The sequence below is a fragment of the Gardnerella sp. DNF01198P genome, from assembly GCF_049244165.1.
GTDB classification, from domain to species: domain Bacteria; phylum Actinomycetota; class Actinomycetes; order Actinomycetales; family Bifidobacteriaceae; genus Bifidobacterium; species Bifidobacterium swidsinskii.
Map to the genome: position 1 here is coordinate 1326441 of NZ_CP058382.1, position 57671 is coordinate 1384111.

The window sequence follows — 57671 nt, forward strand, 5'->3', positions numbered from 1 at the left end:
AAAGCTATTAATAGAATACTTACTTGCTCAGTAGCATTATCCATGTCTTTTTTACTATCATTGCAAGTTCAAGCCAACACCCAAGAAGAAACTTATGAGTAACACAAAGATAGTTGGCGCTGTAGCACAGCAGAAAGGCATTCGTGTCGACTTGCAGTGAGAATTTCCACATTAATATCAACAATTATGTGAGGAACAATATGAACAGCAAACACATAGTTCTACTGCCAATAACGCTGCTTTGTTATATTTCGTCAGCTATTTATTTCTTTAAACAATTGAAGGACTTAAAAGACGATAACACTTGTATTAATACTGTTAGTCTCACCATTCAAGCATTCGTCCTATTAATATTACTAATCTATCTTTTATATTTATGCAAAGAAAAAACATACCCAACTGTATATCGTTTAGTTACAGTATTTATGAGCATAGTTAGCATAATTCTTTTGACAGTTTGCAATACAGATGTTACTAGGTTAATTATATTTAGCTTAACATGTGTATATGTATGCATTCTTATAATCGTCCACAAACATTGTTAAATATATCGTATGAGTGGCGCATTCAATAGGATTACGAAGCGTCGCCTTCGCCTTGCGCGCGGTCTTTTCCGTAAATCGACGGAATAAAACGCTCCTGATCGTGAAGCTTTTCCCAGATTACAGGAGGATTTTGCGGATTTTCCAGAGACTTTGGCACATCGATAATTCGTTGATTACTAGAGCCACGAAATTGCAAAAGCGAATCGTGCAAATCTTTCATATAACGGCCGTCAACAAGAATATCAATGTAACGCAAAAGCTCAAGCTTATCAGGCGTCTCCCCTGGGCGCATAAGCTCTTCCCAAGTGTATCCAGTCCAACTCCAAATGTCTTTTGTATTGCCAAACTCTTTCCTAATACGCTTGCAAAGAGGCAGCAAAATGCCCGTATTAAGCAACGGCTCGCCGCCAAGAAGCGTTAAACCTTGCACATAAGGCTGCGCTAAATCTTCCATGATTTGATCTTCAAGCTTTTGAGTATAAGGATGACCTGCGCGAAAATCCCAAATCGACTCGTTATAGCACTCAACGCAATGGAACGGGCAGCCGGAAACGTAAAGCGAGCAACGAATTCCTTCGCCGTCTGTCATCAAAAAACGCTTATAATCGGCGATCATCCCCTGGCTCATGCGCTCACTAGACCACTGTCCTGCGCGAGGATTATTGGAAAGAGAGGTAGGAATCCACGGTCCACGATTCACATCTGCAGGCGCAAAATCGTGCAAACTCATGCGAGCCATATCCAACCCCCTTCCAAACCGAATAAACAACTAAAAAATAAACAACCAAATTTGCGAAAATAAAATAAATCCAGCCGTTAGAAAGTGCAATCACAAAATGCAATACATTTCTAACGGCCAGATTATCACCAAACAACAAACACAAGAAAAGCTATTGATTTAGCTAAATTATCTAGTCATACTTATTTTACTAAGTTTCAACATAGTAAATTAGCTAAGTTTATTTTGTTTCCTCATACCATTCACGAGACTCACCGTTGTTAAGAGTCACATGGCCAGTTTCGCCAGACATGTGCTTTACGCGGTGAGCGATTTCTTCGTGACGACCGTGAACCATTGGACGCTGAACAGGATTGCCCAAGTAACCGCAAGTACGCTTAGTCACATTGCACTTATCTGGGTCGCTGTTGCCGCACTCCGGGCAACGGAAGCCTTCTTTAGTCGGCTCAAAATCACCCTGGAATCCACAAACGAAGCAGTGATCGATTGGCGTATTCGTACCCAAGTAGCCGATGCCAATCTTGTAAGCGTAATCCCAAACAGCTTCCAAAGCCTTAGGATTTGCCTGCAAGCATGGGAACTCGCAGTAGTTAATAAAACCGCCGGAAGCAAGATACGGGAAGTCAACCTCGTAGCGAAGCTTCTCCATAGGAGTTGGCTGCAACCAAACCGGGTAATGGAAGGAATTAGTGTAGAAGTCGTGATCAGTTACGCCTTCAATGCGACCGAACTTCTGGCGATCCATGCGGTTAAAGCGGTCAGTCAAAGACTCAGCAGGAGTTGAGTAAACGGAATAATGGTAGCCTTCCGCCTTTGACCACTGCTGGCAAAGCTTATTCATGCGGCGAACCAAAGAAAGCGCAAATTCCTTGCCTTCCTCATTCCAGCTGTGATCTTGCATCCAATCCTTGCCGAAGAACACGGCCGTAGTTTCGTACAAACCAATGTAGCCAAGAGAAACAGTTGCGCGCTCATTACGGAACAACTGATCCACGCTTTCGTTAGCTTCCAAACGACCAAAAGCACCGTAACGGAACAGCGTTGGAGCATTTACAGGAGTTGCCTGCTTGCAACGCATAATACGGAATCGCAAAGCTTGGTGAGCTACTTCCATACGCTCGTCGAAAAGCTTCCAGAAGCGAGTCACATCGCCGTGAGATTCAAGAGCAATACGTGGCATGTTAACAGTTACAACGCCAAGATTCATACGGCCATCTTCAACGTCCTTGCCGGTCTTTGGATCAATCCAACCCTGAAGGAACGAACGGCAACCCATAGGAGCCTTGAAGGAGCCAGTAATCTTAACAATATTCTCGTAGAACACAACGTCTGGGTACATGCGCTTTGTAGAGCACTCAAGCGCAAGCTGCTTCAAATCGTAGTTCGGGTCGCCAGCGTCCGCGTTAACACCGTGCTTAATAGTAAACACAAGCTTAGGGAAGATTGCAGTATGACGATCTTTGCCGAGACCACGAATACGGTTAAGCAAAATAGCGCGCTGAATTTCACGAGCAAACCAAGAAGTACCCAAGCCAAAGCCAACAGTTACGAACGGAGTCTGACCGTTAGAAACGCGGTTAGAATTGATTTGATATTCCATTGTTTGCATAGCGTCGTAGATCGCCTTACGCGTCATAATCTTTGCGTAAACTTCACGGAGCTGATCCAACTCGCCCAAATTCTTATCAAAAGGAGTATCAGCAGGCAGTGGATCCCTGTCCAAGCAGTGGAGATTCTTAGGCTCCTGAGCCTTCAAGCCGTCAATCATATCTTTTGCGACTTGAATTGGCGTGGAATCAGGAATCATTGCGTGTGCCATAGCAAGATTCTTGTCGTAATCGCACTTAGCGTAAGGCTCAAGCATTTCGTCAGCGCGATTAACAGTCTGACCACCGTATTGCGCGCCAGCAATATCCTTAATAATTTGCGTAACCTGAGTTGCAGCAGTACCAATAGACTTTGGACTATCCATCATTGCATTACCAAGAGCAAATCCCTTAGCAAGCATATCGCCAAAATCAGGAAGCGAGCAGTTGCTCATGCAAGTAAATGGCGAATAATCAGCGTCATGGAAGTGAATATCACCCTTCATATGAGCGTTAGAAACTGCGTGAGGAAGCATAGAGAACGCAGAAGCTTTAGAAACAGCACCTGCAAGAAGATCACGCTGAGTTGCATAAACATTAGAATCCTTATTTGCGTTTTCACGAACAAGAGACTCATCACGATTTACAAGACGGTTAACAGCCTCGTTAATATCAGTAGCTTTAGCGCGGTCTATATCTCGGTTCAGTCGGTAGCTCGTGTAGCAACGAGCAACCTCATAAAGGTGATTTTCAATAAGACTATGCTCAACCAAGGTCTGAATATCTTCAATCTTCGCCGGGCCATTGTAACGATCTTGAATTTCAGCCTCAATATGATCAGAAATATTACGAATCAACTGCTCTTCTTGCGGACCGACTTCCTTGCCCAAATCCTTAAAAGCAGCCTTGATTGCCATAATGATATTCAGCGGATCAAAATCAACTACGCGACCATCGCGCTTTTCGACCTGCACGCGAGAAACTGGAATTTCAACTACATCATCCGTACAATTTTCTGCGCTTGTGACAGCAGTTTCTTCCAAAACCTGCATCGGTACAGACCTTTCTCAAACACTGTTCCTTCTAGCAAAATCTCTCGTTGCAAACATGGGAACTATTTCTAACAACTCGCTCTACTATAACCCAACTCATGCACAATATCTAGGGCAAGACGCAAAGATAACCACCTATATATAGTGATTTATGTCACAATCGCGATTTTTGCGGCGTGTCCTGGTGTGTCGTAATTGATAAACGATAAATTACTGAATACACGCCGTTAAATGTGCGCACTTCGTGACGCTTTGATATATTAAATCACGTGGAACAGATAGCTTTTCAGCATGCACAGGAATTCGGATTCCAACCAGGAGACGTTGTCCAACAATGGCTCTGGGATGACGATGTTGACGAAACAATTTGCGAAAGCATCGAGAAACTTACCGGCGAAGAGTTGGTAGATGAGGATTACGACGCTGCTGTTGATGGTGTGATTATTTGGTGGCGCGACGGCGACGACGAAGATGAGCTCGCAGACACTATTATGGATGCCACAAATATGCTTGACAATGACGCTCCTATGTGGGTTCTTACTCCAAAACCAGGTCGCGAAGGTTCCCCAAGTTCTAGTACCGTTCAATCTGCAGCAAAAACAGCTGGCATGAACGCAGCCACTCCGTTAACCGTAAGCACTGACTGGAACGGCGTTCAACTGCGCGCATTTGGTAAAGGTCAATCTAAATAAGTATTTGCTAATTGGCTTAACTAGTTTAACCGACTGTTGACTTGCTTAACAGGCTGATTAACTGATTACTAAGTTGCTTATTGCTTGCCAACTTGCTACTTACTTTTGTAGTATTGCTGCTGTTTTGTTGAAAACACCAAACCAGTTGATGTTATGTATAAAACATAGGGCAATTCTGTCGAAAACACATAATCATTCGGCGAAATAGACAAAAATACAAGAATAACGTAAATAAAAAGCGCGAGGAGAAAAATATCACAGCCTCGCACCACAACAGACAAGAAAACTAAAGCGAAAACAAAAGCCGGAAAATCACTGGCGAATGTTATCAAAAGTAGTGAAAACGAAAACAAATGCTGTAAAACACACAGCATTTGTTTCTAAAACTCACGACCGAAGCGATGAACACGACTACCACGTTCGCCACGTTTACCGTGCCAACGACGTTCGCTGCGTTCACCACGTTCACCACGTTCACTGCGCTCACCACGTTGCCCACGTCCACGACCGCGACCTTTACGCTTCTGCTGCTCCGGCTCCGGCATACTCCAGCCTTCTTGAAGCTCGGCAGCTTCACCAACAATCTCATCTAGAACTGATGAAGAAGGACTCACATCCTCAGCTTTCGCATGAATTCCAGCCTTACGAAGCATCATATGAGCAGCGCGCTTCTGATTAGGAAGCACAAGCGTTACGACATCGCCTTCTTCACCAGCTCGAGCAGTGCGACCCGAACGATGCAAGAAAGACTTAGGATCCTCAGGAGGCTCAGTTTGCACAACTAATGCAACGTCGCTAATATCAATACCTCGCGCAGCAACGTCCGTAGCAACCAGCACGCGCACCAAGCCTTCAGCAAACACAGCCAAATGACGATCTCGCTGATTCTGCGACAAATTACCTTGCAAATCAACTGCAGGAATACCTTGCTGCACAAATTTTTTCGCCATATTCTTCGCTTGATATTTTGTGCGCGTAAAGAATATAGAACGTTTCCTTCCGGAAGCAAGCTTTCGCAAAACTTCGTATTTATCCCCTGCAGACACAGCAAAAATATGATGCGTCATAGTGTCAACTTGGCAATCAGCATCATCCACAGCATGGACGACAGCATTTGGAAGGAAACGCTCAACTAATGTAGAAACTTGCTTATCAAGCGTTGCAGAAAACAGCATGCGTTGACCATCTGGCGCAACTTGCTCAAGAAGTCTAGTAACAGCAGGAAGGAATCCCATATCCGCCATTTCATCTGCTTCATCAAGCACGCTAACCATTACTTTTTCAAGCGTAAGTGCTCCTTGACGCAGCAAATCTTCCAAACGTCCAGGGCAAGCAAGCACAATCTGCGCACCCTGCTTAAGTTGCGATACCTGACGCTGGTATCTCACACCTCCATACACTGTCACAGTACGCATGCCATAAGCTGCAGCAAGCGGCGCTATTACGTCATCAATTTGATGCACAAGCTCGCGAGTTGGAGCAAGAATTATTGCTCTAGGAGCAGGAATTTCACTAGACTCGCGTGACTTACGATTTTTATCAGAATGAATTAAATCAACAAAATTCTCAGCTAAACGCGCAACAAGTGGAATAGAAAATGCTAATGTTTTACCACTTCCTGTGCGACCTCGCCCTAGAATATTCGCACCTTGTAATGAATCAGGAAGCGTTGCTTGCTGAATTGGGAATGCAGTAGTTTTCCCATCAGCACGCAACACTTCTACCAAGGGCTCTGGGACTCCAAGTTGCGCAAAAGTGACATCGTCACGGTAATTTTCACAAGATTCAATAGCAGAGTCTGGAATAATTGTTGCGTTATGAGAATCTTGATTTTGCTTTTTTGAAGTAGGACGCAAAGATATTGCAGAATTTTGTTTTGTATTATGAGATTTTGCAATATCATTTTTAACAACATTATTTTTATCAATATTATGCTTAGCAAAATTATTTTTAGCAAAATCTTGTTCAGCATCCGCAATAGCTACTTCTTCATAGCGCAAGGCTTTTTCGCGCGCTTTTTGACGAGCTTTTTCTGCTTTGCGATTTCGCTCCCTGCGCGAATTGAACTCGTGATTAGAACCGTAATTTTTATGACTACCCTGATATTCAAAAGGATTGCGTTTTTCAGCTGATTTCCTAGTATTTTTGACGTTCTTGGTATTCTTCGCGCCTCGCTTTTGGGCGAACGCAGCATGATGAGTATGCGGCACAATAGCCTTTCGTAAAATATGTGTATTCAAAACTTAAATTTCAAAACGTGAACTAATCGAGCCTAGCACACGCCTGGCACAATCACGGCAAATGTTGTCAAAAAGCGCCGAGACGCTCGCACTATAAGCGCTCGCTTCTGAGCTTGCATGGAAAAAGTCCACTGAACTTTCCATGCAAGCTCACGCTCCGAGTTACTTTCGTACACTACGCTCCAAGCGCGAAAGCAGGTCGTCGCGCAAACGCCGGAAAATCACCAGCAAATGTTTCCACCAAGAAATGAAAACAAAACTCAACTAGCGAGTGAGCTTACGGTGCAAGCGATGCGGACGAGCAGCTTCCTCACCCAAGCGCGCAATCTTATTTTCTTCGTAAGCTTGGAAGTTACCTTCGAACCAGTACCACTTTGCAGGATTCTCGTCGTCGCCTTCCCAAGCAAGAATATGCGTTGCAACTCGGTCGAGGAACCAGCGATCGTGCGAAACCACAACAGCGCAGCCTGGGAAATCAAGTAAAGCGTTTTCCAAGCTTTCCAAAGTCTCAACATCCAAATCGTTAGTAGGCTCATCGAGAAGAAGCAAGTTTCCACCCTGCTTAAGAGTCAAAGCCAAGTTCAAACGGTTACGCTCACCGCCGGAAAGCACACCAGTAAGCTTCTGCTGATCCGAACCTTTAAATCCAAAGCTTGCAACATATGCGCGAGTAGGAATCTCAACGCCTGCAACCTCAATAAAATCAAGTCCGCCGGAAACAGCTTCCCACAAGTTCTTATTAGGATCCAATCCTGCACGATTCTGATCCACGTAAGAAATCTTCACAGTATCGCCAACAATAAGCTCTCCGCCAGAAAGAGACTCCAAGCCCACAATCGTCTTGAACAGCGTAGACTTACCAACACCGTTTGGACCAATCACACCAACAATACCATTACGAGGCAGCGTAAACGACAAGTCGTCGATAAGTACACGGTCGCCAAAAGCCTTGTGAATATGCTTTGCTTCCAAAACTTGCGAGCCCAAACGTGGACCTGCTGGAATTTGAATTTCAGAGAAGTCAAGCTTCTTGGAATTACGTGCCTCTTGCTCCATTTGGTCGTAGCGTTCCAAACGAGCCTTGTTCTTAGCTTGGCGAGCTTTCGGCGAGCTACGCACCCAATCAAGCTCATTCTTCAAACGCTTAGCAAGCTTGGCATCCTTGGCACCCTGGATTTCCATACGCTTTGCTTTAGTTTCCAAATACGTTGAGTAATTTCCCTTATATGGATAAAGCTGACCACGGTCAACTTCGCAAATCCACTCTGCTACGTTATCCATAAAGTAGCGGTCGTGCGTAACAGCAATAACAGCACCCTCGTACTTGTGCAAGAACTGTTCAAGCCACAAAATAGATTCCGCATCCAAATGGTTAGTAGGCTCATCCAAAAGCAGCAAATCTGGAGCTTCAAGAAGAAGCTTACACAATGCAACTCGACGCCTTTCACCACCAGAGCACACAGAAACAGGCGAATCCGGATCTGGGCATTGCAAAGCATCCATAGCCTGCTCAAGCTGCGAATCCAAATCCCAACCGTTTGCAGCGTCAATTTCAGTCTGAAGCTTACCCATTTCTTCCATTAACGCATCAAAATCAGCGTCTGGATTAGCCATTTCTTCGCCGATTTGGTTAAAACGCGCCACTTTTTGCGCAATCTCACCAAAAGCCATCTTAATGTTTTCGCCAACCGTCTTAGTGTCATCAAGAGGTGGTTCCTGCTGCAAAATACCTACCGTATAGCCAGGAGTCAAAGAAGCTTCACCGTTGGTCACATTTTCCAAACCGGCCATAATTTTCAGCAGCGTCGACTTACCCATGCCGTTCGGACCCACAACACCAATTTTTGCGCCCGGAAGGAAGCTTAAAGTAACATCGTCGAGAATTACACGATCTCCGTACGATTTACGCGCCTTAATCATCTGATAGATAAATTCAGCCAAAGTAATATACCATCCTTACAAACGTTGAAATTCCAGCGTTTGTTGCAACTTGCGTAAAAAGCGTTTAATACTTTTACCTACTTAATTCAAGCAAGATGCAACTTACATAAAACTACGCAAACTAATAGCTAGCAAATACTAGCACGTTGCTGGCGTACGATTTGACTTATTGACAGACTCAGAATCATCTTCAGGCGGAATCTGGCAGAGCCACTCGCCCAAAATCCCAACGACCATATCAATAAAGCACACCAAGCCAGCAATAGAGCATTCACGCACAACAGAGTTATACAGAATTATTTCACTGTGTGGCAGACTCATTAACAACTGCCCAACGTACCAGCCAGACAAAATAGCACCTGCCATTCCCAATGCCTTAGACAGCATAAGAGCTGCAACAGCAAATTGAGAACTTACAGGCTTCTTATTTTTATCTTTGTTAGCAACACTTTGATGAGTTTGCAACGCCATAACAAAAGTTATTAAGCCAGCAATCACCATAATTGCAACAACAACCCACGGAGCTCCTGCTAACGACATAGCACTAGACTCTGTTGACGACACTAGAAATGCGCCCAGCACAAAGCCAAACAGTAACCCTAGTACCAGATACCACCAAGGTGTGCGATACGCTTTCATTAACAACCATCCCCTATAAGCCATTGCTCTGAGTATACCCCAACAGTTTGAGCATCAAAAGCAAACGCTAATGAGTACGAAACTGAGTTGTCATCCAAAGCAGCATCCGACTCTATCTGCAGCCACGGCATAAGTTCAGGCGACTTAGGGTCAACCATCACCATTTCCGCTAGTTGTTGCGGCAATTTTTCTGCATCAACAGTTCTTGTATCAGCAGCAGAAGCACCATATGAACGCGTACCCAACACTCGCACAGTCACCTTATCTTTATACAAAGTAGCAACAGCGCGAAGCAAGCGAAGCAGTTCATACTCGTCACCGCCCGAAGACAGAATAAATACAGCCGCGTAATAATCACCTTCAAGCATATTGGCAACATATAGTGCCGATACGCCATCTACGCGAGATTCTCTATCCTGCTCAAGCATTGCAACTATTCTCAGCATAGCAGAACGCGTGTCTTGTTTCGCGACACCCTTCATAGAAATTACTGCAGTTGTCTGTAACGGAGTCGGACATATACGGAACAAAGGAGACTTAGTTTCTCTTTTAACAAGCTCACTGCCATAATTGACACTTTTAGATTCATCGACACAAGAGCACTCTGAATCTCCATTATTTTCATAATCATCCGCGAAAGAATTTGCGATATCAACGGCAGCTTTAGCAGCTGCAGCAGCGTCCTCGTCTTCTTTGCGCTGCTTTTCTTTTCTATCTTCCTCAATAAGAGAACGATAGTAATCTGCTATTTCGCCTTCCTCAAGATCGTCAACTGATACGCTTCCACTACGAACAGCAACATGCGCAAGAGAATCAGGAATTACACGCCGTTCCGAATAATTTAACTCTTCTCTAGAAACACTATTCAAAGTAACACAAATATCGTCAACAGTGCTTTTCATGCCGTAATATTCGCTTCTTAAAGCAGCATGAACAGTAATATCAGCCTCACTAATTTGCCAAGTGTGCATAGCAGAATTTAAAACAGATTTAGCAATAAGTTCTAAAGCTATAGCAGGATGCTCCTCAATTTCGCTATCTTTTTCGCAACGTTTAAGCATAAAAGCAAGACGCTCAGCAATTTGAGGAATATCTATTGCGTTAGTCTCATCTCCGTCTAATGCATTACTCAAATTAACTTTTAAAACAGCATCTATGTAAATAGAAGAATATAATCCAATGACTATTGAGTCACCGCTTGGGCGAATACCCTTCAAACTTATGGTTGTATTCATAATTTCATCTTCTACTCTCTAATAAAAACAATTTAAAATTCCAATTATTCGTTTATTTATCTTTTACTCTTACCTATAATACGCAAAATTAATATTTCGATACATTGTACTCGATATAAATCAACATGCGTAATTTTTTGCATATAACACTAATTTTTATTATTAAATTCTTAGAAAAATAAAAATAAACGCTGACAGCAATAAATTATATTGTTATCAGCGTTTATTAATGATTGTATTTTATCTGCTTCTTAGCACTGTATTTACACTATTAAGCACCAAATTGAGTGCCGTCATTTTGATTAGTAGACGGATTAACTGGTGGTTTAACAGTTCCAATAACAGTTCGAGGAGCAGGTGCAGTAGTCTGAATAGACGTATCAACAGGCATCTGATCAGACTGCTGGTTTTGTGAAGTTGCGTTATTGGAAGATTCAGAAAGTTCAGAAGCTTCACTCTGCTCATTCTTACCTTCAACGTTGCGCTTTAAACTTTCTGGAATTTCAACAGGAGGAAGATCAGAATCTGGTCTTCTATCGTCCGAAAGCCAAAGAGTACGCTCAGGAGCCTTACGAATCTTACTGAAGATTTCCTTAAGTTCCTTCTCGTTAAGAGTTTCCTTAGCGAGCAACTGACGAACCAGCTCATCTAATACGTCACGATTATTGTTAATAATCTCCCACGCTTCAGTATGAGCAGTTTCGATAAGCTTATGAACTTCTTCATCGATTACTTCAGCAGTACGATTCGAGAACTTACGAGGTTGCAAAGAATCGAGTGAACCGGAAGAATCTTCGTCAGTATCCATCCACTTAACAGCTCCAAGCTTCGCTGAGAAACCATATTCAACAACCATCTTACGAGCAATAGCAGTAGCTTTCTCAATGTCGTTAGAAGCACCAGTTGTTGGATCATGGAACACAACTTCCTCTGCTGTGCGTCCGCCCATAGCATATGCCATTTGATCCAATAATTCGTTGCGAGACTGCGAGTAACGGTCGCTTGTTGGCATCACAGCAGTGTAGCCAAGTGCGTGACCTCGCGGCAAAATCGTTACTTTAGTAACAGGATCCGTGTGGTGCAACGCAGCAGCAACAAGCGCATGACCACCCTCATGGTAAGCAGTGTTACGCAATTCATCCAAAGCCATACCCTTAGACTTACGTCGAGGTCCTGCTTGAACACGATCAATTGCCTCATCAATAGCGCGATTATCGATATATTGAGCACCAGATCGAGCGCAAAGCAACGCAGCTTCGTTAAGCACGTTAGCTAAGTCTGCACCAGTAAAACCAGGAGTGCGCACAGCAACCATATGAAGATCAACATCCGGCACAAAAGGCTTACCCTTAGCGTGAACCTTCAAAATTGCCTCGCGACCTTCCAAATCAGGAGCCTCAACAGCCACCTGACGGTCAAAACGACCAGGACGAAGAAGTGCGGAATCAAGCACATCTGGACGGTTTGTTGCGGCAATAATAATCAAATTAGTGTCGTTGTCGAAGCCGTCCATCTCAACAAGCAGCTGATTAAGTGTCTGCTCGCGCTCATCATGACCGCCAGTCATGCCACTTCCGCGGCGACGACCAACAGCATCAATCTCATCGATAAAGATGATTGCAGGAGCATTCTTCTTAGCTTCGTCAAAAAGTTCACGAACGCGAGACGCGCCCAAGCCTACGAACATTTCCACGAAGTCAGAGCCAGCCATTGCATAGAACGGCACACCAGCTTCACCTGCAATAGCACGAGCCAACAAAGTCTTACCAGTTCCTGGAGGACCATAAAGCAGCACACCGCGCGGAATGCGAGCGCCCAAAGCCTTGTAGCGCGAAGGATCCTTCAAGAAGTCTTTAATCTCTTCAACTTCTTCAACAGCAGCTTGTTCGCCAGCAACGTCAGCAAACTTAGTTTTAGGAGTCTGACCTTCAAGCAACTTGCCACGGCCACGTCCGCCACCCATGCCAAGCATACTTCCACCGGCACCGCCTATTCTGCTAAACATGAACCAAATCATGCCAAGGAAGAACAATATTGGAGCAAGCGAAGTAATCAAATACGAAATAATGCTAGATGACTGTAAGCTAGCAGTCCAGCCGTTAGAAGGCTTCGCCTTTTCGACTTCTTGTACAATTGACCTACCTTGTGCATACGCGTAGTAGAATTGCACATCCTTGCCAAAGTCACGCTTTTGCTTACTTCGTTTATCGAACTTCTTAAACGGACTATCAAGCGTAAGCTTAACTAACTGTTTATTGTCAATAATTTCCACATAACTTGCTTTATGAGATCGCACTAACTCAATACCATCCTGAGTATCGATAGTTTGCGATCCGTTATGAACAAACATTTGGAATCCGACAACTGAAAGCAACACAAGAAGCACAATCCACGTCCATGGCGACTGCCAGAAGGAACGACGATTGTTATGGTTGTTCTCGTTATTTTTATTATTCTTGCCCTGTTGACCGTTGTTTCGCTGATTCCTAGGGTTACGTGGATTTAAAAACGGATTATTCCCGTTATTTCCACGCCCAGGACCGCCCATTGGGCCTTGCGGTGTCATAGGAGAAGCGCCCATGTAATAAGGCTCCTTTCAAACTCCTCAATTTATATAAAAATTCTGAATAGAATCTATAAAATCAAGCACCATACACTGATGGCTTTAATACTGCAATACTATTGAGATTGCGGTAACGCTCATCGTAGTCCATTCCGAAACCGACTACGAATGGGTCAGGAATTTCAAATCCCGAATAGTCGATTTGCACTTCTACTTCGCGTAGTGCTGGCTTACTTAGTAAAGCAAAAACTTTTACACTGTTAGCTCCGCGGCTTTTAAGCTCATCCACTAACCAAGCTAATGTGCGACCTGATTCAACAATATCCTCAACAATCAGCACGTCACGCCCGCGCACGTCCGTGCTTAAATCTTGACGAACTGTAATCTGCCCGCTTGTTTGAGTACCACTGCCGTAGCTTGACAAACTCATAAAGTCCATTGGCGCATTAACGCTCAGCTCTTGAGAAAAAACAGCAAGCGTATTAACAGCGCCTTTAAGCACTGCTACGAGCAAAATATTACGATTTTTGTAATCTTCGCTCACTTGCTTTGCAACCTCACGAATACGCTTCATAAGGTCTTCGTGGCTGATTAATTCATAGTCAATGTCATCTCGTATATCTGCAACTTGCATGTTCACTATCTTGGCATAAACGAATGACGATATTGCGCGAGAGCCGAGTCGCTTCGTAATAATTTGGCAGCGAAAAAGGCTTCTGACCATGCCATTTTGTACATAGTTCGTCCACTGCCGATATGTGACTTGACGAGAAACGCAGACCAAGCTCACTTAACGCACGCACTATAATTCGTCTACGAATTGATGGATGATATTGCGCTAACTTCTCAGCTTTTAACCTAACAGTTTTCGCATTTTTATCAAATTCCATCACTTGTGAACTAGCTTCGTCAACTTGAGAATTAATATAGTCAAGATCGTCTCTAGCTATTTCAGCTCCACGAGAAAGCAAAGTAACCATATTTGCATTAAAAAATCGCGAAATATAAGGCATTAACGTGTGTCTAACTCGAGATCTCAATGGATAATTTTCTGAAAGTTCCTCATTTTGCGAAATATCGTCACCATTTGTAGGATCATCCCACCATGAAATGCCTAAATCCTCGCAAATACCAGTAGTATCTTCTCTACTAAGCTTAATAAGAGGCCTCGCAAAAAGCACGTTTTGACGCAATGTCACTGCTTTCATGCCAGCAACTGCTTCTAAACCTGCAGAATCTTTTAGCCCCATCATTACAGTTTCTGCTTGATCATTTGCAGTATGAGCTAGAAGCACGGCTGCAGCTCGCTGCTTTTTAGCGACCTCAATAATTGCTTGATACCTAGCATTTCTAGCAGCAGATTCTTCGCCTTCTCCCGAATCTTCAACGTTCACAGATTGAATATACACGTACTTTTCATCTATTCCAGATTGCAAACAATGTTTAGCAGCAGTATTGGCAATTTCAGTTGAGTGTGGCTGCAAATGGTGATCTACTATTACGACACCGCAACGAATACCCCTACTTGCGCACACAATCACGCTCAATGCTGTAAGTGCAAGAGAATCTCTACCTCCAGAGCACGCAATAAGAACCAGAGGAGCATCAACATCTGTCGCGTGATTGCCATGTTCGGAAAAACGCGCGTCTTGTGCACATAATGAAAGTTCGTCAAAACAATGCTTGATTGCGCCAATTCCTGCGCGTATGCGAGAAGAATACACCATAGCTTCTAGTGTAGCGCGCCAATAATGCTAAATTGCAACTCATAAATCATAGTTTTGGCAATTCTGCCATAAACTTATTAATCGCTACGAACGCTCCCCAAATATCAGCTGGCTGGTTCGCAACAACAGCGAAAGTTAGCACTCCACCACTTTTCCTAGATACATTACCAACCATAGAAGTAACTTCACTTAAAGAACCAGTCTTTACGCGAAGCATGCCGGCAGAAGATTCATCCGCTAAACGCTTTCTTGCTGTTCCAACTAAACCAGGAAGAGACAATCCTTCAGCAGCTGCAGCACCTCCAGAATCGGCTTTAATATTAAGCACTTGTACTTGAGCTAGCGTTGTTGCGCGCAACCTTGATTTTGGAGACAAGCCTGAGCAATCAGACATGTGCAAACCACGTATATCGATATTGAGCTTGCGCAATCCCTCTTTTACTGCCTGAACTGCACCCTCCGGAGAGTTGGATTTGTGAGTTGCAAGCGCAGTCAAACGACCAAACTCTTCCGCCAATGTGTTGTCTGAAATACGAAGCGTATATGCCATTATTTCGTTTAATGGTGCAGAAGAAACTTGTGCAATTAAACGCGAATTAGATGATATTAACGATTGAGTTTCGCTTACTGGTATGACAAGATTTTCAGACTGTGCAGATTTATCTTCATTTTCAGAATCTTTATTGTTTTCAGAAGAATCATCTGCAGACGAGCCTGAACCGGAATTTTTTTCATCAGAAGCGGTTTTATTAGAATAATTACTTATAACTATTCCTTGTTTGCTTAATAATTTAGCAAAAACATGACCGACACTTAAAGCAGGATGAGGATCAGAAAGCGGAAAATCTGTCATAGCGTCAGCGTCAACACCTTGCACTGAAAGGTCACGCTGACGAGCATCATCTATAGCCAAAGATGACGTTTGAGCATAAAAGCGGCGTTCAACATCTGTTTCATAAATCAAATCAGGAGCACGTTTTGCGCCAAACAATGAGTCATCAACAGCTAAAGAAACTGTGTGAATATTTTCAAGCTTCAACGCGTTGGCTGTTCTTCTCGCTAATGTCGTTAAACCTGCTCTGCCATTGACATGGTGCCAATCGTTTTCTCCAACGCCAAGAAGCATGTCACCATTGCCGCGAAGCACAAGCTTTCTAGCATTCGTACTAGAAGCTCGTTCTGGTTCACCGCCTGTTTTAGGCAACAAAAATACTTGAGTATCAAGAGTTGAACCCATGTCAAGAGTGCGAGAAGCTACGCTAGCAGTTAAAGTTTTAAGCGTTGACGCTGGCTCTCTTAAAGCATTTGGCTCATGCGAAGCAACTACTCGCCCATTAGCATCCATAATTACTGCTGAAGTGCTGCTACTCATAGAAGCATCGGAAACCAACTCGTTAATAAGTTTTTGAGCTTGCGAATGATTTATTTCTTTACCATAAGTCACGCCTTTAGCTAGTGATTTAACTCGCAAAAGTGATTTAGGAGAAGAAACAGTTACAGCATAATGTTGTTTTCGCAACGTCAAAGGACCAGGAAGAATATCGTATACGTCAAGCAAAAAATAAGTAAAAATAATTGCTGCACTAACTATAACTGCTATAAATGCAATAAGCAATCGCCAACGAGAAGGATATTGGCTTCTTAAAACCATAGCAGCGTATTTACTTTTCTTCTGTGCGCTACTTGGTTTAATCTCACTGCTTGATTTAGATTCACTACTTAGTTTTTGTTCACTGCTTGGTTTAGGCTCGATACTTTTGTTGGGTTCGCCGCTTTGCGCTGGCGTGCTCGCATTAGGAATATTTAAGGCATCGTTTAAGCCTTTATTACTTTCCATGCGAGCACACCTTTAAATCGATTGCAAATACCGCGCTTAACTATACATTGCGCTTGCAACAAAGCGTGCGTAAGTTACGCAGTAATAGACGCGAATCTGCGCAAGTTTTCTACAATGCGAATCATGCGCTTATCCATTACTTTGCCACCAAGAATCACGCCAACAACCAGCACAATCAAGCCGTTTACTATGAACAGAATGCTTGCAATCCACAAAAGATTCGGGTTAAGAATCATAAACGCAATCGCAGCCGCAAACGAAGGAATCATGCAAACTACAGAAAGAAGCATAAAGCCTATAGCTGCAAAACTTCGCCCGCCAGCACTTCCTTGCGGCCTAGAAAATGGCTTTTCGATTGATGCCACAGGGTACATTGCAATGCACGAAGAAATTAAGCCAATGCCTATGGAAGCAAAAGCTATTCCAATTGGCGAAAGAATCTGGAACATAACTGCATTCACATTTTGCTTAACATTTGCTACAAAGAAAAGGAAAACGTAAACCCCTACTCCAATAATCGCAAAATAAACAGCGCAAATCACTGACCAAACTATTGCGTTCGCTAAGCGATCGTGCAAACCTTTTACTCCAATAATCACATGCATAGTAAAAGCTGTGCCATCGTAAGCAATATTGTTTCCAACAACCATGCCCATAAGCAAAGCAGCATACATCATCCATCCAGAAACACCTAAGTTATCTGTTAGAGAATCAAATCCTTTAGCCTTAAAACTACTTCCTCCTGCAACTACCAGCATAAAAAGCGGCGCAATAAGCAAAAATAGCTGACGCATATCTCTTCTCATAACGCTAATAATTCGCGCAATAATCGCACCAACTGTGTTGTCTGGAACTGCTGCAAACAAGCCGATTCCCTTAGTTTTAACAACTGTTTTTTGCTCACCACGAAGCAACTTCGGCTCTAATTTTGCGCAAAATACAGAGATTGCAAAGCAAGCAGCAATCGTTACAACGCAAATAAGGAAGCGAATAGCAAGAGCAAGCCAATTGCCATTAATAGCATCGAGCGGCAAAGCCATAGCTGCACTTAATGGTGTAAAAGCGGACGCAGCACAGAAACTTGTGCCTAGCGCAATTCCATTTGGCGAAGGGCTATGCGTATTCATTGATGAAACAAAAATCATGTACGCTATAAAAATGGCAAAGTAAAAAATGTTTCTTGAACGCTTGTTTATTAAAATAGTATCCAAAAGCTCAATAAGCATTTTGCTTAAAGACACGATTGTTGCAACGTAAAGCGGAGCTGCAATTACGCTGACTAAAACCGGCACAATTCCAAAGCTTCTGTACGCTAAAGACCACAAAGCAAGCGCGATTGTGCAGCTTACTGAAAGCGCTCCAAAAAGAGAGCCAAGAAGCATGCCAGCTTGCTGCTTTACGTAAGGAATGCCGTAAAGCGCAAAACTACGCGATTTTAGTGTTGTGTCGCTGCCAAACATAAACACGTTTATAAACAGCGTAAAAATTGACGCAATCGACGCAACCATTATTGGAGCCAATTGGAATTCCTGCCAATTTTTAGTATCTGCAAGCATTCCTGGATTAATGTACTTGCCAGTTTCCCAGCCAGCAAAACCAAGAGCGCATATAAGCGCAAGTCCAAAAACAATTGCTATAGCAAAGCCAATTTTTTGCCAAATTGACTTTCGCATAACAGAAAAAGTAAGCGCCCAGCGAAGGCGAACCATGGTAAAAATCATAGACATTACGGTTTTCCCTTTTAAGCGTTGAGATTGGTGGAAGATGCAGGAGCGTTATCAGATTTGCCGCCGTTAAGCCAGTCGATGCGCGCAGCTGCGTGACGTCCGCCAACAAGCTCCATAAAGCGATCTTCAAGATCTTTGCCCTGAGCCACCTCTTCAAGAGTGCCAGCAGCCGCAACATGACCTTCGTTAATAATCGCCACGTGCGAGCACATTTTTTCAACCAATTCCATAACGTGCGAAGAAATAATCACCGTGCCGCCAGTAGAAACATACTCGGCAAGAATATCCTTCAAATTTGCGCTAGAAACAGGATCCACTGCCTCAAAAGGCTCGTCCAACACAAGTACGCGAGGGCTGTGAATCATAGCTGTTGCAAGGCAAATCTTCTTAGTCATACCAGTTGAATAGTCCGAAACCATAGTGTTTGCAGCTTCTGTTAAGTCGAATGCAGAAAGCAAATCGTTCGCGCGACGAACAGCCTCAGCGCGGCTCATCTCGCGAAGCATGCCAGCGTAAGTTAAAAGCTGAAGGCCAGTAATCGTCTTAAAAATCTCGTCGGCCTGAGGCATTAAACCGATTGCGCGCTTAGCGCGATTTACGTCACTCCAAACATCGTTGCCAAAAATCGAAGCCGAGCCAGCATCTGGCATAAGCAAGCCCGTAAGCATTTTAATCGTAGTAGTTTTGCCAGCACCATTCGGGCCGACTAATCCATAGAAAGAGCCTGCTGGAATGCTCAACGAAAGATTATCTACAGCAACTTTCTTGCCAAAAGTCTTAACAAATCCGCTAATAGAAACCGCTGGAACATCTTCGTTAGTAGCGTCGTAAGTGTTTGCGCCAAAAACTGGAACGCTGCTAGCAAAAGTATTTCCGGACGGATACTCGGACGGATATTCAGACGGAATAGAATCTACCATAGAAACCTCGCAGTATACAGATAAACGCACGCATTGCACTACATTAATTGCGCAATCACACGCTTATATCAAGGCTTCTATTATCTCATACCCGCAATTTTTGCGCAATCGCAACGCCAGCAGCAGCCGCACACACCGCCCCAAACGCGAGACAACCATCCCACATTCGGAGCAAAAACCCACCAAAACCCTCCAAACACGAGAAACCTACCCCACATTTGGAGCAAAATGACACAGACAACACTCCAAACGCGAAACAAGTTACCCATACTTGGAGCAATGCACCATATTAAACGAGAGCTTAACGACCGGTATGCTGAATCGGCTTCCACTCGCTCTTTGAGAAAATAGCTTGGAACGCAATAGGCACGTACGAAAGCATAAAAATCGGGAAGCTAAGAGCGTACGCAAATAGTTCCTTATTCGTTGCACCAAGCTTATCGTGTTCAACTAAAATAGTGAGCGACACAAATATCATCATGCCTAAAACACTTGTAACAGTAGTTGTAATGAAGTTAATCATTGAATAGATTTGACTCATCCATGTTACAAATCCAAATGCAGCAAAAATAAACCCAAGTATTATTCTTGCAACAGCCAAAACCATAAATGGGAAAAGCATAAGCGTAAAATCAACCGACGAAAAATCTCTTTCGCGAATACCATGTCGAATAAGAGCTGCTCCATAGTAACGAAATACCTGCAAGAATCCCTTGCTCCAACGAAGACGCTGCCTCCAGCTCTGCCTAAACGACACAGGTTGTTCATCATACAACACTGCAGAACCGCAATATCCAACTTTGTCTCCGTGAAGAATAGCATCCATAGTAAATTCAAGATCCTCAGTAAGAAGATGGAATTTCCATCCGCTATTTCTGTGCATAATCTCACGCGAGAACATGAATCCAGTTCCACCAGCATGGCAACTCGAACCGAATAGCATTCGAGAGTTGTTAGTAAATCGCGATTCTCGAATAAACCAAAGTGCAGAGCCAGACGAAACCCAATTATCTGAAAGATTCACGGAATTACGATAGCTGGTTAAAATTTGATATCCTGCGTGGAAACCTTTATTCATTTCCTCAAAATAATGCGGATCAAGTTTATTGTCTGCATCGAAAACAAAGTACGCGTCATAAACTTTATCCGCACCAATTTTCATAATATGATCGAGAAGATAGCTGAGCGCATAACCTTTACCAATATGCTCTTTATCAAAACGTTCAATTACGTTGCATCCGCAATTGCGGCCAACTTGCGCAGTAGAATCAGTGCAATTATCTGCAACAAGCCAAATATCAATAAAATCTTGTCTATATGTTTGAGTTTGAATGCAATGAATAAGATTACCTATAACAGCTTCCTCATTGCGCGCAGAAATAAGCACAGCATAATGCTTATCCATTGGTGCTTCAGGAAAAACAATAGGCTTAGCGAATAAAGATGCAACAGCACAAACACCTTGATACACAACACCGCTTATGCCAATAAGTATTACTAGTACATCAAATATTGATAGAAGAATCATCGCTTCCATCCGCTCCGTGGATTATTTTTTACGTTACTTTTATTATTTTTTGTATTTTTTACTATTTTAGACTCGCCTACTTGCAATTTTGCTTTAGAAGAATCCTTATTTTCAGAATCTACTTTACGCTTTGCAATATCTTTATTTACGGCATCTAATATTTCGCGCGAAATTGGCATTGTTGCCAATACGTCAGTTTGATCAGAATCGTTAGAAGAAACTTTGCTACCATTCGCATCGTCAGAGTCTGACACATAAGCTTGCTTATACCAATATAGAATATCCTCGTTCAGAGAAATGCGAGAGCTTGTGCCTTTCATTACACGATGAACACTTTCACTCATTGGATTCATGAACTTACGGCCAATCGCTTCAACGCAACGAACAATAATAGAAGTATGATCAGGGTGAGGATCGTTCATAAGCGGAGAAGAAACTAAACTATATTGCTTCGTGCATACTCTAAAAATTGCTTGCAAACTTGCAGTCACAGGCAAAGCCAAAAATGCTCCAAGAGCACCAAATACAGCGCCCATTACAAGAACTGAAATAAAAGCTACTGCAGGATTCAGATCCATAGTCTTCTCGGAAATCTTCGGCGAAATAACCATGTTCTCAATTTGCTGATAAATCGTAATAAAAATTAATGTTGCAACAGCCGCACCAAAACCATTGGAACCCCATGCAACCAAGATAGGCAAAGCTCCACCCAAATAGCCACCAATTGTAGGCACAAACTGCGAAACAATTCCGCAGAATAAGGATAGCGGAAGCCAATACGGTATATTCATTACAATAAGAAAAATTGCGGTACCCACTGCGTTAATCGCTGCCAAAATAATTCGCGAAAATAAGAAGCTCGAAATCTGCTCTTGAACAACTGACCAAATAAATAGGAAACGACGCTGAGATTGCGGATTCATCCAACGGCACATGCTACGACGCATAGCCGGACCTGCTGCAGAAATGTAATACGTAACCATAATAATGGTAAGTAAATCAAGCAGAACAGTCATCAATCCCCATGTTGTGTTAAGTGCTTGGCCAGCAAAATCAACAACCCAAGATGTTTGCACATGCTTCAAAATTTCCATGCCAAGCTGCTCAATATTAGGCATTTTAAAACCGGTATAGTGAAGCACAAAATTTGCAAATTGATTGTATAAATCAGGCAAGCCCATAACCATTGAAACAACCTGCTGAGCAAATAAATTACCAAACAAAGCAAGTAGCAAGCTAATTACAACAAGCAAGCCCGTTAGCGTAAAGCCAGAAGCAACTCCTCGCCTCCAACCATGCTTAATTAACCGAACAACAAGCGGTTCCATTGCGAGCGCAATAAAAATAGAAATCACAACATCGAAAACAATGAATGAAATGCTATTCCAAGCGAACCATAGGAAGATAGACACAAAAGTAATAATTGCAACGTAAATAAGTGCACGACCTAGCCAATCTGGCGGCCTTCTGTCATCGCCTTTAGCTGGGAAAAGTGAAGCTAAATCTAGCTTATTTTCACTTTCCTTAATATGCTCATGCATCTTATATTCATGCATTTCTTGCTCTTGGTAATTCATAGGTACTATTGTAACTGCGCGAACTGATGAATGCGAATTAGCGGCATGTAATGGTAACTATTTTTGTAATACTTAATAGTTACGCTATTTATTACTATTTATTACAATTTTCTACTATTTCCTACTAAACGATTGCAATTATGCGCATCTACGCAACTACACGTAACATTATGTAACACAAACGTAACGAGATATTCGAGTCGCTGAAATCCAAAATGGCATTCATAGTCATAAACTCATTACTGGGTTTTTTAAGAAAGGAATGGTGACCATGACCACTTTGCAAACTAAAGAAGATGCCGCAGCCCTTATTGAAAAGGAAGGCATTGAGTACGTATCCGTACGATTTACTGATTTAATTGGCGTTCAGCAGCACTTTACTGTTCCTGCTGACGAGTTCTTACACAGCGCTTTCACTGATGGAATGGCGTTCGATGGTTCTTCAATGCAAGGCTTCCAGGCTATTAACGAATCAGATATGAAGCTTATTCCAGATGTTGACACTGCTTATATTGACCCATTCCGTAAGCATAAGACTCTGAATGTTGCTTTCTCTATTGTTGACCCTGTAACAGATGAGCCATATTCTAGGGATCCTCGTCAGGTCGCTATTAAAGCAGAATCCTATTTGAAATCAACTGGCATTGCTGACACTGCAAGCTTTGCCCCTGAAGCTGAGTTCTTCATCTTTGACAAGGTGCGTTTTGCTAACGACATGCAGCGCTCCTTCTATGAGGTTGATTCTAATGAAGCTCCTTGGAATTCTGGCATCGACACTGAAGATGACGGTAGCAACAATATTGGTTTTAAGAATCGCGTAAAGCACGGCTACTTCCCTGTGCCACCAGTAGATCACAATCAGGATTTGCGCGATGACATGGTTTACAACTTGCAAAAAGTTGGTTTGATTCTTGAGCGTTCTCACCACGAAGTCGGCGGCGCAGGTCAGCAGGAAATCAACTACCGTTACAATACGCTTGTTCATGCTGGCGATGATTTGATGAAATACAAGTATGTGGTTCATGAAACTGCTGCTTTAGCTGGTAAGGCTGCAACATTTATGCCAAAGCCAATTGCTGGAGATAACGGCACTGGCATGCACTGCCATCAGTCGCTTTGGAAGGATGGCAAGCCATTGTTCTATGCGGAAACTGGCTACGCTCAACTTTCTGATATTGCACGTTGGTACATTGGCGGCTTGATTAAGCACGCTTCTTCTGTGCTTGCATTTACGAATCCTTCGCTTAACTCTTACCATCGCTTGGTTCCAGGATACGAAGCTCCAGTCAACTTGGTTTACTCTGCTCGTAACCGTTCTGCAGCTATTCGTATCCCTCTTGCTGGTACAGAACCTGCTGCTAAGCGTATTGAGTTCCGTGCACCGGATCCTTCATGCAACCCATTCTTAGCATTCTCCGCTCAGCTTATGGCAGGTTTGGATGGTGTTATTAACCATATTGAGCCTCCTGCCCCTGTTGATAAAGATTTGTACGAGCTTCCTCCAGAGGAGCATGACGGCATTAAGCAAGTTCCTTCTTCGCTTGGTGAAGCTTTGCAATCTTTGGAAGAGGATCACGACTTCCTTATGCAAGGCGACGTATTTACTAGCGACTTGATCGAAACTTGGCTGAATTTGAAGCATGAGGAAATGGATATGGCTCGCTTGGCTCCAACTCCACTCGAGTATGAGCTTTACTTCCACATCTGATTTGTAGTTAAGTTATTCTAGCAATAAGCCGGCTCTACGATTTCGCAGGGTCGGCTTTTTGTTTTGCGCGACGACCTGCTTGAGTGCTTATTCCTCACGGCATAGCCGTTCGGCTGATTTGGCATGTGAAGCACACCGTGCTTCACAATTGAGCCAAATCACGCTTTGAAGGAGCTTGAAATCCTGTTGATTTCAAGCTCCTTCAAAGCGCGCGCGAAAGCAACTCGGAGCGGAAACTCGCTCAGATTGGAAGTCCAGTGGACTTCCAATCTGAGCGAGTTTCGTAAGCGAGCACTTATAGCGCGAGCGCAATCTGCACGAGTGTCCCATAACGACAGTTTCCAGACACTAACGCAGTAAGCGCGCTGCACGAGTGTCCCAAAATCGCCTGTTTTGGCGCTCAAGCAGATTTTTGCGTTAGCTGTTTATTTTTTAGCACGTATTTTACATCAGCTTGAGAGGCGACCTTCGAATCATGAGTAACAACAATCACACATTTGCCATGCTCTCTAGCAGCATTTTTTAATATTGCAATAACTTCTTTAGTCGTTGCAGGGTCAAGACTTCCAGTAGGCTCATCAGCCAAAATTACCGGCGCAGAAGATACTAAAGCTCGTCCAATTGCAACACGCTGCTGTTGACCACCAGAAAGTTTAGTGACGTTACGATTTGCTTCTTCTTCAGTTAATCCAAGATCTATTAGCACTTGAACATCAGCATGTGAATTTACTAATCGCAAATTTTCTAATGGCGTCAAATAGTCAATAAGATTAAAATTCTGGAAAACAAGTGAAATATGTTTTTTGCGATGCTCAACATATCCCGTTTTTGCAATATTTTCACCGTTAAAAAGCACTTCGCCACTATACGGAGTATCTAATCCAGCTAAAAGCGAGAGCATAGTAGACTTTCCTGCTCCAGAAGCTCCCATAATACTGTACATTTTGCCAATTTCGAAATCTGCATTCACGTCATTTAGTACCGCAATATTTGCAGGTCCGTAAGTGTACTTCACATTTTTTAATTGCAATAAATCCGACATAATAAGCTCCTTATTTTTACATAATTTAAATATGATTTATAAGATTTGTTTCATTTATACGATTGCGCTGTTTGTGATTGTGTTTTTAGTAGAAAATTCACATACGCAACTATATTTCTGCTAACTCATAGCACTTAGTATTTGCCGAGGCTTCTTTATTAATATTGGCAGCACTGCAACAAGTAATGCGACTATTGAAATAAGCAAACCAATAACAAAAGCAGCAAGAGTTTGCAACAATGGCAATACTGGCATACCATCCGCAATAAATGACGAATCAGCACTATGCAAAATCGCAGACCCAATAACGCCAGAAAAAGCAGCACCGAAGCCTAGCGAAATGACGAATGACACAATGTTGAGTATCGTTATTTCAACAAGCAATTGACTAACTATTATTGCTCTAGATAATCCAATAGACATAAGTACGCCAATCTCGTGCATACGTCCTCTAACCCAGAACACTAATACAAGTCCAAGCACTAAAATACCAACAAAACTTAGTGCCACAAAAATCATTCGCACAAGTTGTTGCACAGAGTTAACCGAGCTTATTACATCAGACAATTGCGAAGCATTCTGCTCTACATCCGCCCACTTGCCAGCAATACTTTTAGTCTCCCGTATTGCACTAGCTAATAAATCAGAACGCTCGACAACACAGCGCAAAACACCTCGCTTAGAAGAGCCAGCCAAAGACAACGCCGAACTTAAGTCAGTAAATATGCGATTTTCTGAAGTATCCGAAGGAAGTGCTCCTTTAGTTTGCAATTTGCCGGCAAAAATGCCAACAACACGAACTTTTACATTAAACCCCTGCTTAAGAATTATAGTAGAACCAATATTAAGATTATTCTTCTTAGCAAAATCACGATGCACTATTGCTCTACCAGAAGAACGATTAGTAATATGCTCACCCTGCTCTAAACGGTATAATCCCTCTTGAAAACCCTGAGACAATCGAGAATCTGTTGTGCCAGTAATTCCAGCAGCATGAGCCAAAACATCATCGTCTAGTCTTGGACCCTGCGCAGGAAGCACAAGTTGCTTTCCAACAGGCACAGCTAAAACATCGCACTCTTCCACTACAGTTTTTACGCCCGAAATCGCAGCAAATTTACGAATTTGACTAGAGTCAATTCCTTCATTCGCGCCCAAATCTTGTGGAATTGGAGAATTAGACGTAGCAACAGAATTAGAATTTGTATTACTTTGCTCTGGAAGAGTTTCACCTCGAGTTTTTGCTCGTACAGTAAAACCTAAACCAATACTGGATTGAATACGATCCCTAGCACCCTCAACAGAAGCACTGATACCAGCTTGTGAAACTAGCGCACTTAAAACAAGAGTCATAATCAGCACAATTATTGCGTTACGTCGAGGTTTGCGCAATATTGCAAGTTTCGCTCGAGCACATAAAGAAATTACTTCACCATTCATAATGTTACTCACTAACTTTTCAAATAACTTTCATACGACGAATTATGAAAACTATGCCGCCAAACAGCATAGTTCTACTTTTGCAATCCGAGGAGCTCACGAGGAGATTTGCATATAACTGGCAAATAAGACAACACAACTGCAATAACGATTACTGCACCAACAATTGTAGAAACTCCGATAAAACACTGAGCGTCTACTTGTACGCTAAGTGTTTCCAAAGTTTTTGTTGCCAAAGTTGATTCAAGATTTCCACCAGCTTGACCCATATTACTCAATTCACGAGCGGCTGATGATTGCACAGAGCCAAGAGCAACATTAGCCATCAACGGAGCTATAACTTTTGCAAAAAGGTAACCCACAATTAACGAAGGTATTGCAATAAGCACAATCTCAGCAAGATATTGACCAACTATAGATAATTTGCCAGTGCCAATTGCAACAAACACACCAATTTCATTACGTCGCTCATTCATCCACAGCAAAAGCACTAATGCCAAAGCAATAATAGCAAATGATACAACAGCAATTGTTGTAACAGTCATTATTGAGCGCACTCCCTTTGCTGCTTTCAACAAACCAGAAACGAACTGATCGTCACGAGTTAGTTGATAGTTTTGCAAATCAATAGGCAATTTGGCAGCTTGCGCCATAATATTATCCGCATCCTCACCGCGCTTTATTCTAAAACTTGCATCCTGATATATTTCTTTTCCAGGCTCATATTTGTATAATTCGCGAGTAGTTTGCAAATCCGTATACACGGTATTAGCTGTCAATTCCGCCCTAGTTGCGACTTGACGCTTATTTGCTCCGGCATAAATTCCAACAATACGAGTTTTTACTGTTGCTGTTGATTGTTGAATATTGTCAGCATCGTAAGGATTAGCGCGAAGCGTAAGAGTATCTCCTACATGTAATCCGTTAGCTTTAGCGAGATCTTCATGAATCAGTGATGCATGAACGTTATTAGCAATAAGATGCTTGCCTTTAGACATAGTTATTGCTTTTGTTTTAAAAGTATTTAAACCAGTAGAGTCATTCGTCCCTTCAATATTAACGGCATTTCCAAACTGCTGCTCGCGCTTTTGATCATAATCCTGAACGCCTGGAATTCTTGCCGCTTTAGCATTAACTAAATCCGCTGTTACATTTTGTCGAACAACGTAGGAAGCAATTCCATTTAATTTTGCAATTGCCTGTACATCTTTAGGTTTTACAGTTCCAGCTCCTCTAGGAGTTCCAGGGTTTATTTGAGGGTTATTTGCGAGCACAAAACTAGACTCTGCTTGCGCTTCAACTTTTTCTCCTTCTCTACCTGCAGCACTTGAAACTGCAGAAGTAGAAAATAACAATGTCGAAATAAGAAATACAATAATGAAAACTATCGCTGTTTTTATTCGTTTCCTCAGAATGTAGCGTATTGCACGAGAGATAAACGTCATCGACTACCTTTCTTCATTGAAAAATAACTTTATATAGTATGCGAACATACGATATGCCAGTATAGCATATACGCACTTATAATCGACATACGAAAAGCCGACCCTACGATTTTGCGGGGTCGGCTTTTTGTTACTAACACAGCATTCAGGCAGGTCGGAGTGCTGCACGAGTGTCCAAAGCGGCAACGAGTTTTATTTAATACTTATCCTTAGTAATATTGTTCTTGATATGTATTGTTCTCAAACTTAATATTTACGTCGTTGCCTTTGATTTTAAATGATCTGTTGATGTAGAATCTGCTTACAGAATTACCATCATGCCATTCGTCTTCGTTACTAGCCTGACGACGGAACTCTACAGTTTCTTCAAATCCTTCTGTAGAGAAACTTCCACTTTCTGGATCAATGGATGTAAGTTTAGGATATCCGTTAACACTTCTCTTAACATCTGAATATGAATAGTCGTAGGATGTAAAGAATCCTAAGTTCTTCTTACGCAAGGAGGTGCCAAAAACACAAATCTTTGCAGGGACTGCTGATCCATTTGATGCACTAATGCACTGCTTAATTTGCTTTTAACAGCACTGGTAATTTTCTTCTCTAGCTTCTTGCTAGCACGTTAACTTTGATTTTTTAATCCTGTTTGGAATATCTAAATACATAATGTTTACACGAGGATACAGCTTATATGACTTAAATATAAGCCACTCAGTTTTAGGATAAGAGACTTGAAGCGACATTTTATTCTCTTTCCCATTAATTCTGTAGGAGACTACACTGGAATCAAAGCTAATGTTGGTAATTACTGGATTTTCAATACGATTTTTAGTTTTGCTGCTAACTTCATTAGTCAAAAGGATGCGAGAACCTTCTTGAATATCGCTAGGAGACCAGTCAACAAGTTTGCTTGCTTCTGTAAAGTTTCCGCTTTCCAAAGCGTTCACGTATTGTTTAATTGTAGCTTCTGGAGAATAAACATAGTTTTGAATTGCATAATATGCAGTACCAAGAGCTACCATTAAAAACTCCAATTATGATAAGGATGATTTTATTCTTTTTTGCTCATCTTTACTGAAGCTATATTAGAGTTATTTGAAAAATTCGCGTTATTTACGTTATTTACGTTATTTGGCAAAACGGTGTTATTAGTTTGCGTCTGATACGTATTTACAGCAAACTGCTGCGCTTGAGATTCATACTGATTAAACTGCGCCATTGGCTGCTGTGCATTATCCTCTACTTTTGCGCCACAATTTGAGCACCACGTTGAGCCACTATCTATAGGGCTTCCACATTGAGTGCAATTCATATTAACTCCTAATATTTCACAAAAGTGCTTAGCATATTATTCATACGCTAAGCACTTTTGAAATAAAATTTTTCCAAGTTATTTTTATTTTTAAGTTATTTTGCTAAACTGACGCAAATTTTACGAAAAACACTCTATTAAAAAGCTTTTATAGAATTATTTAATTAGATTAGCAAAATTCTTTTAGTGCAATAAAGCTCCGTATATTGCGGAAGAAATAGCACTTGTTACGATTCCCATAGTGACGCAGAATACGATAATAAGAATTATCGCAGCCACCAACACGTAAATAACCCACAACCATTCGCGATCTATCTTACGCGTGCATTCAGCGTGAGATACAAAGGAGAATGGAAGAAGCATTGTCAAGAATCCTGCAAAGATTTGCAAGAACACAGACGGAGTCGAAAGAGTAAGAATGCCAAGCAATGCTGCGCAAATCTGAATTGTTACAATCGGAACCATCTTCTGAGCGAACTGAACATGCAACTGGCTGGCAGACATTGGGTCACCAAACATCTTTGCACCAATCAAAGCCACAACGAATGTCATGTAAACGCTAATCATTGCTGCGAAGAAAGCGGCAATGAATACAGAAATAGGCACGGAAACTCGTGGAGCAGAAATAGAACGCTCCGACATTGACGAAAGTAAGTTAGTGCCAACTTTAGTAAAAGAGTTGAAAATGTTGGCACCAGATTGAACCGTGAAATAAGTTTGGATTGCAGATACAAGAGCGCTAATTACAAACACAAGCACAGCGTACAAGCTAGATACATGGTACTGCTGAGAAGGCTTCTTAATTGCGCTAATAAGCCAATGGAAGAAGTCCACCATCTGTTCAGAATTAATCTGATTCATTGGCTGAGTATAGTGAGGAGCACCTTGCATTGCTGGAGCCTGCTGCATCATCGGTTGAGCCGGTTGAGTTGGGTGAGTCATTTGCGGATTCTGCTGAACAAACATTGGCTGAGCTGGCTGCTGGGACACAGGTTGCATTGGCTGCATTGGTTGAGCCATTGGCTGAGCCTGAGACACAGGTTGTACAGGCTGAGCTACTGGTTGAGCTACTGGTTGAGCGGCTTCAACATTATTACCGCAACCCTTACAGAACTTTGCGGAATCGTTGTTTGCTGTACCACATTGAGAACAAACCTTCATTTTTCTCTCCTTTATTCAATGTAGTAAATACACGCGTTTAAGCAGTAAATTACAAAAACACACATGAGTATTCTATAACTACTATTGAAATGCACAAAACGACACTGCAATAATTTTTAAAACTTTAAAATCATATTGCAAAACCGAGCGTGCGAGCAGCAGCTACAGGAACTGCTTCATCTGCCCAGTAATCCTCAAGGTTCTCATCAGTGGAAAGCGAACGCATTTCTGCACGATCAATATAAAGTTCACCACGAAGATGATCCGTTTCGTGCTGGAAAATACGCGCAGGCCAACCATGCAAACGCTCGGAATGTTGTTTGCCGTCCTCATCCTGCCAAGTAGCCTGAATATCAAGCCAACGCTGACGTACAGCCTGATAGCCGGAAACACTTAAGCAACCTTCATAAAAACTACGAGTTTGCGTACCAATAGGCTCATAATGAGGATTAATAATAGCTCTAAACGGAAGCTCTGCAATGTCACGAGGATCATCCTCATCGTCACGAACATGATCTTCAATAACAGCAATCGCAAGACCTAAACCAATCTGTGGAGCAGCCAAACCTACGCCTGGAGCCTCCAGCATTGTGCTGTGCATAAGAGAAATAAGTTTTGTGAGAGTAGCACGTGTAAGCTGGCCGTCATATGCCACAGTGCGCTGGCGAAGAACAGGCTCACCTGCTTGCACAATCGGCAAAATGCCGTCTTCTGTAGCGGAATCAAGCAAGCGCTCAACAGCGCGACTGAGCTTAGTATCAACACTTGCGTGATGCGTAAACATAGGACTCCTTTTCACCGTTTTAAGTAACGCGCACAGTAACGCGAAAACATACAAAATCTACATGCTGCGAGCAGAATTTGAAAGCCGCACTAAAGATATAAGTGTATCAAAATTATTTGCGCACTGCTAGAGCCGACTGAAATGTAAGCAAATAGCAGGCGCAAAAAATAAGTAAGCTTATAGCTTCAGATTATCGACCACAACTTGAGCAAGACGAGCACAAACCTCATCTGCCTGAGTTTGAGTTGCAGCCTCGCACATAACGCGCACAAGCGGCTCTGTGCCACTAGGACGCAAAAGCACGCGACCTGTATCTCTAAGAAGCTTCGATTCTTTCTCAACAGCTGCAAGCACAGCTGCGTTAGTTTTCGAAGCCATTTTATCTACATTTGGCACATTTACAAGAGCTTGCGGAAGCTGCGGGAAGTCTGCAGCCATTTGCGAAAGTTTCTTGCCTGAACGAACAACTTCACGGCACAAAGTCAAAGCAGTAAGCGTACCGTCACCGGTTGTTGCAAATTCGCGATTAATAACGTGACCAGACTGCTCGCCGCCGAGTGAATAATCATGCTTAAGCATTTCTTCAAGAACGTAGCGATCGCCGACGTTTGTTTGCACTGTTGAAATGCCCATATCTTTGAGCGCAAGCTTTAAGCCAAGATTGCTCATTACAGTTACAACGAGCGTATCGTGATTCAGCTTACCTTCAGCCTGCTTTGCGCGAGCAAGAATACCCATAATTTGATCGCCATTAACCATATTGCCGTTCTCGTCAACAGCTAAGCAGCGGTCGGCGTCACCGTCAAAAGCCACGCCTAAATCAGCCTTAGAAGCTTTAACCATGGCTTGCAGCTGCTCAGGATGAGTCGAGCCTGCGTGATCGTTAATATTGTAGCCGTCAGGAGAAGCGTTAATTACGATTACTTCCGCACCAGCGCGACGAAGAGCTTCAGGAGCAACAACAGAAGTAGCACCATTCGCGCAATCTGCTACAACACGCAAGCCTGCAAGAGGCTTTGGACGCGTAGTAGAACCATTGCTTAAAGGCGCAACAGCAGAAACTAAATGATCAATATACAAGTTAGTAGCTGTAGTAGTATCATGGCTGACTCGACCTACACCAGCACCAGTTGGACGCTCCCAATCTTGACCAAGCACAGTCTCAATCTCATCTTCCTTGCTATCTGGAAGCTTAAAACCTCCGCGCGCAAAGAATTTAATACCGTTATCTGGCATAGGATTATGCGACGCAGAAATAACAGCACCCATTTCAACGTTAAGCACGGAAGTGAGGAAAGCAACGCCAGGAGTTGGGATAATTCCAGCATCAATAACATCAAAACCGCCAGCACTCATGCCAGCAGCGAGAGCAGAAGCTAGAAAATCACCAGAAACACGCGTATCTCTGCCAATAAGCGCGCGACGGCGAGCGTGAGAGGAAGTCTCGCTTTCATTAGAGCTAGATGCAACCGGCGCGTGCTTATCCCCTAAAACGCGCACTGCAGCATCACCCAAATCTAACGCAAGTTGCGCTGTTAAATCTCGGTTCGCCAATCCACGCACACCGTCAGTACCAAACATTCTTGGCATAATAAAGCCTCTTTCGCAAAAATCACTTCATCCTGCGCGCAAGCAAACAACATCGCATACTAGCGCGTCACACACTGTTTGCCATCTTACTCGTAACATTACATAACGCGCTATAAAAAATTTCTCCGCACATGGTTGTGGTACAAAAGCCGGAAAAACTCCGGAAAATGTTCCACAAATTGGCCAACGCTCGCGCGGTTAACGCTCTCGCTGCTGAGCTTGCGTGGAAAGTCCACTGGACTTTCCACCTGAGCAAGCTCACGCTCCGAGTTGCTTTCGCGCGCACAATGCTGCGCGAAAGCAGGTCGTCGCGCAAAACTCGCGCCACATTAATTAAGGCACTAGCACAAGGAAGCGTTGTAATGCTGTACCTTAAGCGTGCGGCGAGAAGAATCAAGGCTGCCGAGCACCATGCGACGCAAAGCCTGATCTGCATCAGCATGAGCCTCAAGCCACTTTTCACCGTGCTTAACCAGCTCCTCAACCGGCGCATACACAGGATACAAGCCTTCGATCAAAGCTTCAGCCATGTGGAAGGTGCGGTTCTTCCAAATCCACTCAACTTCAGCAAAGTAGCGATCAACGTAAGGCTTAACCAAATCGCCTTTAGCAGTGCTTGCAAAGCCAGCAACCACAGCGCCCATTTGCATATTCGTCAAATCGAGATTACGCAAAGCCTGTTCAAAAGCCCAATCCTTAGCTTCTGCAGTTGAGCGAGCTGCACGAGCCTGGTAAGCGTATTCGCGATTCTCAGTCGTGTCGCGCTTTTGAAGTTCCGCGTCAATTCCAGCTTCGTCCAAAGCGTTCACACCTGCGAGCGCAATAAGAATGCTCCAGCGTAAGTCGTTGTCGATTCCCAAGCCTTCCAGATTCACAGAACCGTCGAGCAAACCGTTAGCTACACGCACAAACTCAGCATCTCCAACTTCACCGTAGCCAAGATAAGCCTTAACAAGTTGGAATTGCTCGTCGGAACCTGCAGAAGCTGCCAAAGCCAACTGCCACAATTCGTGAGCAACATGCTTTGCGACTTCTGCTTGACGCTCTGGAACCACGTAGTGGCTTGCAGTTACTTTCACTTGACCAAGAGCATAGCGGAAAGTAGTTGATTCACGCTCGGTTGCCAAGGCCTTAAGGCTCAGTTCCACAAAGCGTTCTGCTGGGAATTCTGCGTCGCGAGTCATATCCCACAACGTGAGCCAAATAAGCGAGCGAGTCAAAGAATCCTTGAAACGATACAAGTTTTCTGCAGCAAACTCAAGCGACTTTTCGTCAAAACGTAGCTTTGTGTAAGTCAAGTCGTCGTCGTTTACAAGGATAAGTGCTGGCATTTTTTCGCCGCACGCTTCAACAACTTCCGTCACTTCGCCGTCAACGTCAAGTTCGATTCGCTTTGTGCGCTTAATTTCGCCAGTTGCTTCGTCTACATTGTAGAATCCGACAGCCAAGCGATGCGCGCGCAGAACAGGATGCTCAACTGGTGCGCTCTGACGCAAACGCAAGGAAGCAATAGTGCCGTCACCTGCTTCTTCTACTTCGGTAGAAATCGTGTTAATTCCAGCTTTTTCAAGCCACTGAGCACTCCACGCCTTCAAATCGCGGCCGCTTGTAAGCTCAAGTTCTTGAAGCAAATCAGCCAAAGTAGCGTTGCTGTAAGCATGCTTGCTCAAGTAGTTGTGGATTCCTTCAAAGAACTTTTCGCGACCAACGTAAGCTACGAGCTGCTTCAAAACGGAGGCGCCCTTCGCATAAGTGATGCCGTCGAAGTTGACGGAAGTGTCGTTCAAATCGTTGATTGGAGCCACGATTGGGTGCGTTGTTGGAAGCTGATCTTGATTAAGCGCCCAGCTTTTTTCGCCGGAATTGAAAGTGCTCCAAGCGTCGTGCCATTCAGTTGCTTCAGCGGTGGCAAGAGTAGAAGTGAATTCTGCGAAGGATTCGTTAAGCCACAAGTCGTTCCACCACTTCATAGTTACGTAGTCGCCGAACCACATGTGCGCAAGCTCGTGCAAAACTGTTACAACGCGGCGCTCAGCATAAGCGTCCGTAACTTTGGATTCAAACACGTACTGGTCTCGAATGGTAACCATACCAATGTTTTCCATAGCTCCAGCGTTGTATTCTGGAACGTAAATCTGATCGTACTTTGCGTACGGATATGGCACTCCCCAAGTCTTAGCGTAGAAGGCAAAGCCCTTCTTCGTAATATCGAACAAGTAGTCAACGTCTTTTGCAAAAGCGTCTTTAAGTGCCTGACGGCAGTACATTGTCATTGGCACTACGCGACCGTCTTCATTGTTGTAAGTTGTGTGCCATTCGGCGTAAGAACCTGCGCAAATAGCAGTTAAGTAGGAGCTCATTTTTGGCGTTGGCTCAAATACCCAGCGCTTCATGCCTTCTACAGTGCCATTTTCCAAAGTGCCGTCTTCCGTCTTGCGGCCTTCAAGCACGGTTTCGCTGGCGGCTGGCATGTTGGAAGTAACAATCCAGCTTTCTGGAGCGTCCACGCTAAAGTCAAAAACAGCCTTTAAATCTGGCTGATCAAACACAGCATAAACGCGGCGAGCATCCGGAACTTCGAACTGCGTGTAAAGATAAACGTTTCCGTCGGAAGGATCGACGCTTCTGTGCAAGCCTTCGCCCGTGTTGGAATATTGGCAATTTGCTACAACTTCTACGGTATTATGCTCCAGCAAATTTGCAAGCTCAATTCGGCTGTCTGCAAAAACTTTAGAAACGTCAAGATCGGCACCGTTTAACACCACGGATTCTACGCTGTTTGCAATTAAATCGAGGAAGCTTGCGCTACCAGCTTTAGCATCGAACTCAATCTTTGTGCGCGACTTAAAATCGCGGCCGCCCTTTCCTAAATCAAGCGCAACATCGTAATGAATTGGCATTTGGATAGCGTCGAAACGCTCTTGAGCTTCTACGCGAGTCAGATTTGCTCCTGGCATATTTTGTACCTTCCTTATATTTTTCTTATTTTTGATTATATTTACGATTATTTTTAGCTATTTACAAATAATTGCGAATATTTTCTTTATTTTTGATTATTCTTGATTATTTTCCGAAATATCCGCAACTACCGGTACAAGCATTGGCTTCCTGCGCAAAGCGCGAGCAACCCAACTACCCAAAGTTCGTCGCATAATCTGCTGCAACTTATGAGTATCGTGCTCTCCGCGCATCATGGCATCTTGCAACTGTTCAACAATTTGATGACGAACCTTCTCAAAATCAGCCTCGTCTTCAGCAACAGCATTCAAGAAAATCTTTGGGCCAGAAACAACGTCAGCGTGCTCTGTATCAACTACAACAAAACTTGAAACGAAACCTTCTGTGCCCAAAATCCTGCGCTTTTCAAGCTCTTCATCTGTAAGCTCACCAACAGAATCACCATCAACATACACGTAACCGCATGGCACAGAACCAACAACTGCAGCATTGCCATGATACAAATCCACAACATCGCCGTCTTCAGCAAGCACAACGTTATTTGGATCAACGCCAGTTTTTACTGCAATCAATCCGTTTGCAACCAAGTGACGATGCTCACCATGAATTGGCATAGCGCACTTTGGCTTCACAATGTTGTACAAGTACAGCAACTCGCCTTCATTGCAATGACCAGACACGTGAATAGCAGCATTATCTTTGTTAATTACGCGCGCACCCAACTGCACAAGCTTATTAATAACTTTGTAAACCTCATGCTCGTTGCCTGGAATAAGCGAACTTGCAAGAATAACAGTGTCGAACTCATTAACAGTAATATCTCGGTGATTGCCATCTGCAATACGCCCGAGTGCAGCCATAGGCTCGCCTTGTGAACCAGTGCACATGTATACGAGCTTGTCATCCTGAATATCCTTCGCCTGTTTTAAGTCAACAACAGTATTTTCAGGAATATGCAAGTAGCCTAAATCCGCAGCAATTGACATATTGCGAACCATCGAGCGTCCGACGAACACAACTTTGCGCCCAAACTTATGCGCAGCGTCAACCACTTGTTGCACGCGATGAACGTGACTTGAGAAGCTAGCAACAATAATTTTGCGCGTAGCTTCAGCAAAAGCGCGATCCAAAGCCGGACCAATCGAAGTTTCAGGCTTTACAAATCCTGGAACTTCAGCATTAGTGGAATCAGCCATAAGCAAATCTATGCCTTGCTCACCTAAACGCCCGAACTCAACTAAATCAGTAATGCGATGGTCAAGAGGAAGCTGGTCAAGTTTAATATCACCAGTATCAATAAGCGTTCCGGCTGGAGTTTTTACGCACACAGCGAGCGCATCCGGAATAGAATGCGTAACAGTAATAAATTCAAGGTTAAACGGACCGACTTTCATCTTATCGCGACCTTCTACACGAATAAGCTCCGGATCAATATGATGCTCTTTGCACTTAGCTTCCACAAAAGCAAGAGTTAGTTTTGAACCAATTAACGGAATGTCGGGACGCATCTTAAGAAGGTAAGGCACGCCACCAATATGATCTTCGTGACCGTGCGTTAAAACCAATGCCTCAACTTTGTCTAAACGATCCTGAATGTAGTGAAAATCTGGGAGAATCAAATCAACGCCTGGCTGCTCTTCTTCTGGGAATAGCACACCGCAATCGATAAGCAAAATATGACCGTTATATTCAATTACGTTCATATTGCGGCCGATTTCACCCAAACCGCCAAGCGGTACGATTCGCATTGAACCTTTGCGATATTTTGGTGGCGCAATAAGAGCACCTTCTCTTTGATCGTTAACTACAGGAGGAAGAACATTTCCTGTTCTACGAGTTGATGACTTTGCATTTTCTGTTTTAGTTTCTTTGTTGAATTTAGCTTTTTTAGTTGATTTAGTTTTAGCAGTTTTTACATCTTTAGTAGATACTGATTTAGTTGAAGTATCAGCAGACATTTTTTTATTCACTTTTTTCACCGACTGTCGAATTTGCTTAGACGACGCAGAAGATTCTTGGTTATTAAGAGAACGCATATTATCAGCGTCAGATTGCAACGCATCGCGTACTACTTCAGCAAGAATTTCCTCAGTACGTTCATCATATTCTATTTTCATATTCATCTCACTACATCTTGCGATATTGCGCACTTCTTTCTAGTGTACCGTTAGGACTCAACTCAGCTTTTGTCACTGAAGCGGCAGAAACTTTACGCAGCTGTAAAATTTCGATCGGATTAAAGCGAGAAAACGGCAGAAACTTTACACACGTGCGCAGTTAATGTCGCTTTTTAAGCACCATTACAATAAACCAGCCAAGCGTGGCGATAGGTATAGCTGCCATTGTTGAGATCCATGGAACCATCATTCCGGCATGCGAATTCCACGAGTCGATTGCAGCTCCAGCAGCCATCGAGCCTAAAGAACAGCCGACAGCAGACGCAGTTGGTAGCCATGAAAGACCTTCCGTAAGCGATTCTTCAGGAACAGTTGCTTTCACAATAAGATTTCCAGTAGCAAAAATTGGCGAAACACATAAGCCGGAAAGCACTTCAAAAACGCTCATAAGCATAAGTCTGTCTATATTAAGACTCATAAGCATAAATCCGACAGTTAAAACAGTCAAAAATACAATCAGATGCGACCAATTAGAACCGCGGAATTTATGCGATCCAAAAATAATCGCTCCCACAAGCGAACCACATGCAAACAATGCCAACTGCATACCAATGAAATGATCAAGCCCCTGAGCTTTCATTGCAGCTGTTACAGACACGTCAAATGCACTAAAACTCATATTAAATACAACAAACATGAGCACAAGCGGGATAATGCCGCGGTAAAGCAGCACGTTTTTACCGCGCTTTTTTGAGCGATGATTATGCAATTGCTTAAGACTAAATTTGTCTACAAATGAGCGTTTCACTTCTTGCTTTTGAGATGCCACATAATCTTTGGAAATTTCATCTTCTTTTTGAGAAGCGATTAATACATCAACATCTTCAGCTGCAGCAGTTGGAACTTCCACTACTTTGAGCACAGCAGGTTGAGTATTTTTTAGAGAAAAGAACCAAGCTCCGCCCAATCCACTTGCAAATACTGGCACGAATAATTGCGAAACAGGGTGCACAGAAGTTGCTAACCACGCGGCTAAAATAGGTCCTAATATAAACACAATTTCATCGATACCAGATTCCAACGCATAAGCAACGTTTAATAAAGAATCGTCATCTTCTGCACGCAATGTATAAGCCCAACGAGTACGCACCAACGCGCCAAAAGCAAACTGAGTTACGCCCATCACAATTGCTAACACAAAAAGCAAAACAAGAGGAACCTTAAATAAAGCTGCAAATGCAAAAGAAATCATAGCGATTACTTGTGCACTTAGCGCAATAACTCCAACTTTACGCTGACCAAAACGGTCAAAAAGCTTAGCATACACAGGAGTTACCGCAGCTTGTGCAAGCACATACGACGCAGACATTGCTCCAGCAATAGTCCAATTGTTATACAAATGGTTTAATGCAAGAACAATTCCCAACGCAATCATAGACATTGGCAAACGCGCAATCGCGCCTGCTACACAAAACGCTTTAGCTCCATTAAATGAAAATAATCTAGAATATTGAGAAAATACCGATGCTTTCTTAGTTGCCGTTTGGGACGACATATATTTCTTTGCTCCTTTTTGTCAAGCAAGTCACGCAACGTTATACATTTGCATATTTTTATTAACGCGTTTTAGAACGAGCATTTGCTTGCTTTGAACGAACTCTCGGCTCACCTGAGTAAATATACAAGTCATCCACCAAAGATTTCACGTTCTTAGCTTCATAAGGATGATCCGAGCGCATAAAAGAAGCATCTCTTCTAAGCCCGTGATAATCGTAAAAGCTTACGTCACACGCTGAATCAGTATGCAAATAGTAACGATTTACTCCGTTATTTCTTAGCATATGCATTGTTCGCTTCCACAAGCCTCCACCGACACCATGCCCACGAGCATCTGGAGAAACAAGGAAAAGCTCCAATTCCGCTTGAGTTAAATTATTGATATGAGATTTCGCTTCAAGTTTAGTTTCCAACGCGCGCATGCCGTACGCTTCTTCTAAAGCGAGAGCATAGTTTTTGTCACAATTTTCTTTCATTGCGGCTTCTTGCTCGCGAAGCATTCTCCCTACTTCTGGAAATAAAACAGGTGCGTCAAAAACTCGCGCCAAAAGCAGACCCATAAACTTACCGTCTATTTCAGCAATAGTACCATGCGTTGAAGGTTCTAAGTAATGCAACACACATCTTCGAGAAAGACTTAACGAAGCATCTTTCCCAACTTTTTGCGCAATACCCCAAGTACGTTCATATTCTTTAACCATTGCATCAATATCACTGAGTTTTACAGAACGAAATTCAACAGTCATGATTCTTCCTTACTTCATACTCAAATCGATGTTGTGTGTATGCCCGCCCACACACACACTGCACGAGGAATCTGCACGTTTTCGAAGTGATGCACGATGCGTTTCAATCGCGGCGCAAAATACGTTACAGCAAACAAAAATTGCAGCAAATAAATTGCGACAAAATGATTGCAATAGCAACATTTATGCGTCATCATCATCGAGGGAGATTAACGTGTCAGAGTGTAACTCGGCAAGGATCTCATCTTTCGTTTTTTGCTCGGCATGAATTTCCCGTTCACATTCATCCGATATGTTCACATAATAAAGGGTGGCATCGATAGCATCAAGCGGAACCTTAGTCATAAGAGACAAAAGCAGACGATACCAGTCAAGCTGGCCAAGTTTAAGCGCAATATCTTGTGGTTTGGTTGGTTTTCTTCCGGTTTTCCAATCGACTATCGTGTACAATTTGCTTGGATCTTCTGGATTTAAACCACCTGCAAATATTGCGTCGATTTTGCCATTAATAATTTGATCGCCTAATTCTGGAACATGAGCTACAATCGGCTGCTCTGCTGCTATAGGACGGCGATGCGCCCATTTTGATGTTATTAAACGCTGCTTCCATATCAACAATTTGCGCTCCGAAGATTTTGCATTTTGCGAAATATTCTCGCAAGTTTCAGCAACGTTCTCAACAGCATTCTCATCAACGTTTTCATCAACGTCATACTGAATAGGATTTTTATTCACGCAACAAGCTTTTACAAACTGTTCAGCCCAAGCATGAAAACGCGTTCCCAAATCAGAAGCAGGCGAAGAAACGCTAGGAATAGGGCGAATAATTGCCATCCATTCCTTCCGCAAACGCTTAGCATCCGCATCATTAAAATCTTCATTCGCGCGCGAATAATCATTACGAAACATAGCGCGCCTTTGCACAGCAGTCACATTGACATTTTCAACATTAGAAAGCTGCTCTGCTCTGTTTTTTAACTCTTGAATGTTGTGATACCAATCAATTTTCGGCATTAAATCTGCATCTTGTAGCAAAGCTTGAGCTTTGTAAAGCAAAGAATTATCTTTTGAAATACCAGAAATTTGATTACTCATTTTTGAATTTACAACGTCTTGTGCAGATTTTTGCAATACACTACGTATAGCTTCACTAGATGCACTCGGCCAAGATAATTGTTTCTCATTATCTTCAGTTGGAATAGTGCTTTCCTCGCTAAATAATTGCGCAAGTTGCGAAGCTGACTCCCCTACAACATAACCTACTTGATTTGAAGAATCTGAAACCTTAGCTGTGACCTGAACCGGAGATTCTTCAGATCCGCGCATTGAATCATACATTTCCTGCCAAAAAACAGAAGGTTTTTTAACTCTAGAAGTTGAAATATTTGAAGATTCATCTACAGAAGAAGCTGCACTATTGGCAAAATTTTCTTTATTCTCAACAACGCTCATAGCATTAGACTGGCTGCAAGTGAGCAATGCTGCGAATTTAGCACGCGTCAAAGCAACATACATAAGGTGACGCTCGTCAATATGCAAAGCGCGCCCACGCTCTTCGACTTGTGAAAGAGGCAATGTGCCAGTTTTCATCACAGCGTCATACACTTTGCTAGCTTCTGAAGGAATCGCTTCTACTGGAGCCTGCTCATGCTCATGGAATTTTTCTGCCAAATCAAACATTTCTCTAGCTCTTGATCCATAAACTTCTGCGTCGATATCGTCTACAGTTAACATATTTTTCAAAGATTTTTGAGGTTCCATGCTAGTTTCAAGATCAACATTGTGAGGGAATCTTGGCAATATGTTTGCATCCACTCTCATAGAAACAGGCACTTTTGAAGCAACTTCGAGCGTTGCGTATGCCCTTTCCCTGTACACGCCACTTTGTTGCGTTGCTATTACGCGCAAATTATCGCCTTGATTACTTGGGAACGCGCCTTCATTAAGCCCAACTATCGCTACAGCAGGCCATTCCAAACCTTTCGATTGGTGAATAGTCATTAATACGACATCCGCAGTCTCATCCACCGAAGAAGGTTGATCGTTAATTTTGTCTATATTGAAAATCCAAGACATAAACCCATGCAAAGTAGGAGTTGTAAAATCGCTCATTTCTTGCAAATACGCGTCTGCTAGTAAACAAATAGAATCGACAGTAGAGTGCATATCGTCAAGAAGCGTTGCATTAGAGGAAGTATCATTCATAAGCGCACGAGATAGCGCAACGTCAATATCAACGTTAAGCGTTTCTACAGCAACGCGCATAATATCTTGCAAAGAGCCAGATTGAGCACGTTGTATTGCATGAATCATTTGCCCTATTCTTAACACTGCTACATAAGCTTTTGAGCTTAAATTATTTTTTAGCTCAAAAAGCAAATTATTGTTATTGTTGTCGTTATTTTTTGCTTCTTCGCTTAGTTGCGTTTCGTATGCTTCAAGCAAAACATCCGCCACAAAAACTCCACCATGAATACTATTGGTTTGCGAAGCTTGAGATTGCTGTTCTCGAACAACTTGCGACCACTTAGAGCGAGGAGTTTCAGCGTTTACTAAACCTGCTTGCACTAAAGCACGAAACACATATTCGATATTCTTTGATGTTGCAATATTAGCTATAGCAGCCAAATCGTCAGTATTAAGCGCAAAACGAGGAGTTGCAAGCAATCTCATCAAAGCTTGAGTATTTGTGTGATCTGCAACAACAGAAAGAAGAGCTAAAACATCTCGAATTTCTGGTTTTTCAAGCAATGCAGAATACCCAACAGTAAGAGTGCGTAAACCTGCTTTTTGTAATGCTTCTTCATATAACGGAATATTATTTTTGCTACGGAAAAGAACTGCAACTCGAGCAGATGCAGAATTAGTATCGTCGTTTTCAGATAGCGCATTATGTTTTACATATTTTACAAAACGCACAACGGCTTCTACTTCTTGATATTGCGTAGGCATATTTAACACACTAAAAGTACCTTTTGGTGCATTATCTAAGTATTGCAAGTTTTTCACTTCTACTTCTGTAGCAAGTGAACTACTATGGCGAAGCGCAGGCACTCGCAAAGGTTTCGTAATAGAATTTGCAGCTTTTAAAATAAGCTGCGAATTGCGTCGCGTTCTTGTAAGAGAAAACTCACTTGACTGGTCGATATTTAGTGCTTGCTCAAGCTTTCTGAAAGCTCCGGAACTAGCTCCTCTAAACGAGTAAATAGCTTGGAAGGGATCACCTACTGCAGCAATATGCGTTTGTTGAGTAGTTAAAAAGTCTTGATTTTCGCTAGTTTTCGCAGCAACGCTAGCTTCTTCCACACCGTTAGTTTTTTTATGAAACAGCGTTGCAATCAGCATTGCTTGAGTTGTAGAAGTATCTTGATATTCATCAAGCAAAACTTGGCTGTATTGGCGGCGATACTGTTCTGCAATAGAAGGAAAATGCGTCACCAAACGGTATGCAGCAATAGTAAAATCGCTAAATTGCGCCATATTTGCGCGCTGCTTTGCTGCGTCAAAAGCCAAAACTAATTCAAGTAATACATTGCGCTTCTCAGCAGCTTCAAGCAAGTTATTACAAGATTCATAACACTTATTTTTTAATGTAATATTCAGGTATTCTACGTATTCTTTTCCGTAATTTTCGCACTTTTCGAAATATTTTTCATCTGAATCGTTTTTTCCGCGACGCAATTTAATAGAGCTAGGCTTTTTTGCAATTATTTCAGTAGTTTCAGCACAATTAATTGCTTTTTGCAAATGCTCAATCCAAGCGTTATTCCACTTCTGAATTTCTAAAACAGCTTTAGACGTGCTATCTATAGACTCTCCCCTGCTATTTATGCCAATCATCGAGCATGAAATATCTGCTGCGAGCGCAAGCACGTCGTCAATAAGCGCATCAAAACTATACCAAGACAGCACTTCCGCATGATTAGTAACATAATCGTTTACTAGCGGTTTTATTAATTCGCGCGCACCTGCATCGCTTAAAGGTTGCGTATTTTGATCAAATCCAACAAGCAAACCATATTGGCGCACAATTGACTGGAAAAAAGCATCGTATGTCATTACTTCTGGCTTCAAAAAGTCACTTGAAGATGCGGAATTTCCGTTATTGATAAGCTTATTTATTTCGCTACTATGCTGACTTACAGCTTGAGCAACTCTTGCAAGCAGCTCAGAAGCTGCTTTATTAGTAAAAGTCAAACCCAAAATACTTTCAGGAGCAACTCCGCGCTCAATAAGGTCGATAACTCGACGAGTCATCGTATACGTTTTGCCGCTTCCAGCTCCTGCAACAATAATCATGTTCTTATTTGTTGGTGCTTGAATTGCTGCAGCTTGCTCCGCGCTATCGGTGTTCTTGCGAGTAAATTGCTTATTTGTTTTATCAATCATAACTACAACACCTCATATACAGTGTCTATACAACCTGCGCATGCTGGGCATACTTGTTTTCCGTTGCAATACTTTAAGTGTTCAGAAGTTGGGTGCGCAATAATCTTATGCGAACGAACTGCCGCAGCAGCATAGCAAACGCGCGAAATCATAGTAAGAGACCATTTTGCACTTTGGTTTAATGATGTAAACGACTGCCAAGCGCTTTCGCTTACATTTTCTGGACAATTCTTCGCAATATCGTCAAGATGCGGACAATCTAACAATCTTGCCATATTTTTGAATCCAACTCGTAACTCAAGCGGATTATTATTTAAAGCATTTTTTACGCAAAGCGGCGGCTGATACACGTTTTCAGCAACGTTATGATCTTGAGCAGGATAATCGTTCTTAGCAACGTGAAATAGAATACTTCGCGAAATAATCGGCGCATTCGACGCATCAATAAGAGGTTTCTCATCAGAAAAAAGTAAAGCAAGCTGGTAGCAAACTAGCTGCAAATCGTTAAAAACTCCGCTTGCTGTTAAAGGCTTTCCTGTTTTATAGTCCAGTAAGCGAATATGCTCGGAACCATCTGAATTAATGCGCTTTTCCATGCGATCAATTCGACCGTGAATATGTACTTGCATATCTTCACTTGCGCCATCCGGCCATCCTCCAACTAAAGCACCCATCAATTCGTAGCAATCATGCGTAGTAACGGTTTGCAAATTTGCATTCTTAAAAGTATTGTTCAATACGCGAGCAATATCATTAAATCCAAAATGCGCGCTTGTTTGCAATTCGCAATACGCTTGTTGCAATCTACCTATGCTACTTTCTAAAGATTTTTCGCTTTTTGTAAGAGATTCTAATATGCCGTTTTCTGACTTTTTTGAGTTAAGCGCATATGTTGATTGATCGTAAGAAGTGACAAAATATTGCGCAATTGCATGTAACGCACGTTTAATATTCTTCTCACGCGCAAGAGCCGAATAATGCTCCTTACTATCTCGAATATCTGCAAGTTCAGGCGCAATACTTAGGTAATACTTTTCCATAAGATTTGCGATTGCGTTACTGCGGCGCACAAGCGGAGAGTAGGGAGAATAGTCGGCTGAATTATTCGCGACTTCGGCTGAATTATTCGCTGTTTCAGTTTCATCAACTTCAGTTTCTGGCATATCGTAATGCTGATTTTCGCTTGCCCATCTTGCAGTTTCGTGAATGAGCGTGCCAAAATACGTTGCTGCACTGCCGGGTTGAGGACCTAAAAGCTGACGATTTAGCAATCCGCACACAGGGCATGCCCACAAACTATCTACAGCTGAAGGAGACAAGCTTACAACAGAACTAGCTTTTTTAGCAGAGCCAGCTTTTTCATTGTTTTTTTCATTGTCTTTTTCAACAGAAGATTTTTTATCAACATAGTCATCGACATCGCTCATAAAATCCCACTCAAAAGGATCAGCGCAAAATACTCCATTTTCTTTAAGTAATTGCAACGTTTGAGCAGCGTCAATAATCGCATTTCTAGACTTACTATTCTCACTATTGGAACTATTTGCAATATCGGAACTACTTGCACTATCTGCACTATCTGCATTACCTACACTATTTCCAAACTCTTCTTTCATAGAAGAAGCACGCAAAATTTGCGAACGAGCAGCACACACTAGTCCACGAGCATCCATATCTAAACCGGCAAAAGGTGTAGTAAATTCCGTAAAAGGCGTGCGCGAATTTTCATTATTGTAGTATCTTTCAGGCAAATAATAATAAAGAAAGTCGCTTGGCACAGCACTATCGCTATATTGCGCGCTTATATACAAACGCTCTGTTGCGCGCGTAATAGCTAACAAAAAACTGCGCTGTTCCGAAGCAAAAACTGCAGATTTATCATTATTCGAAAGAAGTGACGCATTCACAGTCAATTTAGAAGCAGAAATCTTAGAATGCAAAATAATATTCGCTAAACTTTCTGCGCCAAACATAGTGCTACGAGAAGCAAGATTTGGCCACACACGTTGTTGCAAAGTAGGCATCCACACAAGATTCCAATGTTTTCCAACAGAACCAGCAGGAGTAGTAAGCGTTACAGCATCTGGAACAGGTGCTACTTTAGCAAGAGAATCAGCTTCAATTTCCATGCCACGAACTTGAGCTATAAAATCTGCAATACTTACAACATTTTCTTGTCTAAAAGTATCGTCAAACGTATTCATTGAAGAAATATCAGAAGAAACATATGAAGAAACATAATCAAAAAGACGCATTGCAGCATCCAAGCGATCGTTGGCTCGATAACCTTCCGAATTATGCTGTAAAGACATACGCTGCCAACGCTCAGCAACATGACAAATATTCCAAGCCTCACCAAGAGCGTATTGAGCATTACTCAAATCAGGATTATTGCGCATACGAGAAGCGAGAATTTGCACGTTTTTCCACAGTTTTACAAAAGCTGCAACGTGCGGATTTCGAGGAGCCATATTCTGCAATATTTGCAACACTGTAGAATCATCATCTATAGAACGTGCAACATCTGCTACACAAAGCAAATAGCACGCATCGAGAGATAATGGCATAAGATCATTTGAACTGCCATCAATACGACTATTATCAACCAAAATTTGAGATTCAACGTACGCCTTGCTTTGCGCATCATGAAGCGAATTTTGCAACAAATCCCAGTTATGAACAAGATTTCGCAAAGGAGCATTAGATTCAAAGTTCTTGTTCTTTTCACCATTTTGCTCAATTAAAACAGCCGAAAGAGAAGAAAGAGAACGCATAAGCAAATCTACAGAATATAACTTCGCAGGTATTTCAACGTCTAAATCACCGTAAAATCCAGAATCACTTTTAGTAATCGCGGAAAGCGGACTATCCATAATATTCTGAACTCGCAAACGCACCCACGAAGCCAAATTTTGCAAACTTCTACCATGTTTTACTTGCTCAACAATTCCAGAAAAACCGTGCTGCGCAAATTGAGCAAGTTCAATAAGCGCAAATAAACCTTGCACAAACGGCTCATCTTTTAATGGGCGAGTCACTGACGAGTATCGCACAGGAACCCCAGAAGCGCGAAGCTGCTCGCCAAAAAGACGAACAGTAGAATTGTCGTGCGCAATTAACGCCATATCGCTCCACTTGCGCTTATTATTTACGTGAGATTGCTTCATTTGCCAAATAACAGCATCTAATTCCTCGCGCTGTGAACGATATAACGCTGTAAAAACAGTGTCGTCTGAATTGAGATTAGAATTTTGGAGGGTTTCTATAGGCTCAATCGGTAAGGAGCCTACAAATTTTGGCATTTTCCAAGGGCGATTTGGGAGCGCAACATCTGTTTTATATTGCGAAGTAAGCGAAAGAGAAACGCGTGAAGCGAGCAATTCACGCATCGAAGGTGCTTGGGTATAATTTGCAAAAGTTGGATCTGCAGAATAATTTTTAGAAAAATCGGCAGAATCGTCGGAAGAATTTTCGCAAGAATCAGCAAAACCCGTATATTCTAAAGTTTGCTCAGCAGCATTCAACTCATCCAAAGCTGCAGAAATTGCATAATCCGGGTACGCTCCTCTAAACGATTGCACAGATTCATCCGGATTCGCAAGCAAAACTAAACGCGTGCCAATCTTCGACAAAGTCTCAATAAAACTCAAACCAGCCAAAGTAATATCTTGATAATCATCGACTACAAGAAGAGCTGGAATTTCAGAAGAATTTACTAAACCATGCTCTCCTAATTCGCGCGCAGATTTTGCACCCTCAACCAACAGTTGCGAAGCGTCAAGTCGGAAAGAATACTTATAAGTGTCGGCAATTATTTTTCGATATTCAGCACGCAAAGCAAACGCCAAACGCCATTGAGTTAATCTACGTTTAATAAGCACAGACGTTTGTAAAATATCACTATTATTGGCGTAAGATTGCTCGTCACTAAGAGCGCGAAGAACTGAATTTTCGCTTTCAAAATCGCTAATACCAAGCTCATCTAAACGAGCGAGCATATCGCGCAATTGATGCATAAAAGCGTTGTTAATATCGAATCTATCTGCCAAAAATTCTGGAGAAGAAGAAGTTGATTGAGCAACCGGAGTCGCGGAAGGCGCAGAAGGCACTGAAGCGGCGGAAACTGCGCAAGTTAATGGAACAACCCATTGAGACGTTTCAAAATAATCCTTAAAAAGCGCGCATATATTGCAATCACCATTATCTCCACGCATAACATGCTCAATGTGTGCGCGCAAAACTTTACGAAGCAAAGAATCCTGCTCAGCACCATTTAGCAGCTTAGGCGAAGGATTATTCTTTAACTTACAGCAAGCAGAAATGATAGTAAAAGCCAAAGAAGCCAAAGTGCCAACTGGACGAGACTGCTTACTTACACCAATTTGGCGAATAATAATATTGTCAATTTTTGAAGCAAGAACACGATTTTGCACAGCCATTGCAGTAACATTATGCGACCAACGCTTATAGCCGGAAATTGCTGCGCGCACAGCAAACTGCGTTTTACCAGTATTCGGCGCACCATACACAAGCAACGCATTAGTCACATTGCCAGAAGAATTGCGTAACGTACCGTCAAATAATGCTTGTAATGCAGTATCCTCACTCATACGTTTAATTCTAGCAATTAGGCAATAGTGGCGCGCAACAATACTATTCTTTTAATATTGCACGAGCGCGAGCATCCTTAAGCGCAAGAAATACACTGCCGACACCAATAAAAATAAGAGTAAACACAATTAACAAATACGCAACTCCAACGCCCAAAGTAGTGGCATTAAAAGTTTGCGGTGCGAAGCCGAACCAGCCAGCAGGAGCGCCATAATTGAGGAAATTATAAGGCGCGCGCATTGCATGAACACCCCAACGAACACCAGCAAACTCGCTAAGCATAGCAGCATAAGCAACATAAGCAAGAGGCGGAACAGTAGAAACATACAAATGTGCGCGAGTAGAGTGGAAACGATAATCAAAAAGCACAAAATCAGCGATTGCAAGAAGCGGCGCAACTGCGTGAACGCAAAGGCTGCTGCATCCGTTATTCATGTAAGCGCCAACGAAACCAAGCTTATTGGTAGGTGCTAAGAAACACAGGTACAAAGTGAATGTGACAGCAATTGAGATAGTCATCATGAATTTGAAAATGTACCAAGCGTTGGATTTTGAGTCGAACCATGCGCAAGATGCTGCGGAATCTTGCTGCGATGCTGAATCTACAGAATTACGAGCACGCATAAACGCAGCTGTATCAAGCAAAAGCGATCCAGCAAGAGCTACGCAAATCATCAGGTTAGAAAGATTCGTAAAATAAGTGAAGGTCATTAAGCCTTCCCACGAAGCAGCCATACCATAAACAGATGCGATGATTGCAATCGCACGTATTGCTGTGCGCGTCGCGTATTCGCGCGCTGTGAGCGGAGTCTTTTGTTCTAGCATGGAATCGTTTGCCATGTTATCTCGCTTTCGTAACTTCTATAATCTACTTATTGTTTACTTATATTTATGTTTACCATACTTATGGTTACACAGTTGCAAGCGAAAATATGTAGAAGAAGTTGCAAAAATGCGGCGCGATTTTTGTAGATTCCTGCAAGCGCTGCGAAACGTCGGGAATTTTCCAGCAAATGCTCCACGAAACTACCAACCAGAGACACGAACGCAGAACACAAACTGCACCAGCGTCCCAAAACAAACAAAATCAGACACTAGCGCAGAAACCCATCTGCATCAGTGTCCCAAAACAAGCAAAATCAGACACTCACGCAGAAGAAAGTAAGTCACGAACAAAAGATATAGTCGAAGGATGGTTCGGAGTGCGCATTTGCCGCAAAATCGCGGGCGGCGCTGAGATTACATCCGTAAAACCTGATCTAGATAGTGCTAGCGAAGGGAAACATTATGACAACATGCAACACTGAAAAAACAACTAACTGCAACGAAGCAAACGAATACTGCACAAGCTCAACAACGCAAGTCGACACATGCTTCTCTGTACGCGCACGCCGCCGCATGTTTCTTAACGACGTGCGTCAATGTATCGAACGCGTGCGCACACAGCAGCCACTCACCCATTGCATCACGAACGTAATCGTGCAAGACATTACAGCCAACGCACTACTCGCTGCAGGAGCGTCGCCGATTATGGTAACCGACCCAGAAGAAGCGCATGCACTTGCGCAAATTGCCACAGGCGTGCTCATAAACGTTGGCACATTCCATCAGCCAGAAACTTCCGAATACATGCGCGCAGCTGTTGAAGGATGCGAAAAAGCCGATACTCCGTGGGTGCTTGACCCGGTTGGAATCGGCGTTCCAGCACTTGCTCCACGCGCGCGCTTTATACACGAAATTATTAAGCACCACCCTACCGTAATTCGCGCAAACGCTTCCGAAATCATGGCGCTTGCAGGCAAAGAGAGCAACGGCAAAGGTGTGGATTCTCACGATAACGTGAACGATGCTCTTCAAGCCGCGCGCGAATTAGCAAAAAAGTACGGCTCAGTAGTGGCAATTTCTGGCGAAAAAGACGCGATTTACGCTCACGGTTGCTTAGCTCGCGTAACCGGCGGACATAAAACTATGACTAAAGTAGTTGGAACCGGTTGCGCTTTGGGAGCGTTGGTTGCAGCATACGTTGGCGCAAACCCGGAACGTCCGCTCGCAGCAACTGTTGCAGCACACGTGCACGCAGCAGCGGCTGGAACTTGGGCAGCTCGCCAAACCACAGCTCCCGGCACTTTCCGCACATTGTGGATGGATGCGCTTTCAACTCTTAGCGTAAACGACATGTTTAGTTTGACAAATATTGAGTTTACGGTGGAGCCTGTTGATTGGACACTGTATTTGGTAACGGATCCGCGCATGGGAAATCGCCCGGAAGAAGAAGTTGCAGTAGAGTCAGTTGAAGGCGGAGTTACAGTTGTGCAATTGCGCGATAAGTATTCCGACGACGCTGAAATTTCAGCAAAGGCGAAGAAGTTGCGTCATGCGCTTATTGATTCTGAGCACGGCGATGTGCCTGTATTCATAGACGATCATGTTGATTGCGCAGCTCAGCTTGGTTTCAACTTGCACGTTGGGCAAAAGGATACGCCGTTTGTTGAGGCTCGAAAAGCGATGCCGGCAGAGTGGATGGTTGGGCTTTCTTGCGCTCGACCGGATTTGATGGAGAAAGCTTACCGCGAGTGCAAAGAAAATGACGTTCCGCTGCCGGATGTGATTGGCATTGGTGCAGCTTTTGAAACACATACGAAAGCGCACGACGTGCCGCCGCTGGGAGTTGACGGAGTGAACGAAGTGGCGAAAGTTGCGCACTCTATGGGCGTAAAAACGTTAGCAATTGGCGGAATTCACGAGAACACAGTGTTCCCTATTCGAGGTCTTGAACTTGACGGAGTTTGCACAGTGTCGGCGCTTATGTGCGCTGAGGATGCTGGGAAAGTTGCGCGTGAGCTTAAAAGCGTGATTACTGAGTAAAGCGAACACGCAAGCATGTCGTCAGCGCACACAAAATGCAATCTGCGCCAGTAACAAAAAAACGCAAATATACGTTACTAACGCAGCGCGCCAATATCACGCAGTTTGCTGCAAGATTCGCACGGAGTGGTTTACAGGTCCATGACCGCGCTCGCCGCCGCGCCCAACATGTAATTCACTTCCAGAAGCAATCGCTTCTCGAAGCCACGCCGTTGACCATTCAAGTGCGCAAAGTACAGTATCGTGATCGCTCAAATTCTTTTCCTCGCGCAAAGCAAGCCCAATTTTCGTAGCAAGTGCGGAAGAAAGCGAGCAGCCAGTTCCGTGAGTTGTGCTTGTTTCAACTCGTTCGCTTGGTACGTGCCGCGCGTCACCATCCGGGAAAACCGCAGTATTTCCAACGTCTTCGCCAGTTAAGTGCCCACCTTTTACGATTACAACAACGCTATTTTTTGCAGCCAACTTGCGCGCCTGGTTGCAAGCTTCCTCAAAGTTTTCCGCAACTCGCGATTCGCTCAAAGCAGCCAATTCCGGCACGTTTGGCGTCACTACATCAACGCAACTTATAAAGTTTCGCATCGCATTTTCAGCACTCGCCTCAAGCAAGCGCTTCCCGGAAGTTGATATCATCACCGGGTCTAGAACACTTACAGGAACCGGGTTATCGCACATCCAGTCTCGCATTGCTTCAATATATTCTGTGCATCCAAGCATGCCGATTTTTAGTGCGTCAACTGTAACGTCGTCGTACACGCATGAAAGTTGAGTGCGGAAAAAGCTTACTGGCGGCGTGAATACTTCGCGCACTTCGCACGTGTTTTGCGCAACCAAATTAGTTGGTATGCACATGCCATAACCGCCTGCCGCCATAATTGACTTGAGATCTGCCTGTATTCCGGCTCCACCTGTTGGGTCTGTGCCAGCTATGCTTAGCACGCGCGGAATGATTGGGTCTGATTGCTGCATAGGCGATTGCGCATGCTGCAAGTCATGCTGTTTGCTTGATACTAGCGTCATAACTTTTATTATATTGCGTCGCAGGCGAATATAGTTTCATGAGAAAGTATAGTTTATATTACATTTTGTTTAACGTGGCGCGAGTTTCGGGGGATTTCTCTCCTCGCACGTCCCGTCCTTCGTGCGCTCTGGCTGCTAAAAGAGTTTAGTGTGTTCGCCTATCTTTAAAGAATGTAGCTTCTCAGTCCTCTTTTAGTGCTCGTAGAGAAATCCCCCAAACTCTGCGTGCTTAATGTTTAATAACCGTGCCTTATCGCAGAGATTTTTCGATTTTTCTTCTTCACTCGGTGAATCAGCAGCCTGCGGCTCTGACGTTCACCTCGTTCAGTGCGAAAAATCTCAAATCTCTACCACACTAATATCCACGCGACTGAATAACGCGCAATTAAGATGTATATAACCTATTGCGTCGCAGGCAAATATGTTTCGCGGGTGAGTTTGGACTTACGCAAACGCTATAAGTCCAAACTCATACGCATTTTACGCGTCAGCGTCGAAGCCACTTGAACTTGAACTTTGACTTGAGTTTGAAGAACGGCTTGCCGCTTCGAAGCACTTCTGCAGAAGCGTCGCAATGCTTGCTGTCAGTGAGTGCGCCGAATCCGTGACCACTAAGAACCGACCCAAGCCATCCGCGCCTACCGAACGCACCGGATGCCAAGAACAACGCCAACAGCACGCCAAATATGAAGCTGAACCATATTGCAGCTTGACCGCCGCTGTAAGGCAGAGCAACCGGACGAACCAAGTAACCAAAGCTGAAGTATCCGACTAAGTGGCCTCTGTTACCATTATCACCAAAGCCGTCGCTTTCATTGCTGGACTTATCTTTTGCGTGTCCATACAAAGCGTACTCAACTCCGTCACCGTCAGTCTTTAACTTCTTGAACGCCGCAGTATCCACGGAGCCATCTTTGCCCATTATTGACTTGCAGCTGTCAAAATCAGTTGCGCCGCCAGCCTTCTTGACTTTGCATGCAACCAGGCTAAAGTTGCTGAGATCACCGAAACTGTCGTAATCGTCGTGGACATCCGCAAACAGAGTCTTTCCACTCTCCTTGCTTTGAGACTTCGAAACTTTTCCGTCCTTGTATTCTACAGGATTACCCTTAACCGTGAGCTTAGCGTAGTCCTTCTCCTCCATCGTTACAACGTAAGGATTATTAGCATCCGCGTGACCACTGAGAAGCGATCCTGCAGTTGCAGCAAAAGTTGGCTTAACGTTATCAACAGGCACCAGGTACACAGGCATTACGAATTCGTAGTTGGCATCGTTATTCCAGCCGCCTTCTTTGCCTCGCGTTTTATGAGTATCACCAACCCAGCTATCGCCATATGTCATAATAACCGACAAACCATTATCTGGATTCTTAAGAACCTTATGACCAATTAAGTCAGATCCAATATTGCCAGACCTACCCCATGCGCCAACACCAGCGAAGTCGGTAAGCGAAAGACCAGTATTACTACTTTCAGACGTTACGCCAGAGCTATTAGGAATAGAATATCCACCGCCGGTACCGCCCTTTGAAATCATATCTATGACGTTTACATACCAAGTTTCTTCTTCAGCAGCAGCACCATTGTCGTTATCAGCGCCGTTAGCAGCACCGTTAGCACCAGACCTATGGTCTTCAGACGGATTATACGTATAGAAGTGCGTATTCCAATCAAAGCTGAAGCCGTTTCGACCTTTCTCACCATCAACCTTATCGCTACCTCTTACTTCTGGCAGCAAGGATGGCTGACAATCAGCAAACGCCCATTGACTTCCATCAACATAGTTTCCACACTCGTTTGCTGGGTGCAAAGTACTGTTACGCTTAAGCTTCAACGCATATTGCAAATCATTAAGCGTAAAGTTGCGCTTAGTTGAAGCATTATACAGATACAGAAGAGACTTCTTATCTTTCGAAAGAACGAATCCTGGATCATACGAACGCCCAGCTACGCGCAGAGCCTTACTATTATCTTTAGTTTCTTCGAAGCTGGTAGGCGCATCAGCTAAGTAGTCTGCAGCACCCTTACTATCGCCACCATGCTCACTATCTACGTTTTCAGGCGCGCGCAATCGCACAAATCGCGTAATCTTATTTTCTCGCGGATTTGGCACAAGCACGCGGCTTCTCCAGCCTCGAGTCATAACAGCTACGTCTTGTATATTCCCTACTTGGCGGCCACTATAGGTAGGCGGATTCAAAGGCTTATGCTCATCGTCCATAGCACTATAGTCATACTTCCTAAAAGTCACCATAGTTTTACCAGGCTCAAGCCTTGGATCCTCATTCGTAACGATTTCACTATCGTTTTGAAGCCAAATTCCCTTCTTTGGTTCGCCCGCAAAGTTGTTTTCACTGTGCAAATCCATTCGTATTGCGCGCTCCTCGTGACCGCTTAGCAGCATTGGGTGTATTTGCACTATTTGACGCTTCATAGTAACACCGAAGTACACACAGTCGGACGGCTTCTTCAAACCAGACCAGTTGTCTGCGCTCCAGTAATCCGGACGGCATACTTCGCTAGGCTTTTCTTTTGCGTAAGCCATTGGCAGCACGTCAAGAGTATCTTCTGAACTAGCGTCGTCTTTGTAAGAGTTTTTATCTTTTGCAGCACGACCTTTTGCAGCACGACCTTTTGCAGCGCGACCTTTTGCAGCACGCGTATTTCCGCTGTTTCTGCTATTTCCGCCGCTTCGATTACTTCCACCGCTTCTTGCAGTCTTATTTCCGTCTCTATTAAGCGAATCATCGGAAAGATCTTCAGGACTTCTAACACCAGGCATATACGTCCATGGGCCAACTTCAAGACGACTGCGTGCTCGAACCACGCTTCCTGGAGCTAAGAAACCACTAGGGAATGTTATAACAGCATTACCATCATTATCGTGATTAAGCGTTACTTCATTCGGCTTGAAAGTACCAGCGCATACACTCCACGATTTATCCCAGCACACGGAAATTGTTTTACCAATGCTGGTTTCCAAGTTAGTCTCATTTGAGTTTGCAGCAGAGCCAAAAAGACCATTACTAGTAACAGGTTTCTCAAGCTCTGAGGCAGGATGATAGTAAACTACCATTCTTTTAGCTCCATAGCCTGATTTAACGACAACTTTATAATCGCGGTTTTGTGAAGAACCATCTTTGCTGAGCCAGTCATCATACTTTGCAAATTCATTGCTTTTACCATCGTACGCAACAACAGATGGTTTCACCATGTCTGTCCACGTAGCCTTAAAGCATCCAACAACAGTTTTTGCACTTTGCTTTCCAGCACTATCCGTAGTTTCAGCATACATTGTAAATACAGTTTGCTTATTTACACTTGGATTTTCTAAATCTGTGCTTCTGTATTTTTCAACAAACCTTCTAAGCAAATGTTTATTTGTAACGCCGTTACTAACAAACTTCACCATCGGACTAGAAGTTTTACCACTAGAATCCTGAATATTATTCGCTTGAATATACACATTCAGATTATTAACCAGCACTTTACTGTTTATACTATTCGGGCACAAAGTGACGTATTGCTTATTAAATATACCGCCATGTTTCCACTCTCTTGTGCATTTGCCAGATTCGTAAGCATTGAAATCATCGTCTAGTTTTAATGCTGCAGGTAAATTAATCGTTGCATTATCAGCTTCATGCCAAGCTTTATTACCTGCATAAATTTTCTTATCAAGAGTAATAACATCATCATCAATTGTATTGCAGTTATTCACATCGCCGTTAATCATGCATCTTCCGTGAATATCCCACGGCTTACCGTCCCACTCCTGATAACTCTTCGCACTAATAGTCGGCTTCTCATTATCAACCGGCATAAACCACACGTTTATCACGTTCGTTGTGTTATCTGGCGTCTTACCAGGCTCACGAAGCAGAAGATCGTTCGTAACCTGACCATTATTCACATAAAGTTGCGCATGCATAAACGGCCTGTTATTTGCGTATCCCTCAGGCTTCGAAGTACCTTCACCGTACGCGTCGTAGTCGTTCATAGTGTCAACATCAATATTCTTAGTTATAATGTCGCCAATATTTTCGCCATCCGCTTGACCGTTCAGATCTTCACCGCCAGGCATAAGGAAGTCCTTGTGAATAGCATATTCACTAACATACTTATCTTCACCAGCATGCTGGCTACCCTTATTTTCAATAAGCCTATCTGTAATATGTACTTCACTTCCGTTTTTCATATTTACAGAAGCATTGTAAGAGAATGAAGAACGATCCATAATAAATTCTTTAGGCGTGTACTTCACTAAATTAAGCTTATTTCGCCACTGGCACGCACCTTCTTGCGCAACACCGTTATGAGCAGCAATAGACGCAGCGCATGTATTGTCACGCACAGCGTAACCTAATCCACCAGCAACAGCCAT

The 57671-nt window shown here is 43.1% G+C and carries 35 protein-coding genes and 1 riboswitch (1 of these 36 only partly in view); of the genes, 3 read left to right on the forward strand and 32 right to left on the reverse strand.

Annotated features, from left to right (window positions below; all coding sequences use genetic code 11):
• Positions 1 to 576 precede the first annotated feature (576 nt).
• Both nrdG and nrdD read right to left on the reverse strand, forming a co-directional pair.
• Positions 577 to 1284 carry an anaerobic ribonucleoside-triphosphate reductase activating protein gene (nrdG, locus tag HXT44_RS05750; RefSeq protein WP_004108545.1) on the reverse strand — a complete coding sequence of 236 codons (708 nt, stop codon included), beginning with the start codon at positions 1282 to 1284 and terminating at the stop codon, positions 577 to 579.
• A gap of 220 nt (positions 1285 to 1504) precedes the next feature.
• The gene (gene nrdD / locus HXT44_RS05755) at positions 1505 to 3922 is read right to left on the reverse strand and encodes an anaerobic ribonucleoside-triphosphate reductase (RefSeq protein ID WP_004108547.1); all 2418 of its coding nucleotides are present in this window, start codon (positions 3920 to 3922) and stop codon (positions 1505 to 1507) included.
• 269 nt (positions 3923 to 4191) lie between these two features.
• On the opposite strand from nrdD, the gene HXT44_RS05760 reads away from it, so the two are divergent.
• Positions 4192 to 4614, forward strand: coding sequence for a DUF3052 domain-containing protein (locus HXT44_RS05760; protein ID WP_004108549.1), 423 nt, complete (start codon positions 4192 to 4194; stop codon positions 4612 to 4614).
• Between the two features lie 380 nt (positions 4615 to 4994).
• Here the strand turns inward: HXT44_RS05760 and HXT44_RS05765 are convergent, their stop codons facing one another.
• The 12 genes from HXT44_RS05765 to HXT44_RS05820 form a co-directional block, all read right to left on the reverse strand.
• The gene (locus HXT44_RS05765; RefSeq protein ID WP_004108552.1) at positions 4995 to 6824 is read right to left on the reverse strand and encodes a DEAD/DEAH box helicase; all 1830 of its coding nucleotides are present in this window, start codon (positions 6822 to 6824) and stop codon (positions 4995 to 4997) included.
• 294 nt (positions 6825 to 7118) lie between these two features.
• A complete protein-coding gene (ettA, locus tag HXT44_RS05770) occupies positions 7119 to 8795 on the reverse strand; it encodes an energy-dependent translational throttle protein EttA (RefSeq protein ID WP_012914413.1) in 1677 nt (558 codons plus the stop codon).
• Between the two features lie 138 nt (positions 8796 to 8933).
• Positions 8934 to 9434, reverse strand: a complete 501-nt coding sequence (locus HXT44_RS05775) for a DUF3180 domain-containing protein (protein WP_102703219.1) — start codon at positions 9432 to 9434, stop codon at positions 8934 to 8936.
• The gene (locus HXT44_RS05780; protein ID WP_102703220.1) at positions 9434 to 10669 is read right to left on the reverse strand and encodes a dihydroneopterin aldolase; all 1236 of its coding nucleotides are present in this window, start codon (positions 10667 to 10669) and stop codon (positions 9434 to 9436) included. The genes HXT44_RS05775 and HXT44_RS05780 overlap by 1 nt, the downstream gene beginning before the upstream one ends.
• Before the next feature lie 271 nt (positions 10670 to 10940).
• Positions 10941 to 13250, reverse strand: a complete 2310-nt coding sequence (gene ftsH, locus HXT44_RS05785) for an ATP-dependent zinc metalloprotease FtsH (protein ID WP_116431567.1) — start codon at positions 13248 to 13250, stop codon at positions 10941 to 10943.
• A gap of 61 nt (positions 13251 to 13311) precedes the next feature.
• Entirely contained in the window at positions 13312 to 13866 is a 555-nt protein-coding gene (gene hpt / locus HXT44_RS05790; RefSeq protein ID WP_421782776.1) for a hypoxanthine phosphoribosyltransferase, read from the reverse strand.
• Positions 13841 to 14959 carry a tRNA lysidine(34) synthetase TilS gene (gene tilS, locus HXT44_RS05795; protein ID WP_421782778.1) on the reverse strand — a complete coding sequence of 373 codons (1119 nt, stop codon included), beginning with the start codon at positions 14957 to 14959 and terminating at the stop codon, positions 13841 to 13843. Before tilS ends, hpt begins: the two co-directional genes overlap by 26 nt.
• 46 nt (positions 14960 to 15005) lie before the next feature.
• Positions 15006 to 16796: a D-alanyl-D-alanine carboxypeptidase gene (locus HXT44_RS05800; RefSeq protein ID WP_288231342.1), complete on the reverse strand. Its 1791-nt coding sequence runs from the start codon at positions 16794 to 16796 to the stop codon at positions 15006 to 15008.
• A gap of 74 nt (positions 16797 to 16870) precedes the next feature.
• Positions 16871 to 18523 (reverse strand): hypothetical protein, encoded by a 1653-nt coding sequence (locus tag HXT44_RS05805; protein WP_174182525.1) that lies wholly within the window; start codon positions 18521 to 18523, stop codon positions 16871 to 16873.
• A 14-nt stretch (positions 18524 to 18537) separates the two neighbouring features.
• A complete protein-coding gene (locus HXT44_RS05810) occupies positions 18538 to 19443 on the reverse strand; it encodes an ABC transporter ATP-binding protein (protein ID WP_116994628.1) in 906 nt (301 codons plus the stop codon).
• A 301-nt stretch (positions 19444 to 19744) separates the two neighbouring features.
• Positions 19745 to 20971: a glycosyltransferase family 2 protein gene (locus HXT44_RS05815; protein ID WP_033888470.1), complete on the reverse strand. Its 1227-nt coding sequence runs from the start codon at positions 20969 to 20971 to the stop codon at positions 19745 to 19747.
• The gene (locus tag HXT44_RS05820) at positions 20968 to 22548 is read right to left on the reverse strand and encodes an AI-2E family transporter (protein ID WP_102703225.1); all 1581 of its coding nucleotides are present in this window, start codon (positions 22546 to 22548) and stop codon (positions 20968 to 20970) included. Before HXT44_RS05820 ends, HXT44_RS05815 begins: the two co-directional genes overlap by 4 nt.
• Positions 22549 to 22819: 271 nt before the next feature.
• Between HXT44_RS05820 and glnA the strand changes: the two genes are divergently transcribed.
• Positions 22820 to 24256, forward strand: coding sequence for a type I glutamate--ammonia ligase (gene glnA / locus HXT44_RS05825; protein ID WP_004109385.1), 1437 nt, complete (start codon positions 22820 to 22822; stop codon positions 24254 to 24256).
• 400 nt (positions 24257 to 24656) lie between these two features.
• On the opposite strand, the gene HXT44_RS05830 is transcribed toward glnA, so the two are convergent.
• The 16 genes from HXT44_RS05830 to HXT44_RS05905 all read right to left on the reverse strand — a co-directional run bounded on the left by HXT44_RS05830 (position 24657) and on the right by HXT44_RS05905 (position 50245).
• Positions 24657 to 25298, reverse strand: coding sequence for an ABC transporter ATP-binding protein (locus HXT44_RS05830; RefSeq protein ID WP_410311073.1), 642 nt, complete (start codon positions 25296 to 25298; stop codon positions 24657 to 24659).
• Positions 25299 to 25418: 120 nt separating this feature from the next.
• Entirely contained in the window at positions 25419 to 26738 is a 1320-nt protein-coding gene (locus tag HXT44_RS05835; RefSeq protein WP_421782780.1) for an ABC transporter permease, read from the reverse strand.
• A 74-nt stretch (positions 26739 to 26812) separates the two neighbouring features.
• Positions 26813 to 28183, reverse strand: coding sequence for an ABC transporter permease (locus HXT44_RS05840; protein ID WP_012914423.1), 1371 nt, complete (start codon positions 28181 to 28183; stop codon positions 26813 to 26815).
• Positions 28184 to 28392: 209 nt separating this feature from the next.
• A complete protein-coding gene (locus HXT44_RS05845; RefSeq protein ID WP_004109367.1) occupies positions 28393 to 28683 on the reverse strand; it encodes a hypothetical protein in 291 nt (96 codons plus the stop codon).
• Between the two features lie 111 nt (positions 28684 to 28794).
• The gene (locus HXT44_RS05850) at positions 28795 to 29202 is read right to left on the reverse strand and encodes a hypothetical protein (protein ID WP_421782782.1); all 408 of its coding nucleotides are present in this window, start codon (positions 29200 to 29202) and stop codon (positions 28795 to 28797) included.
• A 29-nt stretch (positions 29203 to 29231) separates the two neighbouring features.
• Positions 29232 to 29492, reverse strand: coding sequence for a zinc-ribbon domain-containing protein (locus HXT44_RS05855; RefSeq protein WP_004109342.1), 261 nt, complete (start codon positions 29490 to 29492; stop codon positions 29232 to 29234).
• Positions 29493 to 29675: 183 nt separating this feature from the next.
• A complete protein-coding gene (locus HXT44_RS05860) occupies positions 29676 to 30653 on the reverse strand; it encodes a zinc ribbon domain-containing protein (protein ID WP_004109339.1) in 978 nt (325 codons plus the stop codon).
• Positions 30654 to 30783: 130 nt separating this feature from the next.
• Positions 30784 to 31437 carry a peptide deformylase gene (locus HXT44_RS05865; RefSeq protein ID WP_004107289.1) on the reverse strand — a complete coding sequence of 218 codons (654 nt, stop codon included), beginning with the start codon at positions 31435 to 31437 and terminating at the stop codon, positions 30784 to 30786.
• Positions 31438 to 31614: 177 nt separating this feature from the next.
• Positions 31615 to 33027: a phosphoglucosamine mutase gene (gene glmM / locus HXT44_RS05870; protein WP_012914425.1), complete on the reverse strand. Its 1413-nt coding sequence runs from the start codon at positions 33025 to 33027 to the stop codon at positions 31615 to 31617.
• Positions 33028 to 33368: 341 nt separating this feature from the next.
• On the reverse strand, positions 33369 to 35984 hold the full coding sequence (gene pepN / locus HXT44_RS05875; protein WP_004109333.1) for an aminopeptidase N: 2616 nt from the start codon (positions 35982 to 35984) through the stop codon (positions 33369 to 33371).
• A gap of 96 nt (positions 35985 to 36080) precedes the next feature.
• Positions 36081 to 38108, reverse strand: a complete 2028-nt coding sequence (locus HXT44_RS05880; RefSeq protein WP_421782785.1) for a ribonuclease J — start codon at positions 38106 to 38108, stop codon at positions 36081 to 36083.
• Positions 38109 to 38262: 154 nt separating this feature from the next.
• Positions 38263 to 39657 carry an MFS transporter gene (locus HXT44_RS05885; protein WP_415693650.1) on the reverse strand — a complete coding sequence of 465 codons (1395 nt, stop codon included), beginning with the start codon at positions 39655 to 39657 and terminating at the stop codon, positions 38263 to 38265.
• Between the two features lie 61 nt (positions 39658 to 39718).
• Positions 39719 to 40405, reverse strand: a complete 687-nt coding sequence (locus tag HXT44_RS05890) for a GNAT family N-acetyltransferase (RefSeq protein ID WP_004109321.1) — start codon at positions 40403 to 40405, stop codon at positions 39719 to 39721.
• A 183-nt stretch (positions 40406 to 40588) separates the two neighbouring features.
• Positions 40589 to 44794: an ATP-dependent DNA helicase gene (locus HXT44_RS05895; RefSeq protein WP_421782787.1), complete on the reverse strand. Its 4206-nt coding sequence runs from the start codon at positions 44792 to 44794 to the stop codon at positions 40589 to 40591.
• Positions 44795 to 44796: 2 nt separating this feature from the next.
• On the reverse strand, positions 44797 to 49404 hold the full coding sequence (locus tag HXT44_RS05900; RefSeq protein WP_421782789.1) for a PD-(D/E)XK nuclease family protein: 4608 nt from the start codon (positions 49402 to 49404) through the stop codon (positions 44797 to 44799).
• A 43-nt stretch (positions 49405 to 49447) separates the two neighbouring features.
• Complete coding sequence (locus tag HXT44_RS05905; RefSeq protein WP_012914431.1) at positions 49448 to 50245, reverse strand: hypothetical protein; 798 nt, start codon at positions 50243 to 50245, stop codon at positions 49448 to 49450.
• Positions 50246 to 50593: 348 nt separating this feature from the next.
• A riboswitch (TPP riboswitch) is annotated at positions 50594 to 50703 on the forward strand.
• Between HXT44_RS05905 and thiM the strand changes: the two genes are divergently transcribed.
• On the forward strand, positions 50693 to 52270 hold the full coding sequence (thiM, locus tag HXT44_RS05910) for a hydroxyethylthiazole kinase (protein ID WP_033888471.1): 1578 nt from the start codon (positions 50693 to 50695) through the stop codon (positions 52268 to 52270). It overlaps the preceding riboswitch by 11 nt.
• 96 nt (positions 52271 to 52366) lie before the next feature.
• Here the strand turns inward: thiM and thiD are convergent, their stop codons facing one another.
• Positions 52367 to 53287: a bifunctional hydroxymethylpyrimidine kinase/phosphomethylpyrimidine kinase gene (gene thiD, locus HXT44_RS05915; protein WP_421782791.1), complete on the reverse strand. Its 921-nt coding sequence runs from the start codon at positions 53285 to 53287 to the stop codon at positions 52367 to 52369.
• A gap of 487 nt (positions 53288 to 53774) precedes the next feature.
• Positions 53775 to 57671, reverse strand: the 3' end of a protein-coding gene (locus HXT44_RS05920) for a hypothetical protein (protein WP_421782793.1). It continues 5778 nt past the right edge of the window; the window shows 3897 of its 9675 coding nt (coding positions 5779–9675); the start codon falls outside the window, past its right edge; the stop codon is at positions 53775 to 53777.

Bases quoted from the DNA above. Each gene is read 5' to 3' on its own strand.
- nrdG (WP_004108545.1), bottom strand. From the start codon at position 1,284: ATGGCTCGCATGAGTTTGCACGATTTTGCGCCTGCAGATGTGAATCGT.
- nrdD (WP_004108547.1), bottom strand. From the start codon at position 3,922: ATGCAGGTTTTGGAAGAAACTGCTGTCACAAGCGCAGAAAATTGTACG.
- HXT44_RS05775 (WP_102703219.1), bottom strand. From the start codon at position 9,434: ATGAAAGCGTATCGCACACCTTGGTGGTATCTGGTACTAGGGTTACTG.
- HXT44_RS05780 (WP_102703220.1), bottom strand. From the start codon at position 10,669: ATGAATACAACCATAAGTTTGAAGGGTATTCGCCCAAGCGGTGACTCA.
- ftsH (WP_116431567.1), bottom strand. From the start codon at position 13,250: ATGGGCGCTTCTCCTATGACACCGCAAGGCCCAATGGGCGGTCCTGGG.
- hpt (WP_421782776.1), bottom strand. From the start codon at position 13,866: ATGCAAGTTGCAGATATACGAGATGACATTGACTATGAATTAATCAGC.
- tilS (WP_421782778.1), bottom strand. From the start codon at position 14,959: ATGGTGTATTCTTCTCGCATACGCGCAGGAATTGGCGCAATCAAGCAT.
- HXT44_RS05800 (WP_288231342.1), bottom strand. From the start codon at position 16,796: ATGGAAAGTAATAAAGGCTTAAACGATGCCTTAAATATTCCTAATGCG.
- HXT44_RS05805 (WP_174182525.1), bottom strand. From the start codon at position 18,523: ATGTCTATGATTTTTACCATGGTTCGCCTTCGCTGGGCGCTTACTTTT.
- HXT44_RS05810 (WP_116994628.1), bottom strand. From the start codon at position 19,443: ATGGTAGATTCTATTCCGTCTGAATATCCGTCCGAGTATCCGTCCGGA.
- HXT44_RS05815 (WP_033888470.1), bottom strand. From the start codon at position 20,971: ATGATTCTTCTATCAATATTTGATGTACTAGTAATACTTATTGGCATA.
- HXT44_RS05820 (WP_102703225.1), bottom strand. From the start codon at position 22,548: ATGAATTACCAAGAGCAAGAAATGCATGAATATAAGATGCATGAGCAT.
- glnA (WP_004109385.1), top strand. From the start codon at position 22,820: ATGACCACTTTGCAAACTAAAGAAGATGCCGCAGCCCTTATTGAAAAG.
- HXT44_RS05830 (WP_410311073.1), bottom strand. From the start codon at position 25,298: ATGTCGGATTTATTGCAATTAAAAAATGTGAAGTACACTTACGGACCT.
- HXT44_RS05835 (WP_421782780.1), bottom strand. From the start codon at position 26,738: ATGAATGGTGAAGTAATTTCTTTATGTGCTCGAGCGAAACTTGCAATA.
- HXT44_RS05840 (WP_012914423.1), bottom strand. From the start codon at position 28,183: ATGACGTTTATCTCTCGTGCAATACGCTACATTCTGAGGAAACGAATA.
- HXT44_RS05850 (WP_421782782.1), bottom strand. From the start codon at position 29,202: ATGGTAGCTCTTGGTACTGCATATTATGCAATTCAAAACTATGTTTAT.
- HXT44_RS05855 (WP_004109342.1), bottom strand. From the start codon at position 29,492: ATGAATTGCACTCAATGTGGAAGCCCTATAGATAGTGGCTCAACGTGG.
- HXT44_RS05860 (WP_004109339.1), bottom strand. From the start codon at position 30,653: ATGAAGGTTTGTTCTCAATGTGGTACAGCAAACAACGATTCCGCAAAG.
- HXT44_RS05865 (WP_004107289.1), bottom strand. From the start codon at position 31,437: ATGTTTACGCATCACGCAAGTGTTGATACTAAGCTCAGTCGCGCTGTT.
- glmM (WP_012914425.1), bottom strand. From the start codon at position 33,027: ATGCCAAGAATGTTTGGTACTGACGGTGTGCGTGGATTGGCGAACCGA.
- pepN (WP_004109333.1), bottom strand. From the start codon at position 35,984: ATGCCAGGAGCAAATCTGACTCGCGTAGAAGCTCAAGAGCGTTTCGAC.
- HXT44_RS05880 (WP_421782785.1), bottom strand. From the start codon at position 38,108: ATGAATATGAAAATAGAATATGATGAACGTACTGAGGAAATTCTTGCT.
- HXT44_RS05885 (WP_415693650.1), bottom strand. From the start codon at position 39,657: ATGTCGTCCCAAACGGCAACTAAGAAAGCATCGGTATTTTCTCAATAT.
- HXT44_RS05890 (WP_004109321.1), bottom strand. From the start codon at position 40,405: ATGACTGTTGAATTTCGTTCTGTAAAACTCAGTGATATTGATGCAATG.
- HXT44_RS05895 (WP_421782787.1), bottom strand. From the start codon at position 44,794: ATGATTGATAAAACAAATAAGCAATTTACTCGCAAGAACACCGATAGC.
- HXT44_RS05900 (WP_421782789.1), bottom strand. From the start codon at position 49,404: ATGAGTGAGGATACTGCATTACAAGCATTATTTGACGGTACGTTACGC.
- HXT44_RS05905 (WP_012914431.1), bottom strand. From the start codon at position 50,245: ATGGCAAACGATTCCATGCTAGAACAAAAGACTCCGCTCACAGCGCGC.
- thiM (WP_033888471.1), top strand. From the start codon at position 50,693: ATGACAACATGCAACACTGAAAAAACAACTAACTGCAACGAAGCAAAC.
- thiD (WP_421782791.1), bottom strand. From the start codon at position 53,287: ATGACGCTAGTATCAAGCAAACAGCATGACTTGCAGCATGCGCAATCG.